The organism is Roseovarius sp. MBR-79, from assembly GCF_053628555.1.
Window position 1 is genome coordinate 166966 of sequence record NZ_JBRJGP010000003.1, and the last position, 54304, is coordinate 221269.

The following is a 54304-nucleotide window of genomic DNA, read 5'->3' on the forward strand; positions in this document are numbered from 1 at the left end:
TCGGGCGTGCCCATAGAGATCACCGTCTGCGTGGGCCGCGCCCGCCCGCTGATCCGCGACCTGCTCAAACTGGGCCGCGATTCGGTGCTGCCGCTCGACCGTCGGGTCGATGACCTGGTCGAACTTTACATCGGCGAGCGGCTGATCGCGCGCGGCCAGCTTGAGGAGGCGGAAGGCGACGGAACCGGCCAGCTTGCCGTGCGGCTGACCGAAGTGGCCGATCTTCGGGACGGGCTGAATTGAGCGCGATGCGCGCACTCATCGGGGCGCTGGTCCTTCTGACCGTGCTCTGGCTCGGCGCGGGCCCCGCGGCGGCGCAGGACCTGTCGATCTCGCTCGGCGAGGGCGGGTCGATCTCGGCGCGCACGATCCAGCTTGTCGCGCTTATCACGGTGCTGAGCCTGGCGCCGGGGCTGGCCATCATGATCACCGCCTTTCCGTTCATCGTCACGGTGCTGGCGATCCTGCGGCAGGGGATCGGGCTGCAACAATCGCCACCCAACATGCTGCTGGTCAGCCTCGCGCTGTTCCTGACCTGGTTCGTGATGCAGCCGACCTTTACCGCCGCCTGGGAGCAGGGCATCGCGCCGCTTGTCGCCGAGGAGGTGGACCTGACCGAGGGGCTGGCGCGGGCCATCGCGCCGTTTCGCGGCTTCATGGCCGCACGGCTCGATCCCGAGACCTTTGACGCCATGGCCGCGCTGCGCCCCGATGCCGCCGCCATCATCCCCGGCCCCGAGGCCCCGCTCTCGGTTCTGGTGCCAAGCTTCATGCTGTCGGAGATTGCGCGGGCCTTTCAGGTCGGTTTCCTGATTTTCCTGCCGTTCCTCATCATCGACCTGGTGATCGCGGCGGTGCTGATGTCCATGGGCATGATGATGGTGCCGCCGGCCATCGTGTCGCTGCCGTTCAAGCTTGCGTTCTTTGTCATCGCCGACGGCTGGTCGCTGATCGCCACAAGCCTCGTGCGCGGCTACATGTGATCACGTCTCGCGGAAGAGGCGCGTCATCTCGAAAAGCCGGTCGAGCCGTTCGAACCGGTCGCGCGCGTCGGGCCAGCGCTCTTCCTGCGTGGCCGCGATAAGCGATTCCACCAACGACAGCGTGGCGATATTGCTGTCCCAGGCCGAGGGGATCTCGCCCCAGCAATTGAAGGTGATCTCGGCCACGCCGGCGACCGGGCTGGCCCATTGGTCGGTCACGAGGATCACGCGCACGCCGCGCTCGGCGGCGATGCGGGCAAGGCGCAAGAGGTTCTCCTCGTAGCGGCGCATGTCGAAGATCAGGAGCGTGTCGCCCGTCCCCATGTCGATCACGTAATGCGGCCAGCTTGCCGGCGCGGCGGTGAGATGCCGGACGCCTTCGCGGATCGCCTGGAAATGGGTAAAGGCATATTCCGCGAGCGAGCGGGTGATGCGCCCGCCCACCACATAGACACCCGGCGCGGTGGCCAGCGCGCGGGCCGCCGCATCGAACTGTTCGGTGTCGATATTGGCGAAGGTCTGGCCAAGATTCTGGGTCACGGCGGCGGCAAACCGGTTGAGCAGATGCGAGGACGGCGCCTCGGCGGCCCAGACCGCGCGACGCTCGGCGGGACCCGAGACCTTGGCCTGAAGCTCTGCCAGAAGCGCCTGATGGAATTGCGGATAGCCCTTGAATCCCAGTTTCTGCACCAGCCGCGCCACCACCGGGGCCGAGACCCCGGCGCCTTCGGCGGCGGCGGTGATGCTGGCCAATCCGGCACCGGGGTAATTCTCCAGGAGCGCATTGGCAAAGCGACGCTCGGATTGCGTCAGCGCCGCGTAATGCAGGCGGATGAGCTGGCGCACGGTCGGCGCGGCGGGTTTGGCCTGAGGCGCGGGATCGGTCACGGGATGACCCTCCGGTGATGGATTTCGCGGCAGCGCGCGCGCTGACAGCGAGACCGCGAAAAAGATTTCTGGAAATATATTGACGAAAATCATCCCGCGTGGAAAGCTTTTTCCAAAGTGGGGAGCCTGCATGACCGGAACAGCCGAAAATCCCGTGGAAATCCTGAATCCGCACGGGCGCGGCGCGGCCATCCTTGTCTGCGAACACGCCTCGAATCACATCCCCGACGCCTATCGCGGCCTCGGCCTCGATGCGGCCGCACGCTTCAGCCACGCGGCCTGGGATCCCGGTGCCCTTGCGCTGGCACAACTCTTGTCGCAGGCCCTCGACGCACCGCTCGTCGCGGGGCGCATCTCGCGGCTGGTCTACGATTGCAACCGTCCGCCCGACGCGCCCTCGGCCATGCCCGAGCAGAGCGAGACCATCGCGGTGCCGGGCAACCGGGGCCTCGACGCAACCGCACGCGCCGCGCGCGCGAAAGCCGTCTACGAACCCTTCACCAAGGCCCTCACCGAGGTGATCGCCGCGCGCCAGACCCCAGCGGCGCTTGTCACCGTCCACAGCTTCTCGCCCACCTGGTTCGGCACCCCGCGCGCGGTGGAGCTTGGCATCCTGCATGACGCCGATGCGCGCCTCGCCGATCTGATGCTGTCCGGGGCCCCTGCCCTGCCCGCGCGGCGCATCGCGCGCAACGCGCCCTATGGCCCCGAGGATGGCGTGACCCATACGCTGCGCCTGCACGGGCTGGCGAATGATCTGCCAAATGTCATGCTTGAGGTGCGTCAGGACCTGCTGACCACCGAACAGGCACAGCGCCAGATGGCCGATGAAATACTGATCCTGCTACGCCCCGCGCTGGCAGCCCTCGGCCTTGGGGAGGCGCAGGATGCGTAACCTCATGCGCGGCTACATCCGCCGGATCGACCGGATGAACCGCTTCATCGGACGCATCGCCATGTATCTCATCTTTGCGCTGATGGGGGTGCTTCTGTGGTCCTCGGCCTCCAAGACCTTTTTCAGCCCTGCGCTCTGGACGCTGGAGACGGCGCAATTCGTGATGGTGGCCTATTACATTCTGGGCGGGCCCTATTCGATCCAGATGGGATCGAATGTGCGGATGGACCTGTTCTACGGTGACTGGTCGGACCGCACGCGCGCCATGGTCGACGTGGTCACGGTGTTCTTTCTGCTCTTCTATCTCGGGGTGCTGCTCTATGGCGGGATCAGTTCCACCGCCTATTCGCTGGGTTATTTCGGGACCGAGCCGCTGGCCTTCTTCTGGGACCTGTTGCGCAGCCTTGTCACCGGCGGCTATGACGCCGCCGCCGCCAAGACAGGCGTGCTGGAGCGCAGTTCGACCGTCTGGCGGCCGGTGATCTGGCCGGTCAAGACGATCCTCTGTTTCGGCGTGTTTCTCATGCTGTTGCAGGCGCTGGCGGAGCTGTGCCGGGACATCCTGCGCCTCTCCGGCGAGGAGGTGCCCCGTGCCATATGAGATGATCGCGCTCTTCATGTTCGCGACCATGATGGTGATGCTCTTTACCGGACAGCGCGTCTTTGGGGCCATCGGCTTTGTCGCGGTGATCGCGGCGCTGCTGCTCTGGGGGGACCGGGGCGGGTTCGACATTGCCTTCGCCTCGGCGATCAAGCTGATGAAATGGTATCCGCTGCTGACGCTGCCGATGTTCATCTTCATGGGCTATGTGATGAGCGAGAGCCGCATCGCCGACGATCTCTACAAGATGTTCCATGTCTGGATGGGACCGGTGCGCGGGGGTCTGGCCATCGGCACGATCGGCCTCATGGTGCTGGTATCGGCCATGAACGGCCTCAGCGTGGCGGGCATGGCCATCGGGGCCACGATTGCCCTGCCGGAGCTTTTGCGGCGCGGCTATGACAAGATCATGGTCACAGGCGTCATTCAGGCCGGATCGAGCCTTGGCATCCTTGTGCCGCCCTCGGTGGTGCTGGTGCTCTATGCGATGATCGCACGGCAACCGGTTGGGCAATTGTGGCTGGCGGGGATCATTCCTGGGCTGATGATGGCCACGCTCTTTGTCATCTATATCTATGTGCGCTGTCGGTTGCAGCCGCATCTTGGCCCTGTCCTCCCGGCCGAAGAACGCACCATGCCGATGCGCGAAAAGCTGCGGCTCCTGCGCGCGGGGCTTCTCCCGCTTTTCATCTTCGCGGCGATGATGGTGCCCTTCGTCAACGGCTGGACCAGCCTTGTGGAAAGCTCGGCCATCGGCGCGATGACGGCCTTCATGGCCGCCGTGCTCAAGGGGCGGATGACACGGGCCGTGTTCGAGACCTCCGTGCGCATGACGCTGGGGATTTCGTGCATGTTCATGTGGATCATCCTTGCCGCGCTGGCCTTTGGCGCGGTCTTCGACGGGCTGGGGGCGGTCAAAGCGATCGAGTCCCTCTTCACCGAAAAGATGGGGCTCAGCCCGTGGATGATTCTCATCCTGATGCAACTGAGCTTCATCATCATGGGCACGTTTCTGGACGACACCGCCATGCTGGTGATCGTAGCGCCGCTATACGTGCCGCTTGTGGGCGCGCTTGGTTTCGATCTGATATGGTATGGTGTGCTTTACACGATCACCACGCAGATTGCCTACATGACACCGCCCTTTGGCTACAACCTGTTTCTGATGCGGGCCATGGCCCCGCCCGAGATCACGCTGCGTGACATCTACCGCTCGATCCTGCCTTTCGTGCTGGTGATGGCGGTGGCGCTGGCGCTGGTGATGGCCTTTCCGCAGATCGCGCTGTGGCTGCCGCAGCTGGTCTATGGATGATGGAATAATCCGAGAACTCCGCCAACGGAGCGAACCCCTTTCGAGCAACCAACAGGAGGACGACACAATGACCACCAGAAGAAAGTTTCTCACCACCGCGGGCGTCGGCGCGGCGGCCACGCTGGCCAGCCCCGCCATCGTCAAGGCGCAGGCCCCGATCCGCTGGCGGATGCAGACCTATGCCGGCGGTGCCCTGGGCGAGCATGTGACCAAGCCGATGGTCGATTACGTCAACAGCGCCGCCAATGGCGAGATGGAGATCGAGCTTTTCTACGCCGATCAGATCGTGCCCACCGGAGAGCTTTTCCAGGCGCTTCAGCGCGGCACCATCGACGCCGTGCATTCGGATGACGATTCGATGGCCTCGCCCACGCCGCTGCGGCAGTTCGGCGGCTATTTCCCCTTTGCCACCAAGCATATTCTCGACGTGCCGGTGCTCTTCAACCAATACGGCCTCGCCGATATCTGGCGCGAGGAATATGCCAAGGTCGGCGTGCAGTGGATATCCGCCGCAGGACAGGATCCGTGCAACTTCAACACCAAGAAGGAAATCACCTCGGTCGCCGATCTCGACGGGCTCAAGCTCTATACCTTCCCGACCGCCGGCCGGTTCCTGGCGAAATTCGGCGTCGTGCCGGTGAACATCCCTTACGAGGATGCCGAGGTGGCGGTGCAAACGGGCGAGCTTGACGGCATGGCCTGGTCCGGGATCACCGAGGATTACACCGTGGGTTGGGCGAATGTGACCGACTATTTCCTGACCAACAACATCTCTGGCGCGTGGATCGGGTCCTGGTTCGTCAACCAGCGGCAATGGGCCGATCTGCCCGATCACCTCAAGCAACTGGTCATGGCCGCGACCGAGGCCGGGCATACCTATCGCAACCAGTGGTATTGGGGCGGCGAGGCGCGGCTGCGCGCGACCGGCGACAAGCTGGAGTTGCGCACGGTGCCTGCCAACGAGTGGGCCGAGGTGGAAAACGCCGCCAAGGACTTCTGGAACGAGGTGGCGCAGGAAGGCGAGATCGAGCAAAAGATCGTCGGCATCTTCCGCGCGTATAACGAGGTCATCAACCAGGCCGGCCCGCCCTATACCAACGGCTGAGCCCCCCGCGACAAGACCCGTCCGGCCCCGCACGACCGGGGCCGGACATTGCAAGACATAGACAAGTGACGCGCAGAACAACAAGGACGCCGCCATGGCCCTCACTCTCGAAGACCTGAAATCGAAGGTTGCCGCCGGCACGGTCGATACCGTGCTTGTCTGTCTGGTGGACATGCAGGGCCGCCTCATGGGCAAACGGTTTCACGCGAGCCATTTCCTCGCCAGTGCGTGGCAGGAAACCCATTGCTGCAACTACCTGCTGGCGACCGACCTTGAAATGACCACGCCCGAAGGCTTTGCCGCGACAAGCTGGGAACGCGGCTATGGCGACTATACCATGAAGCCCGACCTCTCGACGCTGCGCCTCATGCCCTGGCTCGAGGGCACGGCGATGGTGCTTTGCGACGTGCTCGACCACCACAGCCACGCGCCCGTCCCCCACAGCCCGCGCGCCATGCTCCAGAGCCAGATCGCGCGGCTTGACGCCATGGGCTATCAGGCGATGATGGCGACCGAACTGGAATTTTTCCTGTTCGAGCAGAGCTTTGAGGAGATCCGCAAGTCGGGTTATCGCGACCTGACGCCGATCTCGGGCTATAACGAGGATTACAACATCCTGCAAACCACGCGCGAAGAGCATGTGATGCGCCCGGTGCGCAATCATCTGGTGGCGGCAGGCATCCCGGTGGAAAACACCAAGGGCGAGGCCGAAGCCGGGCAGGAGGAACTCAACATCCGCTATGCCCCCGCGCTCGACATGGCCGATTACCACACCATCGCCAAGCACGCGATCAAGGAGATCGCCCATCAGCAGGGCCATGCGGCGAGCTTTCTGCCGAAATGGCACCAAAAGCGCGTCGGCTCGTCGAGCCATGTGCATCAATCGCTCTGGCAGGACGGCAAGCCCGCCTTTGTCGATGCGGCGGACAGCCTTGGCATGAGCGCGCTGATGAAACACTACATGGCGGGGCTGCTGAAATATGCGCCCGATTACACCTATTTCCTTGCCCCCTACATCAACAGCTACAAGCGCTTCCAGAAGGGCACATTCGCACCGACTCGCATCCTGTGGTCGGTCGACAACCGCACCGCCGGGTTCCGGCTCTGCGGCGCAGGCTCACGGGCGGTGCGGGTGGAATGCCGGGTGGGCGGCTCGGACCTCAACCCATACCTCGCCATGGCGGCGATGCTGGCGGCGGGGATGAAGGGGATCGAGGACCGGCTGGAACTGGCCCCGCCCGCGCGCGGCGATGCCTATGCGGGCAACACGGGCCGCATCCCCGAGACGCTGCGCGACGCGCGCGAGGCGCTCATGCGCTCGGATTTCCTGCGCGCGACCTTCGGCGACGAGGTGGTGGACCATTACGCCCGCGCGGCGGAGGTCGAGATCGAGGATTTCGACCGGGTTGTGACCGATTACGAGATCGCGCGCGGCTTCGAGCGGGCGTGAGGGCGGCAAGGCCGGACATGAGTATTTGAAGAACGATGAAGGGCGGGCCGGGTGCCCGCGATCAAGGATGCGATCATGACGACACTGACATGCATTTCGCCGATCGACGGATCGGTTTTCGCCACCCGCGAGGCGATGACGCTCGACGAGGCGCGCGCGGCGGTGGCCGAGAGCCGCGCGGCGCAGGCCGCGTGGGGCGCGCGCCCCTTGCAAGAGCGGATAGACCTCGTGATGGCGGGCGTAGCCGCCGTGGGTGCGATGAACGATGAGATCGTGCCCGAACTGGCGCACATGATGGGGCGGCCCGTGCGCTATGGCGGCGAATTCGGCGGCTTCAACGAACGCGCGAGCCACATGGCGGCGATTGCCGAGGACGCGCTTGCCGATATGGAGGTGGGCGAGAACGCCACGTTCCGCCGCTATATCCGGCGGGTGCCGCATGGCGTGGTGTTCGTCGTGGCGCCGTGGAATTACCCCTACATGACGGCGATCAATACCGTGGCCCCCGCACTCATTGCCGGAAATGCGGTGGTGCTGAAACACGCCACGCAGACGCTGCTGGTGGGCGAGCGCATGGCGCGGGCCTTTCACGCGGCGGGCGTGCCGGAGGCCGTGTTCCGCAACGTGTTCCTGGATCACGACACCACATCGGCGCTCATTGCCGGGGGCGCGTTCGATTTCGTCAACTTCACCGGCTCGGTGGGGGGCGGCCAGGCGATGGAACGCGCGGCGGCGGGCACCTTCACCGGGCTGGGGCTGGAGCTTGGCGGCAAGGATCCGGGTTACGTGATGGAGGATGCCGATCTCGACGCGGCGGTGGCGACGCTGATCGACGGGGCGATGTTCAATTCCGGGCAATGCTGCTGCGGGATCGAGCGGATCTATGTGCATCAGAGCCTTTTTGACGCCTTCTTGGAGAAATCCGTGGCGCTGGTCAGGGGCTATCGCCTCGGCAACCCGCTCGACCCGGAAACGACGCTCGGACCGATGGCCAATGCCCGCTTTGCCGCCGAGGTGCGCGCGCAAGTGGACGAGGCGCTGGCGATGGGGGCCACGGCCCATATCGAAACCTTCCCGCAGGACGATGGCGGCTGCTACCTGACGCCGCAGATCCTCACCAATGTCAGCCACGACATGCGCGTGATGCGCGACGAGAGTTTCGGCCCGGTGGTGGGGATCATGCCGGTGAGCGGCGATGCCGAGGCAATCCGGCTCATGAATGACAGCCCCTTCGGCCTCACCGCTTCGCTCTGGACTTCTGACATCGAGCGCGCGGCGCGGGTCGGCGATGCGCTCGAGACCGGCACCGTGTTCATGAACCGCGCCGATTACCTCGATCCCGGCCTGTGCTGGACCGGCTGCAAGCAGACGGGCCGGGGCGGCGCGCTCTCGGTTATCGGCTATCACAACCTCACCCGCCCGAAATCCTATCACCTGAAGAAGGTCACGTCATGACACTTACCGCCAACTGGTCCTATCCGACCGCGATCAAGTTCGGGGCAGGCCGCATCGCGGAACTGCCCGCCGCCTGCGCGCAGGCGGGTATCACACGGCCCTTGCTGGTTACCGACCGCGGGCTTGCGCCGCTGCCCATCACCGCGCGCGCACTCGATATCCTGCGGGAAGCGGGGCTGGAGCCGGGGCTTTTTGCCGAGGTCGATCCCAACCCCAACGAGATCAACCTCGACGCGGGCGTTGCCGCCTACAAGGCAGGCGGGCATGACGGGGTGATTGCCTTTGGCGGCGGCTCGGGGCTCGACCTGGGCAAATGCGTGGCCTTCATGGCGGGGCAAACCCGGCCCGTGTGGGATTTCGAGGATGTGGGCGATTGGTGGACGCGCGCCAATGCGGACGCCATTGCCCCCATCGTGGCCGTGCCCACCACAGCCGGGACCGGATCCGAGGTGGGGCGTGCGAGCATCATCACCGATGCGGCCACCCACGCCAAGAAGATCATCTTTCACCCCAAATTCCTGCCCACCGTGGTGATCTGCGACCCCGAACTGACCGTGGGGATGCCGCGCGCGATCACCGCGGGCACCGGGCTGGACGCATTCGCGCATTGCGTCGAGGCGTTTTCCTCGCCGCATTACCACCCGATGAGCCAAGGGATTGCCATTGAGGGGATGCGGCTGGTGATCGAGAACCTGCCGCGCGCCTACGCGGACGGCACCGATATCGCGGCGCGCGCGCAGATGATGAGCGCGGCGGCCATGGGGGCGACGGCGTTTCAGAAGGGGCTTGGCGCGATCCATGCCATGAGCCACCCGGTGGGCGCCTATTTCAACACCCATCACGGGACCACGAATGCGGTCTGCATGCCTGCCGTGCTCGATTTCAACGCGGACGCGATCCGCGACCGGTTCGACCGGGCGGCGGGCTATCTGGGCATCACGGGCGGGTTCGACGGGTTTCGCGCCTTTGTGCAGGAGTTCAACGACAGCCTGGGCATCCCGCGCGGTCTGGCAGCACTTGGCGTGACCGAGGCGGCGATTCCCGACCTGGTGAAAGGGGCCATCGTCGATCCGTCCTGCGGCGGCAATCCGGTGGCGCTGACCGAGGAAAACCTCACCGCGCTCTTTCACGCGGCGATGTGAGGGGGCGCGCCTGCCGCTCGACCGGTCCTCTGGTCGGGCGGCGCGGCGCATGGCAAGCGGAGCCGCGTGTAACGGTTCCATGAATTTTCCATGAAATCACGGGCGGGGCGGGATCAGATCAAATGCGCGTCGCTTTCTCTCGGGCAGCCTGCGGGCAGGACAAACGCCGAGGGAGACCGCCCATGTTCGACACCGACAACACGCCCGAAACACAGCCACGCGCCCGCTCCAACCGCCCGCCGGTGATGGAGGTGCGCAAGCTCAATCTCTGGTATGGCGAGAAACAGGCCCTGATCGACGTGACTTTCGATCTTCACGAGGGTGAGATCCTTGCGTTCATCGGGCCATCCGGATGCGGCAAGACGACCGCGCTCAAGTGTCTCAACCGGATGCACGAGGGCACGCGCGACCTGCGCCTGACCGGGCAGATCACCATGCACGATCAGGATATCCACGCCCCCGATGTCGACCCGCCGATGCATCGACGCCGCTTTGGCTGGGTCGCGCAGAAGCCCAACCCCTTCCCCATGACGATCTGGCGCAATGTGGCCTATGGCGCGCAGATCCACGGCATCACCGACAGCCGCGCCGATCTTGATGCCCATGTCGAGGATTGCCTGCGCCGCGCCCATCTCTGGGACGAGGTCAAGGACAAGCTGCATACCATGGACGGCACCGCATTGAGCGGCGGGCAACAGCAGCGGCTGTGCATCGCCCGCGCGCTCTCGACACGGCCCGAGGTGCTGTTGATGGACGAGCCCACCGGCTCGATCGACCCGATTGCCACGGCGGCGATCGAGGATCTGATGCTGGCGCTCAAACCCGATCATGCCATTGTCGTCGTGACCCATTCGATGATGGAGGCGCGGCGGCTGGCGGACCGGGTGGCCTATTTCCATCTTGGCCGCTTGCTCGAGATCGGGCCGACCGAACAGGTCTTTACCGCCGCGCGGACGGTGGAGGCGCGCCGTTTCATCGCCGGGAAATTCGGCTGAGGCGCGCGGTCAGCGCGGGTTGGTGGGGATAAGCGGCAGTTGCTCGGCCACCGCGCGCAGAAGGCCCCGCCCCTCGCGCTCGGCCCGTGTCATCACCGAGTTCAGCAGCGAAATGGCGGCGGGCGAGGTAAGCGGCACGGAATGGTTGAGCGCCGCGCCGCCTTCGGAGAGTGCCGTCACGTCGATCACCCGAACATCCGGGCGCTCGATCTCTGCGGCCTCGGCGATGACCCCAAGGCGCGGCTTGCGTCCGGTGATGAAGCCCGAGACGCTGAGCGCGCGGTCGCGCTGCGTGATGAAGATGAGGAAGGGCTGCGGCAGGGTGCCAATCACCTCCGCCTGCCGCGCGAAGAGGTCCGGATCGATATCCGGGGCGACAAGCACCACGCCGCTCAGCCGGCCGAGAAGCGCGCGATCCCCCCTGAGCGCGATCTGGCGGAGTGTTTCCATGGTCAGGTGAGAGCCCATGGAATGGGCAAGCAGGAATACCTTGTCACCGGGCCGCGCGGTCAGGTCGCGCAGGGTCCGTTCGAGGTCATCCCGGGCATAGAGCACGCTGTCGCGGTCATAGAGATAGCCGCGCGGATCGCCCGCCGAGGGCCAGGCGAAGACCACGCCGGGCATTTTCACATCGAAATCGGTGACGATCTGCGCGGTGCGAAAGACCACCTCGGACAGCGTGCTGTTGTAGCCATGCACGAAAAGCAGCGTCTCGCGTCCCGGCACGGTGCGGCGCATGTCGGAGACAAGCGCGCGCGCGTCGGGGTAAATGCCCGCATCGGTCACGACGAAATCCGTGGCGGCATCGGGGGCCACCTTGGGCCAGGCAATCCGGCCGGGACGGTGTGTGGGCGGCACCGAGACGTCGATGCGGAAATGTTCCACCTCTCGGGGCCGGTCATACCCGAAGATCGAGCCGCCGGTGTCGAGCCTGCGCCCGGTCACGCCGAAAACAGGCACGATGGTGGCCGCCGGATCGGGGGCGGCGCGCATGGCCACGGGGCGCGGTGAACAGGCCGCGACGACCATGACCAGAAACAGTGCCAGACCCCGCGTGCCGATACCCATGCCCTATCCCGACCGTTCCGACGATGTCTTATGTCAGGGGCGCGGGCGGGCCAAGGTTCAGTTGGTGCCCAGCATCCCTTTTTCCTGCGCCAGCGTGCGCATCCGCTTTTGCAGCTTCTCGAAGGCACGCACCTCGATCTGGCGGATACGCTCGCGGCTGACGTCATATTGCGCGCTGAGATCCTCAAGCGTGATGGTCTCTTCGTTGAGACGGCGCTGCGTGAGGATGTCGCGCTCTCGCTCGTTGAGCACGTCCATCGCCAGCGTGAGCAATTCGCGCCGCGCCTCAAGCTCGTCGCGCGCCTCGTAATCGCCGGCCTGATCGGCGTCTTCATCCTCGAGCCAGTCCTGCCATTGCATCGTGCCTTCGCCCTCGGTGCCGACCGTGGCGTTGAGCGAGGCATCGCCGCCGGACATGCGGCGGTTCATGCTGATCACGTCCGCCTCGGTCACGCCGAGATCATGGGCGATCTTCTTGACCGCTTCGGGGCGCAGGTCGCCCTCTTCCAGCGCGCCAAGCTTGGCCTTGGCCTTGCGCAGGTTGAAAAACAGCTTTTTCTGCGCCGAAGTGGTGCCGAGTTTCACAAGGCTCCATGACCGCAGGATATATTCCTGGATCGACGCCCGGATCCACCACATCGCATAGGTGGCCAGCCGAAAGCCCTTTTCTGGGTCAAACCGTTTCACCGCCTGCATGAGGCCGACATTCGCCTCCGAGATCACCTCGGCCACCGGCAGGCCATAACCGCGATAGCCCATGGCCAGCTTGGCCGCGAGGCGCAGGTGGCTGGTGACCATCTTGTGCGCGGCCTCGGTGTCCTGCTCCTCGACCCAGCGTTTGGCGAGCATGTATTCCTCTTCCGGCTCCAGAAGCGGAAACTTGCGAATCTCCTGCATGTAGCGGTTCAGCCCGCCCTCCGGCGTCGGAGCAGGCAGATTTGCGAAATTGCCCATGCGGTTATCCCTCCTGATCGTATTTATTCCCGTAGACCTGTGCAGTCCTCCCGCGAATTCAAGAGAACTTATGTCAGGTATCTTAACGCAACGTGACGGCACTTCCGGCGAAATCCGCCAAATGTTTCTAAAACTCACGTCATCCTGTCGGGCTGTCATCGCTCCCGCGCAGCGCGGCGAGAAGGGCGCGCATATCCTCGGGCAAGGGTGCGTCAAAGCACAGCCACTCATCGCTCAGGGGATGGGTGAACCCCAGACGACCCGCATGGAGCGCCTGCCGGGGAAACGCCCGCGCCGCCTCTGCGGCACCCGGCGGCAGGGCGCGGGCGGGCAGGCGGCGACGCCCGCCATAGACCGGATCGCCGATGAGACCATGACCCGCGTGGGCCATGTGCACCCGGATCTGATGGGTGCGCCCGGTTTCAAGCCGACATTCCAGAAGCGCTGCCGCTCCGCCAAAGCTCTCGATCACCCGCGCGCGCGTCACCGCGCGGCGCCCGCCATGGGCCACAACCGCCTGACGCTGCCGGTCGGTGCGGTGGCGGGCAAGCTCTGTGATGATGCGCAGCACGCCGCCCGGCTCGAACGCCACGCCCGCCAGCCCGCGCAGGCGCGGATCGCCCGCATCGGGCACGCCATGCACCACCGCGCTGTAGGCGCGCTCGGCGGTGTGGGCGGCGAATTGCGCGGCCAGCCCCTGATGAGCGGCATCGGACTTGGCCACCACCAGAAGGCCGCTGGTATCCTTGTCGATGCGGTGGACAATGCCGGGCCGCCGTGTGCCGCCCACGCCAGAGAGCCGGTCGCCGAAATGATGCAGGAGCGCGTTGACAAGCGTGCCCTCGGGGCTGCCGGGCGCGGGATGCACGACCATCCCCGCAGGCTTGTCGATGACGATGAGGGCGTCATCCTCAAAGACCACGTCAAGCGCGATGGCCTCCGGCTCCATATGGGTCTCGCGCATCTCGGGCAGGGTGATGTCCACGCGGTCGCCCTCGGCCACGCGCGCCTTGGCATCGGTGACCGCCATTCCGTTGACATGCACCGCCCCCTCCTCGATCAGCCGCGCGAGGCGCGTCCGCGAGAGCGCGTGCGCCTCTGGCACATCGCGCGCCAGCGCCTTATCAAGGCGGGGGGGCGGATTGGCCCCGATGGTAAAGCCGAGCAGGTCCTGCCCCATGTCCGAGCCCAATTCCGAAGGTCCTTCGCCGATAAATCCGGCCTCGCTGCGGTTTCTAATGCGGCTGGTCACGGTGCTGACCGCCACGATGATCCTCGGGCTTCTAGTGATCGTGACGCTCTTTGTCACCCGGTTCCGGAGCGCACCCGATCTGGCGCTGCCTGAAAGCATCACCCTGCCCGAGGGCGCGCGGGCCACCGCGTTCACCCAGGGCAAGGGGTGGTATGCGGTCGTGACCGAGGACGAGCGCATCCTGATCTACGATCGCATCAGCGGAGGACTACGGCAGGTGGTGGACATCCAGGAATAGCGTCATTTTGTCGCAATTCGGCAACAGCTTTCGGGAATATCGGGCCGCATCGGTCTTAATTCTTTTATCAAAACTGACGTAGCGTAAAGATAACGCATTGGACCTTCTGCGTCGCTCGTGGGGAATTCAGCATGACTTACCTCAAACTCACGCTGCCCGCCCTGCTCATGTCCTCTGTTCTCGCCTCGCAGGCCAAAAGCGAACCGGTGTTTTCGGGAAATTTCGGCCTCGCCTATAACGAAGGTTCAGGAGCGAGTTCCGCCGAGGACTTCGAAGTCCCCGACCGCATCCGGTTCAACCATCGTCTTGTGGCCGACAACGGGATCACATTCGGCACCCACATAGACCTGGACGATCGCCGGACAGCCGAGGAAATCGACGAAGCATTTGTCTCTCTCAGCGGAGATTTCGGACGCATCCATCTGGGCGATGCAGACGAAAGCGTTGCGAACGTCCGGCGGCCCGACGGGTTTGTTGCGGGCGGCTGCGCCCAACGGAGCGACGACGGTTCCTATCAAATCGGCAGCAAGTTTCGCCTCGACGGTCTAAGCCTGAAAGTCGGCTACCTGGGCTTTCTCGATGACTCCAAGCGCTCGGCGCTGGCCACCGAGGACGGCCTCGGCAACGTAGTCAATCCCGCAAGCAGCTTCGATTACAGCCTCAAGGGACTGTATGCCGACGCGCGGATCGGGTATTGCTATGATACCGGGCGACTGTTTCCCACCAAGCTGGGGGCGACGTTCAGCTTTACCGATCTCGGGGCCGACGATTCCTTTCAGAATCAGGCGCTGCCTTACGGGCTTGGAATCACCGGTGTGGGCTACGCGCCGGGCGTATTCATCAACGCGCCCACAGACATCCGCTACGGCAATTTCAGTGTTGATCGGACGAGTTTCGGCGGCGGGCTGGAGATCGTGCATCCATTCGGCGTGACGATGCCGCGCAACGCACGCTCTGGCTCTCTCGGGGTGCCGTTTGCCCAGAACGAGGTATTGCGCATCAACAGCGCGATCCTAGGTGTGAATTTCGACTTCGCCGATCAGGACGAACGGGCAGAGTTCCTGACCGATACCCCTGCCTTTGGCGCGGGCTCTGCGGCCAATGTGCGCTACGACACCTCTTTTGATGTCAAGACGTTCGGTGTCTATGCGGGCCTGCAACAGGAACGCCATGCCATCAACGGCAACGGCGTGACGACCTCGGGCTATCTTCGGACTACGGTCGGATATTCCTTTGTCGACGTCGAGGCATTCGACCGGGTTCAGGCGATCGGGTTGGGTGGCGCACTCAACATCAACAACGGCAACCGCTTCAGCGAGAGCGAAGGCATGGAGACCTTTTCCATTTCCGCCGGGCTGAGCCGGACCAAGGGCAACCTGTCGGGCGGATTTACGGTGGCTGCGCAATATGGCGGCCTGCCGCTCATCGACTATTTCAGGCCCGACTCCACCGTCGGAGGTGTGCCGCTCGACCCGGAAATCGACGTCGACGGTGATTGGTCATTCCGGATCGGCGCGAGTGTGCGGCTGTCGTTCTGACAGCGACAGCCAATACGCCCCGGTCGCATCAATGACCGGCGCAAGGTGTGGCGGCGGCGCAGAACCGGGCTTGCAAGCCCTCCCGGCCAAGGCATGATACGCGCCGAGGGTTGTCGATGAAGCGCCGCAACTGGGTCATTCTGCTTCTTGGAATCTGGGCCGCGCTCTATGTGGCGTCGTTTCTTGTGCCTTATGTCACGCCTCACGCAGATTTCGGCTTCACGCGCGGGATGAACCGCATCACGTTGTTTTTCCAGTATCAGATCGGCGCGGGGGTGGTGGCGGCGGTGCTGTGGTGGATGGGCAGCCATGCCCCGAAAAGGCGGAATCGCTGGCTCATGCGCATTCCTGCACTCCTGGCGTTCGGGCTTTTTCTGTTCATCGTCGGTCTGATTGCTTTTGCAGGGCTCGACCGGTCGCCGCGCGACAGCGCGCCGCCCGCCGCTCAGATCGGACCGGGAACAGATCTGGAGAAGGCTCGCCGGGATCAGGCGCTCAGGCGCAATCGAGGGGTGGCTAAGGTCGGTGCAGAGCGCGAAAACCCGCCAATTCGGGGCCGAGACCCCAGCCGCATCCCCTCGCGAATATTCGATGACCTAAGGATTTTCCGAAGAGCCGATGCAGGACCCGGACTTTGCCATTGTCTTGAACCATGTTCTGGTCAGCATCGGATAAGTGCTTGTTGCCTCACCCGGCCCCCGTGCGCCCCCGCCGATCCACCCGCAGCGCGGCATAAAGCACATGCGTCCGCCAGCGCCCGTTGATCTGGAGATAGCTCTGCGCGACGCCCTCGTACTTGAACCCGCAGCTTTCCAGCAACGCCCGCGAGGCGTGGTTTTCGGGCAGGCAGGCGGCCTCCAGACGGCTCAGGTCGAGCCGCTCATAGGCGTGGTGCAGCACCCCCGCGATGGCCTCGCGCATATAGCCCTGCCGGGCGTGGCGCGCCCCGATCCAATAGCCAAGCGTGCCCGATTGCGCCGGTCCGCGCCGAATATTATCGAGCGTGATCGCCCCGAGAAGAGCGTGATCCTCGCGCCGGATCAGGAACAATGGCAGAGCATTGCCGCCCGCAATCGCGCGCTGCGCCCACCAGACCCGGTTGGAAAACCCCTTGCGCGACAGGTGGTCGTCGGCCCAGGCGGGCTCCCACGGGGTCAGGAAATCGACGCTTTCGGCGCGCAGCCCGCTCCAGTCGCGGAAATCTGCCATCACCGGCGGGCGCAGGGTCAGACGCTCGGTCTCGATCCTGAGCTTCCGGCGCGGCAAGAGCAGCATCAGGCAGCGCGCCGCGCGTCAAGCTGCGCAAGATCCGGCGCGCCGGCCACCGGACCGTAAAGCGCCAGCGCGGCCGGTGCCTGCGCCACCGTGGTCTCGGCCACGCGCCGCACATCGCCCAGCGTCACTGCGTCGATCCGCTCCACCACCTCGCCCAGTTCCGGCACCCGCCCCCAGATCTGAAGCATTCTCGCCAGCCGCTCGGCCCGGCTCGACGGGCTTTCCAGCCCCATCAGCAGCCCTGCCTTCATCTGCACGCGCGCGCGCTCCACCTCTGCCGCGCTCATATCCTCGGCGGCGCGCTTCATCTCGTCGATGGTGACATGGGCCAGTTCGGCCATCTGATCGGCCGAGGTGCCCGCATAGATTGTCATCATGCCCGTGTCCGCATAGGCCCCGCCCTGCGCAAAAATCGTGTAGCACAGCCCGCGCCGCTCGCGGACCTCCTGAAACAGCCGCGAGGACATCGATCCCCCCAGCGCCGAGGCATAGATCTGTGCTGCGTGAATATCCTCATGGGCGTAATCAGGCGATTCGAAGGCCAGCGCGAAATGCGCCTGCTCCAGCGCTTTTTCCCGCCGCATCTCGCCGCCTGTGAATCGCGCGCGCGGCGGCTCGAACGACGGCGCGGGCACCATGTCGCCGAACATCTCCTCCGCCAACCGGACCAGGGCTGCGTGATCGACCGCCCCCGCCGCCGAGAGCACCATCTGCCCGGGCCGGTAATGGCGATCCACGAACCCTTCCAGATCGGGACGGGCAAAGGCGCGCACCCGTTCCTCCGGCCCCAGAATGGTCCGCCCCAGGGGGTGATCGGGATAGGCCCGCTCCTGCAACCAGTCGAAGATGATGTCGTCGGGCGTGTCGAGCGCCTGCCCGATCTCCTGCAGGATCACGCCCCGCTCCACCTCGATTTCGCGCGCGTCAAAGGCCGGGTTGCGCAGGATATCGGCCAGCACATCGACGGCGAGCGGCACGTCATCCTTGAGGATACGCGCGAAATAGGCCGTGACCTCGCGGCTGGTATAGGCGTTGATATAGCCGCCCACATCCTCGATCGCCTCGGCGATCTCGAGCGCGCTGCGCCGCGCCGTGCCCTTGAACGCCATATGTTCGAGGAAATGCGCGATACCGTTCTGGCGGGCTTCCTCGTGGCGCGCGCCCGCCAGCACCCAGATGCCCACAGCCGCCGATTGCAGCCCCGGCATGGCCTCCGAGACGATGCGGAATCCGTTGGAAAGGGTTGTCAGATTGACAGTCAATTGGCGATCCGTTCCTTGATCAATGTTTCGATGGCACTCAGGTCATTATCCACCCGCGTCACGCGCTCCTCCCGCTCATACAGGTCCGCCATGCGCTCGGGCAAGGGGGGGTGGATGCCGCTTGCCGCCTCCACCGCCGCCGGAAACTTGGCGGGATGCGCCGTGGCCAAGGTGATCATCGGCACGCCGGGGCGGCGATGCGCCTCGGCCACATGCACGCCCACAGCACTATGCGGGCAGAGCAATTCGCCAGTGCGCTCCCATGTCTCCCGGATCGCCCTGCGCGTCGCGTCCTCGTCACAGCGCCCGCTGTCGAACACCTCGCGCAAGGCCTGAAGCGCGCCCTGACTGACCGAGAACCCGCCGCCCTTCAGCTCCTCCATGACCTGCGCCACCGCGCCGCCATCCTGACCATAGGCGTAATAGAGCGCGCGCTCGAAGTTGGACGACACCTGAATATCCATCGACGGGCTGATCGACGGGGCCACGCCATCCGGGCGATAGTCGCCCGTTCTCAGGCAACGATGCAGAATGTCGTTCTGATTGGTCGCCACCACCAGCCGGTCGATGGGCAGGCCCATGCGCCGCGCGATATAGCCTGCGAAAACGTCCCCGAAATTGCCCGTGGGCACGGTGAAACTCACCCTCCTATCGGGTGCCCCAAGGCTGACGGCAGAGGTGAAATAATACACCACCTGCGCCAGCACCCGCGCCCAGTTGATGCTGTTGACACCCGCCAGCCGCACCCCGTCACGAAACTCGAAATCGTTGAACATGTCCTTCACACGCGCCTGCGCATCGTCGAAATGGCCGTCAATCGCCAGCGCATGGACATTGCTCTCAACCGGCGTCGTCATCTGCCGCCGCTGCACCTCCGACACACGGCCATGCGGGTAGAGGATGAACACGTCCACTGCCTCCAGCCCCCGAAACGCCTCGATCGCCGCCGACCCGGTATCGCCCGAGGTCGCGCCGACGATGCTCACGCGTTTGCCCGACCGCTTGAGGGAAAACTCGAACATCTGCCCGATCAGCTGCATGGCGAAATCCTTGAACGCCAGCGTCGGCCCGTGAAACAGTTCCAGCAGGAAATGCCCGCTATCTAGCTGCTTCAAAGGCGCCCGCGCCGCATGGCCAAACCCCTCATAGGCCCGCGAAATGATCCCGCCAAACTCGTCGTCGGTGAAGGCATCGCCGATGAACGGCCGCATCACCCGGAACGCGGCCTCCTCATAGCTGACGCCCTCCAGCGCGCGGATCTCGTCGGGCACCATGACCGGGATGCTTTCGGGCAGATAGAGCCCGCCATCACGCGCCAGCCCCGTGAGCATCGCCTCTTCAAAGCTCAAACTGGGCGCGCGGCCCCTCGTCGAGATGTATTTCATGGATTGACCCCTTTCGCGGCCCCGATCTGCCGCCGGATGAGAACCGCCACGATCACCGCCCAGATGAGGGCAAAGGAAAACCACGTGACGGCATATTCAAGATGATCGTTGGGAATGCTTGCCCCGTCTATCGGCAGCGGCATCACGCCGCGCTCGGGCGGCGACAGGTCGCGCGCCACGATCAGAAGCGGCTCGGTGCCCAGCACACCCGCCATCTGCGCGATATCGCGGGCGAACCAGATATTGCCCGCCACATCGTTCTCGGGCGTGGCGCTCGTGCGGTCATCGGGCCAGTGCAGGTTGCCTGTGACATACACCTCACCTTCGGGCGGCGCGGGCACCGCGCGCGCCACCGGAATGAAGCCGCGATCGAGAAGCACCCACCGCCCGCCTGTCTCCAGCACCGAAATCAGCCGATAGCCCGCCCCCGCCTGCTTCTGACTGACCAGCACCCGCAGCGCCTGCGGCCCGATCCGACCCTCTGCGCGCACCGGCAGATAGCGATCCGCCTCGTCCGTGCGTGCGGGCAGGGCCACCGGCTCTGCCGAAATCCGCGCGGCAATCTCGGCCAGCACACCCTCTTTCCACGCCAGCCGCTGCACCTGCCAGACACCCAGCCCGACAAGCAGGACCAGCCCCGCCAGCCCGAAGATCACCAGTAGAGTAACGCTCTGTCGCATGCCCTGCCTTCAAAAGGAAAATGCGGGGAAGGAAAACCCCCGCACCTTCATCGTTCCAAAAATACTCTCGCGTGACAGGCGTCGCCCGTCAGCCGCCCCAGACGTAGACGGCGGCAAAGAGGAACAGCCAGACCACATCGACGAAGTGCCAATACCACGCCGCCGCCTCGAAGCCGACATGCTGCTCCGGGGTGAAATGGCCCCTGAGCGTGCGCATCAGGCAGACAAAGAGGAAGATCGTGCCGATCACCACATGCGCGCCGTGAAAGCCCGTCGCCATGAAGAAGTTGGCACCATAGATGTTGCCCGAGAAGCCAAAGCCCGCATGGCTGTATTCATAGGCCTGGAACACGGTAAAGATCGCCCCCAGTGCAATGGCAAGGATCAGGCCCCATTTCATGTCGTTGCGGTTGTTCTCATGCACCAGCGCGTGATGCGCCCAGGTGGCCGCACAGCCCGAGCACAGGAGGATCAGCGTGTTGATCAGCGGCAGGTGCCACGGGTCAAACGTCTCGATCCCCGCCGGCGGCCAGACGCCATCGAGCGCCGGGGAGAGGGGCCCCATCGGATACATGGCGTGCTTGAAGAAGCTCCAGAACCAGGCGGCGAAAAACATCACTTCGGACATGATGAACATGATGAAGCCATAGCGCAGCCCGATCCGCACGACGGGCGTGTGATCGCCGGTCTGCCCCTCGTGAACCACATCGGCCCACCAGCCGAACATCACGTAAAGCACGGCCACCAGGCCGGCGAGGAACATCCACGGTCCGCTGTCATGGAACCAGAGCACCGCCCCGAACAGCATGACGAACCCTCCGAGCGCGCCCAGAAGCGGCCAGAGGGAGGGGGGCAGGATATGGTAATCGTGGTTCTTGGTATGTGCCATCTTGTCAGGTTCCCTCGTCGAAGGCTCAGTTCAGCGTTTTGTCGGTTTTTGCGTCCGGCGCAAGGGCCGCGTGGCTCTCGGGCAGGGCGATTTCGTGGAACGTATAGGACAGTGTGATCGTGTGGACATATTGCCCCTCGCGGTCGGTCACGATCTCGGGGTCCACATAGAAGGTGACGGGCATCTGCACCCGTTCGCCGGGCTGCAGCACCTGCTCGGTAAAGCAGAAACAGTCGATCTTGGTGAAAAAGCCACCCGCCTCGTAGGGCGTCACGTTGTAGCTCGCGGAGCCGGCAACAGGCCTGTCGGTCGGGTTATAGGCCTCGTAAAAGGCCAGACCGGTCTCGCCAATGCGGATCTCCATCTGGCGTTCAACGGGCCGGAACTCCCATGGCATTCCGCGCTCCTTGCTGGCGTCGAAGCGCACCTTGATGGTCTGGTCGAGCACTTTATCGCTGCCTGTCGCGGCCACCCCCGTCACACCGCCAAAGCCCGTCACACGGCAGAACCAGTCGTAAAACGGCACCGAGGCCCAGGCGAGCCCACCCATGAGAACAACCACGCCGACCAGTTGGCCAAGGGTTTTCACGTTGCGGTCCATGGCGCTCAATTACCCCCCTGCTGCGTCGCCTGCGTCGGCACGACGAAATTCTCGTTCGAGACCTTGGCGATGGTCAACCCGAAGACGAGCGCCACAAATCCGGCCAGCACGATCCCCAGCCCCAGATTGCGCCCGAACCGGCGCTTGTGCAGTTCGTGCTCCTCACGAAAGCTCATGCCCAGCCCGCCATACCAAAGCCCCGCAGCGCCGCCTCGACGAGGATCGCGGTGAAATGCGCGAAGAGATACCAAAGTGACAGCCGGAAGGCGCGTTTTTCCACCATGAAGTTGTCGGCCTCGGCCATCACCTCGTCCCGCCGCCAGATCGCCACCGCGTCGCGCAGAAAAAGCGCGTTGAAGACCAGCGCCACGGCCAGATAGACCGGCCCGCCGATCTGCGTGAAGGCCGCCCCCACCGCCATCACGGCAAGGATCACCGTATAGGCCAGGATATGCACCCGCGTCGCGCGTCGGCCATGGGTGACGGTCAGCATCGGCACGCCCGCAGTGTCGTAGTCATTCCGCATGAAAAGCGCGAGCGCCCAGAAATGCGGCGGCGTCCAGAGAAAGATCAGCGCGAACATCAGCATCGATTCGATGCTGACCGTGCCCGTCGCCGCGGCCCAGCCGATCATCGGCGGAAACGCCCCGGCTGCGCCGCCGATGACGATGTTCTGCGGCGTCCAGCGTTTCAGGCCGATGGTGTAGATCACCACGTAAAAAAAGATGGTGAAGGCCAGAAGCCCCGCCGCCAGCGCATTGGTGGCCAGCCACATCATGACCACCGAAAACCCAGCCAGCGTGATGCCGAAGGCGAATGCCTCTTCCCGCGTCACCCTTCCCGCCGGAATCGGGCGGCGCGCGGTGCGCTTCATCTTGGCGTCGATGTCGGATTCCCACCACATGTTGAGCGCGCCCGAGGCGCCGCCGCCCACGGCGATGAAGAGGATCGCGGCCAGCCCCACCACCGGATGCACCGCCACCGGTGCCGCCAGAAGCCCCACGAGCGCCGTGAAGACCACAAGCGTCATGACACGCGGTTTCAGCAGGGCAAAGAAATCCCCGAACCCCGCCTCGCCGGGTTGCGTGGTGCTGGCACTGTGAAGGCTGGCGTCGCTCATGGTCGGGGTCTTTTATCCATCATCGCGGGAAAGGGAGGGGCCGGGCCATGCCCGGCCCGGACACTCAGTCGGCGAGGGCCACCTGCCGCGCGCGCGGCACACCGGCATATTCCTCGATGGCCCCGTCAAGCCATGCCTCGTACTCGGCCTCGCTCACCACCTTGACGGTGATCGGCATATAGGCGTGGGCCTGCCCGCACAATTCCGAGCATTGGCCGAAATAGATGCCTTCCTTTTCGGCCTTGAACCACAACTGCGCCAGTCGGCCCGGCACCGCGTCCTGCTTCACGCCGAAGGCAGGGATGGTCCAGCTATGGATCACATCCGCCCCGGTCACGGTCATCACGACGACCTTGCCCACCGGCACGACCACGGAGGTATCGGTCGCCAGCAGAAACTCGTCCTTGCTGAAGCCCGCCTCGACAAGTTGCGCCTCGACCTCGGGCGTCAGCCGGTTGTCGCCCCCCGTCGCCGGTGCGCCGATCATGTAGCTGTCAAAGGCGAAATCGTGGTCGGTATATTCGTAGCCCCAATACCACTGGTAGCCCGTCACCTTGATATTGATCTCGCCTTCGGGGATCTCCTGCTGCTTGAACAGGATCGGCAGGGAATTGGCGCCGATGAAAACGAGGATCAGGATCGGCACGATGGTCCAGGCGATCTCGACCGGCGTGTTATGGGTGAATTTCGCCGGGTTCGGGTTGGCGCGGCGGGCGTATTTCACTGCCGCATAGGCCAGAAGCGCGGTCACGAAGATCACGATGGCGATGATGATGACGTTGATCACCCCGTCCAGCCATTGCAGATCGCTCGCAAGTTCGGTCGCGGCGGGCTGAAATCCGATGCCGCCCCGGATCGGCGCGCCGACAATCTCCTGCGCGGCGGCGGGGAGGGCTACGATGGCGGCCAGAGCGGCCAGAAGGCTGGGGTTAAGTCGCATTGTGCACCCTGATCGGTTGAACGGTTCGTCTCTCTAGCGCCGGGATCGCAGGAATACCATGGAATCCCATTGTCTCGGTCCCGGTTAAAACCATACTATCACACTCATCACAAGAACGCGCGTTGCGGCAAAGGGACGCTTTTTTGATCTGGATCAAATATGCCCCCCGCGACACGCCGCCCGAAAGGACACCCGCTCCATGACCGACACGCCCTTCCGCCCCTTCGAGACGCGGCTGGACCGCGACGCGGCCCTTGCCCGTTTGCGCGCCGCCACCGACGGTGCCGATGATGGGGAATTGTTTCTGGAGCGCCGCCGCGCCGAGGGGCTGATGTTCGACGACGGACGGCTCAAGACCGCCTCCTATGACGCCTCCGAAGGCTTTGGCCTGCGCGCCGTGCGCGGCGAGGTGACGGGCTACGCCCATTCCTCCGAGATGACCGAGGCCGCGCTTGCGCGCGCCGTCGAGACCGCGCGCCTTGCCGTGGGTGCGGGCGGGGCCACGCTTGCCGCCGGTCCCGTGGCCACCAATCGCCGCCTTTATACCGATGCGGACCCGATTGCCGGGGCCGCCTTCGCGGTCAAGATCGAGACCCTGCGCGAGATCGACGCTTTCGCCCGCGCGCTCGATCCCCGCGTGGTGCAAGTCACCGCTTCGCTTGCGGCCTCGTTGCAGGAGGTGGTGATCCTGCGCCCGGACGGCCAGACCCTCTCCGACACGCGCCCCATGACCCGCGTCAATGTCGCGGTGATCGTCGAGCAGGACGGCCGCCGCGAGCAGGGCAGCGCCGGGGGCGGCGGGCGCATCGGGCTTGATGGCCTCATCGACGCCGCCGACTGGCAGGCCAAGACCCGCGAGGCGCTGCGCGTGGCCCTCGTCAACCTCGAGGCCGAGGATGCTCCCGCAGGCGTGATGGACGTGGTGCTTGGCCCCGGCTGGCCCGGTATCCTCTTGCACGAGGCGATCGGCCACGGGCTTGAGGGCGATTTCAACCGCAAGGGAAGCTCCGCCTTCGCCGGGCTGATGGGGCGCCGCATCGCCGCCCCCGGCGTCACCGTGCTCGACGACGGCACCCTCCCCGACCGGCGCGGCTCGCTCACCATCGACGACGAGGGCACGCCCTCTGCCTGCAACACCCTCATTGAGGACGGCATCCTTGTGGGCTACATGCAGGACCGCCAGAACGCCCGCCTGATGGGCGTCAACCCCACCGGCAACGGGCGGCGCGAAAGCTACGCCCATGCCCCCATGCCGCGTATGACCAACACCTACATGCTGGGCGGCAACGCCACGCCGGACGACCTGATTTCCGAGATGAAGGACGGGCTTTATGCCGTGGGATTCGGTGGCGGGCAGGTCGATATCACCAACGGCAAGTTCGTGTTTTCCTGCACCGAGGCCTACCGCGTCAAGGACGGCAAGATAGGCCGCGCGGTCAAGGGTGCCACGCTCATCGGCGACGGCGCGACGGCCCTGCAAAAAATCCGGGGCCTCGGCAACGACATGGCGCTCGATCCGGGGATGGGCAATTGCGGCAAACAGGGCCAATGGGTGCCGGTGGGCGTGGGCCAGCCCACGGTGCTGATCGGCGGGCTGACGGTGGGCGGGTCTGCCGCCTGACGATGACGTTCAGCTTTCAACAGATCGGGTTCGTGGCCTTGTTGTAGGGCCGCCAGTCGGTGATCTCGGGATAATACATCGCCCGCCAGCGCCGCACGCGCGGGTTCATCACCCGCCGCCACAAGGGCGGCACCATCGCCGCCATGGTCATCACCGGATACCCATAGGGCAATTGCGGGGCCGCGGCCTCGTCATGGTTCTGCAACAGGGGAAAGCGGCGGTCGGGTTTGTAATGGTGGTCCGAATGGCGTTGCAGGTTGATCAACAGCCAGTTCGACGCGCGATGCGCCGCGTTCCAGCTATGGCGCGGCTTGACATGCTCATACCTGCCCGCGCCCAGATGTTTGCGCGTGAGGCCGTAATGCTCGATGTAATTGACCAGTTCCAACTGCCAGATGGCAACGATGGCCTGCCAGAGAAATAGCGCGAGCCCCACCCAGCCGCCAATCAGCCCGGCCAGAACAATCATGTAGGCCTGAAGCGCCCAGTAGCGCCAGAACGGATTCCCGAGGTCATGCCAGGGCCGCCCCTTGCGCGCCAGCATCTCGGCTTCGGCGCGAAAGGCCGAGCGCCAGCACTCGTGCAGCACACGCGGGAAAAACCGATGGAACCCCTCGTTATAGCGCGCCGTCACCGGGTCGCGCGGCGTGCCGACATGGCGGTGATGGACCTGCAAGTGCTCTGACCGGAAATGCGAATAAAGCACCATCGCCAGAAGCACATCGCCCAGAAACCGCTCTCCCCGGTCCTTCTGATGCATCAATTCGTGGCTGTAATTGATCCCCACCGTGCCGGTGATCACGCCCACACCGAAAAACAGCACGATGGTTTCCAGCGGGTTCAGATGCGCGTCGCCCGGCCCGGTCACATACCAGATCATCCAGTAGAGCAGCAGAAACTGAACCGGCGCCCAGAGCATCGTGATCGCACGATACCAGAAAAGTTGATCCTCGCGCGTGTCCAGGTCCGCATTCTCGGTATAGGTGCCGAGAAAGGCGTCGAGGATGGAAAAGAAATACCATGTGATGACCGGCAGAAGAATCACTGTCCACCCGCCCTCTACCGCGCCGAGGATCGCCACGGGCACCAGCAGGAAGGACATCCAGAACGGCAGCGCGCTTTGCAAGCGGGCAACCTGAGTGGCGGGGATCATGGCGTTCTCCTTGCGGGGTTTCCGTCAGTCTTGCGGCAAACTGTCGAACGCGCCTTGCGCAAGGTCAAATACCTTTCGCATGACGGTAGGTAACGACGCGGGGCGAAAGGCCGCCTGCGGCATGAAGGTGCCGCGCTCGGGCACTGCCTCGGGGCCGACAATGGCCACATGCACCCGCAGGCGCAAATGGAAATGGGTGAAGGTGTGGCGCGCCTCTGCACCGATCTCGCGCCACGCCGCCTCGACGGGCGGCGCAGGTTCGGGGTCCTCGCCCCAATCGCTGCCGGGCCAGCCCAGCATCCCGCCCAGAAGCCCCGTATCGGGCCGCCGCTCCAAGAGCCACGCGCCATCGCCGCGGCGTGCCACATAGGCATGGCCAATGCGCACCGGCTTGGGCACTTTCGGCAGGCGGGCGGGCAGCGTTTCCGCCACCCCCGCCGCCCGCGCCGCGCAGGGGTCGCGCCACGGGCATATGCCGCAGGCGGGCGCGCGCGGCGTGCAGATCGTGGCCCCCAGATCCATCACCGCCTGCGCGTAATCACCGGGCCGCACGGCGGGCGTCAACCGCGCCGCCGCTTCGGTCAGTTCGGGCTTGGCACGCGGCAAGGGCGTGCGGATGTCATATATCCGCGCCATCACCCGCTCGACATTGCCATCGACCACCACCTCGGGCCGATCAAAGGCAATGGCCGCAATCGCCGCCGCCGTATAGGGGCCGATCCCGGGCAGAGCCATCAACCCCTCGCGCGTCTCGGGGAAGCGCCCGCCATGTGCGCCCGCCACGACGCGCGCGCATTTCAGCAGGTTACGCGCCCGCGCATAATATCCAAGCCCGGCCCATTCCCCCATCACGGTGCCATCCTCGGCTGCCGCGAGCGCCCCCACATCGGGCCAGAGCGTCGTGAACCGCTCATAATACGCCTTGACCGCCGCCACCGTGGTCTGTTGCAGCATCACCTCCGACAGCCACACACGATAGGGATCGGGCCGCACCCCGCACGCCCGCGCGCCGGGGCCGATGCGCCACGGCAGGTCGCGCGCATGGGTGTCATACCACTCGAGCAACACCCCCGGATCGGCGGCCTGACGCATAGTTTATCCCCTCGATGCAATCGGGTCTTTCATCCCCCGTTCCATGACATAGATTAGTGCCAGACGGGAGAGAACCAACCATGGCCACGCGCCAGTCCGGACCGAAAGGCTTCAATCGCACCTCGGCGCTATTGCAGCCGAGCATTCGCCGCGCGTCCGAATCGCGCGGTTTCGCGCAAACGCGCCTGTTGACCCATTGGCCCGAGATCGCGGGCGAGAGCGTCGCCGCCATCGCGCGCCCTGTCGATATCTCCTACGGGCGGCACGGCATGGGCGCGACACTCACGCTTCTGACCACGGGCGCGCAGGCTCCCATGCTCGAGATGCAGAAAGAATCGCTGCGCGAAAGGATCAACGCCGTCTACGGCTACAACGCCATCGTGCGAATCCGCCTGACACAGACCGCGCCCTCGGGCTTTGCCGAGGGACAGGCGGATTTCACCCACCGGCGCAAGGCACAGACCGTGCCCCCTGCCCCCGAAACCCTCGTCCGCGCGGGCGAATTGGTCGCGCCCGTGACCGATGACAGCCTGCGCGCCGCGCTGGAAAAGCTGGCGCAGAATGTATTGACCAGATCGAAGAAGGACAGACCATGACCCTGATGAAACATCTCTTCGCCGCCGGTGCGCTGGCGCTCGCCACCCTCGCCGCACCGCTGAGCGCGCAAGAGAGCACGATCACCGAAATGACCATGGGGCCCGAGGACGCCAAGGTCACGATCATCGAATATGCCTCGTTCACCTGTCCGCATTGCGCCAATTTCCACAACGGGCCGCTCAAGGAACTGAAGGCCGAGTATATCGACACCGGCAAGATCCACTTCGTCTACCGCGATGTCTATTTCGACCGATTCGGTCTCTGGGCGTCGATGGTGGCGCGCTGCGGCGGGCCCGACAAGTTCTTCGGCATCGCCGACATGCTTTACGCGCAGCAGCGCGACTGGGCGCAGGGAGAGCCTGCCGCCATCGCCGACAACCTGCGCCGCATCGGCAAGCTGGCCGGGATAGAGCCTGACGCGCTCGAAGCGTGCCTCAATGACCGCGACAAGGCACAGGCGCTGGTTGCGTGGTATCAGGAAAACGCCACCGCGCATGACGTGAATTCCACCCCCACCCTGGTCATCAACGAGAAGAAATACGGCAACATGGCCTATGCCGATCTCAAGGCGATCATCGACGAGAAGCTGGCGGAATAAGGTCCGCTTCATGGGCCGGGCCGGGCCGGGCACCAGTCCCGGCCCGGATCATGGCATACCCAGCCGGTCCAGCGCGGCCTCAAGCGCGCCCCAGTCCTCGACCCGAAGCCGCATCGGCAGCACCAGCACCTCGCGTCGCAGATCGTCGGGCAGGCGCACGGCATCGGCTTCGGTGGTGACAAGCTGCGCGCCAAGCAGCGCCGCCTCGTTCCGCAGACGTGTGACGAGCGCGCGCGTGACCGGCGCGCCCGCCGACAGCGTTGCCGCGCGCGCGACCTCGGCCCCAAGCCCACGCAAGGTGGCAACGAAATGCTCGGGCGCGCGCCCGCCCGTAAACGCCAGGGCACGCAGGCCCCGCCAGTCCATCCCGGTCGGCAAAGCCTCCATACGAGCGCGCATGTTTTGCGCCGGGATCACCTGACCCCACGCAGCGGCAAACTGCTCTTGCAGGGCAGGCGGGCCAATGGTCAGACAGATATCGACCCGCGCCAGCGCCTGTTCCAAAGGTTCCGGCAATGGACCCGCCGGACGGCACATGCCGTTGCCAAATCCTCGGGCCGCGTCGACAATCGTTATGGAAATGTCTTTTTGAGCATTCGGGTTATAGGATTCTCCGACCATGACGATACATTTGGGAGGCGATCCATACGATGACGTATGCAATAGCGCCACCCGCGCCGCCTCGACCGGATCAGCGGCCACCCATGTCGGCGCGAAGGCCGCTGCAAGCAGCGCAGCCCCACCAACATCCGCATACGTATGTTTCTGCACGTCAACCTCGACCGGTGCGAGCGTCTCCCGGCCCATCAGCACCAAGGGCGAAAGGCCCATCTCCCGAAGCTGCCCGATCACCGCCAGCGCCCCCGTCTGAGCCATCTCGCCGAAAAGGCTGTCCACCGAAATGACCGGCACCGGCGCGCGCCATCCCCGCCGCGCCATCCGCCGTGCCGTTCTGCGCGCCGTCCACCAGCACAGCGGCGCCAGCGCCAGCGCGCGCAGGCACGCCACCGACAGGGTGCGCGGCCTCACCGCGACGCCTCCTCCCGGTCGAGCCGGTCAAGTATCATGTCCACCACCCGGTCCATCACCTCCGCCCCGCGCGAGGCCACATCCCAGGCCGCGTGCGCCATCGCCGCCGCCCGATCGGGCGGCAACAATGCCTGCACGGCGGCGGCCAGGGTCGCCGTGTCACGCACGATCCGCGCCGCGCCCGCCTCGGCATAGCGCGAATAGCGCGTCAGATACCGCGCCACGTTCGGGCCATAAAGGATCGCCGAGCCATGCGCCGCCGGCTCGTTCGGGTCGCGCCCGTGCTGTCCCGAGGCCAGCGACGACCCCATGAACGTCACGGGTGCCAGCCGATACCACAGGCCCATCTCGCCGCGCGTATCGGCAAGGATCACCTGCGTCGCCTCATCGGGCAGCGCGCCGGTGGACCACGCGATCCAGCGCCAGCCCGCCGTGTCGAGAGCCCCGGCCATGGCGTCGCTGTCCTCAAGTTCGTCCGGCACCACGACCAGCAGCGCACGGTGCGCCATCCGGCTCACCTCGCGATGCGCCGCAAGCACTGTCTCCAGTTCGTCGCGCTGCGCCATCGCCGCGAGCCAGACCGGGCGCCCGCGCAGGATTTGCGCCAGCTCGTCCCGGTCGGACAGGTTGTAGGGCAGCGACAACGCGCCAGCCCGCAGGACGCCGGTCATCCTGACCCGCTGCGGCGGTGCGCCCAAGCGGCGCGCCTGCCGCGCCGCCGCCTCGTCACGCGCGTGGATCTCTTCGAATTCGGTCAGCACCGCCCGTGCCAGATCGGGAAACCAGCGCCAGTGCGACCGTTCCAGAAGGGCTGCCTCGGCATCCACGAGATAGAGCGGCACCCCCTCCCGCGCCGCACAGATGAGCAAGGCCGGCTTGAGGTCTCCGCCGGTCCAGAGCGCCAGATCGGGCCGCCAATGCCCCAGAAACGCCTCCGCCGCGGCGAGGGTGTCCGGCGGCAAGGCCTGCCAGATCACCCGGCCATGCGTGCGCAGACTGCGGGGCGGGCCGTCAGGCGAGGTCAGGACCATGTGCAGTCCGGGGCGATGCTGCGCCAGCCGCTCGGCCAGATGCGCCAGCACATCGGCCCGCCCCGCATCCGCGGCATGGGCCCAGATGACCGCCCCGTCGGGACGTGGCCGGTCAGGTGCTGCACCAAGGGTCCCGCCCCGGCGCGCGACAGCGAGATAGGCCGCAAGGCTGAGCGAGCGGCTCATGACATATCAGCCCAGTTCTTCGGTGGGCGAGGCCTCTTGCGCCTCATCGCGCAGCTTGTGGAGATGGGCGATGAAATAGCGCATATGGGCGTTGTCCACGGTGCGCTGCGCCTCGGCCTTCCAGGCGTTGTAGGCGGTGTCGTAATCGGGAAAGATCCCCACCACATGAAGGTCGTTCACATCCCGAAAGACATTGCGCGAGGGATCGACCAGTTCACCGCCGAAAACCAGGTGAAGACGTTGGGCCATGGCGTGAATCCTTGCTCTGCCGGAGTTGCGCGCACCCTAGCCCTTTGGCCCCGCGCGTCAAGGCAGGCAGGAGGGGTGCTTGACTTTGTCCGCCGCGACGGGCAACCGCAGTGCCATGACACGGCCCTTCCTGATCCTGCAACTGCGCCCCGAGACCGAGGCCGCCGACGATGAATTCGCCGCGATCCTGCGCATGTCGGGCCTCTTGCCCGCGCGCGCCCGCCGCATCCGTCTCGACCGGGAGAACCTGCCAGAAGACCTGAACCTTGACGATCATGCAGGCGTCATCGTCGGCGGCGGCCCCGGCTGCGTCAGTGATGCGCCAGACCGGAAATCCCCCGTCGAGGCCCGGATCGAGGCGCAGATCCTCGGCCTCATGCCCGCGATCACCGGGGCCGACAGGCCCTTTCTGGGTTGCTGTTACGGCATCGGCATCCTTGGCGCGCATCTTGGCGCGGAGGTCAGCAAGCGCGCCCATGGCGAGCCGGTGGGCACCGCCGATTGCCGCCTGACCGAGGCGGGTGCCGCCGATCCGCTGCTGGCCGGGCTGCCACCGCGATTCGACGCCTTCGTCGGCCACAAGGAGGCACTGCAATCGCTGCCCGATGGCTGCGCGCATCTTGTGGCGGCACCCACCTGCCCTTTCCAGATGGTGCGCTTTGGCCGCAATGTCTATGCCACGCAGTTCCACCCCGAGGCCGATGCGGCGGGGTTCGAGACCCGCATCCGCATCTACCGCCACAAGGGCTATTTCGCCCCCGAAGAGGCCGACAGCCTGATTGCGATGTGCCGCGCCGCGCGGGTCGAGGCGCCAGCGCGCATCCTGCGCAACTTCGTCACGCGCTACGGCTGAACACCGCCATCTGGCTGGCGCCGCCAAGCGCCGGATGCGCGCCACAGACCTCGCGGCAGGTGACCGTGTAGCCATTGCGCGCGGCCACGCCCTGCGCCCATCGGGAAAACCGCGCGCGGCCCCACTCGAAATGATGCTCGGGATGCCGCATCCGCGACGCCGGAACGCCAAGCACCGGGTTATAGTCGGCATTGGGTGTGGTCACGATCACATGGGCGGGGCGCATGAGCACAAAGACCGCGCGCTCCAGCCGGTTGATGTCGGCGGGCGGCAAGTGCTCGATCACCTCCACGAGACAGGCGCAGTCATAGCCTGTCAGCGCCGGGTGCCCCTCGGTGAGCGAGGCGCAGGCCAGTTGCACCCTGGCGCGCGCACCCTCGGGCAGGGCGCTCAGCCGCGCCTCTGCCCCGCGCAGCCGCTCCATGCCGATCTCGATACCGGTGACGCGCGCGATCCCCGGCAGGTCGGCCAGCCGCAGGATCAGGTCGCCCTCGCCACAGCCCAGATCGAGCACCGTGCGCGCGCCCGTCGCCGCCACCGCCGCCAGCACCGCCGCCAGCCGCTCCTCGTGAAGTGCGGTGGTCATCGCCCCGGCACCGTCAGGAATGCCACGTCCTTGGCGACAATCTCGCACCCCCAACCGCGCATGGCCGCGATGATCCCGAAGGTCTCGGCGCGGTAGAATACCACATGGGTCGGATCCTTGCGGTAATGCCAGGTCTCGAACCGCGCGTCCTCGGTCTGGAAACAGGTCATCACGGCCAACAGGCCACCGGGGCGCAAAAGCGCACCCAACCGGTCAAACTCGACTGCGGGCGCGTGGAAATGCTCGGCCACCTCGGTGCAGGTGATGAAATCATAGGTCTCGGCCAGCGGCGCGGGATCGGGCGCATAGAACGGATCAAAGATCGCCATGTCATGCCCCGCCTCGCGCAGCATGGCGGCCAGCGCCGGCCCCGGCCCGCAGCCGTAATCGAGGCCCCGTGCTTCGGGGGCGAGACGCGCGCGCAAGGGCGCGGCAAGCCGGTCCAGAAAACGGCGATAACCGGGATCGTCCACCTCGTTCTGGTGCCAGTCATATTGCGTGCGCTCGGTCGCCCTGTCGGGATGATGCGCGGGGTTCATCCCCCGCGCGCCGCACCTCTCGCAGCGCCAATACCCCTTGCCGTCGAATACCCCGAAGCCCCCGACAGGGGCGACGCGGCAGACAGGACAGGTGAGAGGCAGGGCCGACGACATGCCCCCGCTTAGCCGCCCCCGCGCCCCGCTTCAAGCGCGGCCATGGACAGCGCCGCCCCGATTGCCTAAGCCTTGGCCAGCAAGCGATGGAAGGGGAAACAGGCCATGGCCCGGCGCACGGCATTCGAAATCGGCGGGCAGAAGGTCGCCCCCGGCACCCGCGCCCGCGTAGATATCCCCGTGAGCCAGCTGTCCAATCACACGCCCGTCAACCTGTCGGTCGAGGTGATCCACGGGCGACGCAGCGGACCGGTCCTCTTTGTCTCGGCGGCGATCCATGGCGACGAGGTGATCGGCGTCGAGATCCTGCGCCGCCTGCTGTGCAGCGCGCCGCTCGGCTCCATGTCCGGCACGCTGCTTGCCGTGCCCATCGTCAACACCTTCGGCTTTCTCAGCCATTCGCGCTACCTGCCGGACCGGCGTGATCTCAACCGGGTCTTTCCCGGCGTGGCCGAAGGCTCCATGGCCTCGCAGCTTGCCCATATCTTCATGCAGGAGGTGGTGCGCCGCGCGCATGTCGGCATCGACCTGCATTCAGCCGCCATTCACCGCACCAACCTGCCGCAGATCCGCCTCACCCCCGGCAATGAGCGGCTGGCAGAGCTTGGCGCGGCCTTCGGCGCGCCGGTGATGATGGAATCGAAGCTGCGCGAGGGCTCGCTGCGCATGGCCGCCGAGGCGGCGGGCGTCGATGTGCTGCTTTACGAGGGCGGTGAGGGGCTGCGCTTTGACGAATTTGCGGCGCGCACCGGCGTGGCGGGCGTGCTGCGGGTGATGCGCCATCTCGGCATGATCGGGGCCAAGGGCGTGCCGCGCGCGCGGGCGCTGCCGGTGCGGGCGCGCCGCTCGGTCTGGTATCGCGCACCGCGCGGCGGGCTCTTCCGCGGCTATCTGGGCCTTGGCGATGCGGTGGCACCCGGCACGGTGATGGGCGCGGTCGCCAATGCCTTTGGCGACATCGAGAGCGAGATCGCCGCCGATACCACCGGCATCGTCATCGGCCGCGCCAACCTGCCCGTGGTCTACGAGGGCGACGCGCTGTTCCACGTCGCCGAAACGCCCCGCGCCGAGGCCGCCGCCGAAGGCATCACCGCCCAGATCGAGGCCGAGGCGCTGTTTGACGAGGACGAGATCATCTGAGCGCGCTCAGCGTTCCTCCCACCCGTCGATGAGCGCCATGGCCTCCTCCGCCGTCTCGACAAAACGAAAGAGATCAAGATCCTCTTCGCTGATCGTGCCCGCCTCGGCCAGCGCCTCCCAGTTGATGATCCGCCGCCAGAACGCCTCGCCGAAGAGCAGGAACGGCACGCGCTTCATGCGGTCGGTCTGAATGAGGGTGAGCGCCTCGAACATCTCGTCAAGCGTGCCCAGGCCGCCGGGAAAGACGCAAATCGCCCGCGCACGCATCAGGAAATGCATCTTGCGGATGGCGAAATAGTGAAAGTTGAAGCACAGCCCGGGCGTCACGTATTCATTCGGGGCCTGTTCGTGTGGCAACACGATATTGAACCCGATCGACGCGCCCCCCGCATCCATGGCGCCCCGGTTGCCCGCCTCCATCACGCCCGGCCCGCCGCCCGTGGCAATGACATAATCGCGGCCATAGCTGGCCATGGATTTTTCGGTCATCAGCCGCGCGAATGTGCGCGCCTCGTCATAATAGCGCGACAACTCCGCCAGTGTCTCCGTGCGCGCCCCGGCCTTCTTTGACGGTTCGGGGATGCGCGCGCCGCCAAAGAGCACCACGGTGCTCTGGATGCCGCGCTCGTTGAGGATCATCTCGGGCTTGAGCAGTTCCAGTTGGAGCCGCACCGGGCGCAATTCGTCCCGGCAGAGGAAATCCGGATCGGTAAAGGCCAGCCGGTAAGCGGGCGCGCGGGTCTGCGGCGTGTCGGGGATCTGCTCGGCGGTGGTGCGGTCCTCATGGGCATCGCGGAACAGGCTGTGACGGTCGTCATTCATCGCGGGCGATCCTCGCTTGGGTCTGGACCTTCACGGGTATAGGCTTTGCGTGGACAAGAAAAGCCAAAGAGGTGTGAGCGATGGATTGGCAGGCGTTGATTTCGGAGGCGCGGAGCCGCATCGCGCCGCATGTGCGGCAGACACCGGTGGCATGCGTGCACCTCGGCGCGCAGACCGTTCACCTCAAGTTCGAGCAGATGCAGCACACCGGCAGCTTCAAGGCGCGCGGGGCGTTCAACACGCTGATGCAGACCCGCGTTCCCGAGGCGGGGATCGTCGCGGCCTCGGGCGGCAATCACGGCGCGGCGGTGGCCCATGCCGCGCGCACGCTCGGGCACCAGGCGCGCATCTACGTGCCGCAGATCGCGGGCCCGGCCAAGATCGCCCTTATCCGCGCGCAGGATGCGGCCTTGCAGGTGGTCCCCGGCGCCTATGCGGAGGCCGCCGCCCGCGCCGCCGAATGGCGCGACGCCACCGGCGCGATGGAGGTGCACCCCTATGACGCCCCGGCCACCGTTGCGGGACAGGGCACTCTGATGGCGGAATGGGAGGATCAGGGGCTCGATGCCGATACGGTGCTGATTGCCGTGGGCGGGGGCGGCCTCATCGCCGGGGCGCTCGGCTGGCTTCAGGGGCGGCGCAAGGTGGTCGCGGTCGAGCCCGAGACCTGCGACGCCCTTCATGCCGCCATGGCCGCCGGGCAACCGGTGGACGTCGATGTGTCGGGAATCGCCGCCAACGCGCTCGGCGCGCGGCGGATCGGTGCGATCTGCCTCGATCTGGCGCGGCAATACGATGTGCAAACCGTGCGGGTGGCCGACACGGCCATTCGCGCGGCACAGGTCACGCTCTGGCAGGAGTTGCGCCAACTGGTCGAACCGGCGGGGGCCACCGCTCTCGCCGCGCTTCTGTCGGGGGCCTATGTGCCGGAGGCAGGCGAGCGGGTGGCGGTGCTTGTCTGCGGCGGCAATGTCGCCCCCGACCCGCTGGACAGCCTCTGAGCGCGGGGATATGACGCGCAGATGGCAAATTCCAAGGACACCCCCAATTACAAGGTGATCGCCGAGAACCGGCGCGCGCGGCATGACTATGCCATCGAGGACGATCTTGAATGCGGCATCATGCTGGTCGGCTCCGAGGTCAAGTCCCTGCGCCACAAGAGCGCCAACATCGCCGAGAGCTATGCCAGCGTGGAGGGCGGCGAATTGTGGCTGATCAACAGCTATATCGCCCCCTATGAGCAGGCCCGCACCTTTGGCCATGAAGAGCGTCGTCGCCGCAAGCTGCTGGTCTCGAAAAAGGAGATGTCGCGGCTCTGGAGCGAGACGCAGCGCAAGGGCATGACGCTGGTGCCCCTCGTGCTCTATTTCAACCATCGCGGCATTGCCAAGATCAAGATCGGCATCGCCAAGGGCAAGAAGACCCACGACAAGCGCGCCTCTGATGCCAAGCGCGACTGGGACCGCCAGAAACAACGCCTGTTGCGGCAGGGCGGTTAGGCGGCCCCCCGCGCCGCGTCATCCCCGCGAAGGCGGGGATCTCCTGTCGACAGGCGGCCTTCGCAACAGATTTCGATCTGGCGCAAGTCAGGCCGGAGAAGTCCATCGACGTTCGTCAAACCAGCCAGAGGACACCCAGCGCAACCGCCATCAGCGCCATCGCGCCGGCATAAAGCCGAAGCGCGCGGCGCAGATCCCCCGGCCCCGGATCGCGCGCCGCCCCATTGAGCCACGGCTCCGCGCTCACACGGTCGCCATAGATGCGCGGCCCCGAAAGGCGCACGCCCAGAGCGCCGGCCATCGCCGCTTCGGACCAGCCGGCATTGGGCGAGCGGTGCGCGCGCGCGTCGCGCCACATGATGCGCAGGGCGCGCGCCATATGGCGCGGCGCGGCCAGCGCGAAGAGCATCCCGGTGAGCCGCGCCGGGATCAGGTTCGCCAGATCGTCGAGCCGCGCCGCCACCTTGCCGAAGGCCTCAAAGCGGTCGTTGCGGTGCCCGATCATCGAATCGAGCGTGTTTACCGCCTTGTAGGCGGCAATTCCCGGCAGCCCCGCCACCACGCCCCAGAAGATCGGGGCCACGATGCCGTCACCGGTATTCTCCGCGAGGCTCTCGATCGCCGCGCGCGCCACGCCCGCCTCGTCAAGAGCGGCCGGGTCGCGCCCGACGATCATCGCCACCGCCACCCGCGCCGCCGCCACATCACCCGCCGAGAGCGGCACGGCAACGGCGGCCACATGCACATGCATCGAGCGCAGCGCGATCAGCGGCCAGGCCAGCACGCCGCCGAGGATCACGCCCCCGATCCCCTCGGGCAGGCCCCATTGCAGCAGCAGCGCAGGGCCGGTCACCACCGCCAGCACAAGGGCCACGCAGACCGCTCCCATACCTATTCGCCTCGACCGCGTGCCGCGATTGCAAAGCCGCTCCAGCCACGCGATCACCGCGCCCAGCCATGTCACGGGATGCCCGATCCGGGCATAAAGCCAACCGGGCCAGCCGATGGCGAGGTCAATCGCCAGTCCCACCAGCATCATGCCCGCAAAGCTCATGCGCCGCCCCCCGTGACAAAGCGCAAGACGCCGGTCAGCCCCGCCTCCGACAGCGCCACCCCGGTCCCCTCGGGCACCGTGCCGGGGGCAAAGACCAACGCGCGCGCGGCCCCGGTATACGCCCGCGTATGGCCGAGCGCACCCAGATCGCGCGCCAGTTCCGCCATCGGATCGTCCGGTCCCCGCCGCGCCTCCGCGCGCCGTGCGGCCTCGCTCGCCAGCGCGGCCAGACGCGCCAGATCGCCGCCGTCGCGCCACGCGGTCACAAGATCGGCAATGTCGGGAAAATCACAATCCGCAGGGTCGGTGCGCAGCGGCGCACCCCAATAGCCGCCAACAATCTCGGCGCGCGGCACGGGGGGCAGATCGGCCAGGGTCAGCGCCTCGCGCGAGGCCCAGAGCAGGCGGTCGGGGGCGGCAAACATCAACGGATCGCTCGCCCCTTCGACCGCAAGACAGGCCCGCGCCAGCCGCTCGGGCGTGCCGCGAAACCCGCTTGCGCGCGCCGCCGCCACAAGGCACGCGGTCGAGGCCCCCGCGCCTGCGCCCAACGGCATGTCGCACTCAAGCCCCGGAAAATCGCCTGAAATCCCCAGAGCACCGACAAACACCGCCAGCCGTGACGCGGGAAAGAGATCCGTCAACCGCACCCCGGAGCCCGGCGCACGCACCGCAAGGACAGGACAGCACAATGTCACAAGGGCGACCGGCCCCTCAGGCCCAAGCCGCCCCTGCATCCATTCCCCGAAATGACCCGGCACGCGCACCGCCTGCCGGGCCGAAGACGCGCGCCCGTCCCGCATCGGCCCCTCCATTCGTCGGGTCCAGTGTCACGGGACCGCGCAAAAGTCGAGGCCGAAACAGGCTCAGTGAACCACCGCGTCGCGGGGTGGCTCCGCCTGTGTCGTGCCCACGCGCTCGCCGATGATGAGGCCCTCGGGCCCCGCCGTCACCGGCACTGTCGCGCCGTCGAGGATATCCCCCGCCAGAAGCGATTCGGCCAGCGGGTCCTGCAACGCCTTCTGGATCACGCGCTTCAATGGCCGCGCGCCATAGACCGGGTCATAGCCCTCATCGGCCAGCCACTTGCGCGCCGCGTCATCGAGCGCCAGCATGATCTTGCGCGCCGCCAGCCGCTTCAGGAGCCGCGCCATCTGGATATCGACGATGCCATCCATCTGCGGCCGTGTCAGCCGGTCGAAGATCACGATCTCGTCCAGACGGTTGAGGAATTCGGGCCGGAAATGCGCGCGCACCGCCTCCATGACATTGCGCTTGGCCTCGGCCACGTCCGAGCCTTCGGGCAACTGGCTGAGCGCCTGGCTACCGAGGTTCGAGGTCAGCACGATCAGCGTCTGCTTGAAATCGACGGTGCGGCCCTGACCATCGGTCAGCACACCATCGTCAAGCACCTGCAAGAGCACGTTGAACACCTCGGGGTGCGCCTTTTCGACCTCGTCGAAGAGGATCACCTGATAGGGGCGGCGGCGGACGGCCTCGGTCAGCACGCCGCCTTCCTCGTAGCCTACATAGCCCGGAGGCGCACCGATGAGGCGGGCGACCGAATGTTTCTCCATGAATTCGGACATATCGATCCGCACCATCGCGCTGTCATCGTCAAAGAGGAACTCGGCCACCGCCTTGGTCAACTCCGTCTTGCCCACGCCGGTCGGCCCGAGAAAGAGGAACGAACCCAGCGGGCGACCCTCGTCGTTGAGCCCGGCGCGCGCGCGCCGCACGGCATTGGCCACGGCCCGGACGGCGGTATCCTGCCCGATCACACGGCGATGCAGGTTGGCCTCCATGCCCAGCAGTTTCTCGCGGTCGCCCTCGAGCATCTTGGCCGTCGGGATGCCGGTCCAGCGTTCGACCACCTGCGCGATCTGTTCGGGGCGCACGGCCTCTTCGACCATCATCTCGTCGCCCTGCGTCTCGGCCTCGGCCAGACGCTTTTCAAGCTGCGGAATGACCCCATAGCTGAGCTCGCCTGCCCGCGCCAGATTGCCCTCGCGCTTGGCGCTCTCAAGCTCGCTGCGGGCGCGGTCAAGCTGTTCCTTGATGTCGCGCGCACCCGCGAGCTTGTCGCGCTCGGCCTGCCATTGGGCGGTCATCTCGGCAGAGCGTTCCTGCAACTCGGCCAGTTCGCGCTCCAGCTTCTCCAGCCGGTCCTTGGAGGCGGCATCGTCCTCCTTCTTGAGGGCTTCGGCCTCGATCTGCTTTTGCAGGATCTCGCGGTCGAGCGCGTCAAGCTCCTCGGGCTTGCTGTCCACTTCCATGCGCAGGCGGCTGGCCGCCTCGTCCATGAGGTCGATCGCCTTGTCGGGCAAAAACCGGTCGGTGATGTAGCGGTGCGACAGCGTCGCCGCCGCCACAAGAGCAGAGTCGGAGATGCGCACGCCGTGGTGCAGCTCGTATTTTTCCTTGATCCCGCGCAGGATGGAGATGGTATCCTCTACGGTCGGTTCCTCCACCACGATCGGCTGGAACCGGCGGGCAAGGGCTGCGTCCTTTTCCACATGCTTGCGATATTCGTCGAGCGTGGTCGCGCCCACGCAATGCAACTCGCCGCGCGCCAGTGCGGGCTTGATCAGGTTGGCGGCATCCATGGCACCATCGGCCTTGCCCGCGCCGACCAGCGTGTGCATCTCGTCGATGAAAAGGATGATCTCACCGGCGGCCTGCGTCACCTCGTTGAGCACCGATTTCAGCCGTTCCTCGAACTCGCCGCGATATTTCGCGCCCGCGATAAGCGCGCCCATGTCGAGCGCCAGAAGCCGCTTGTTGCGCAAGCTTTCGGGCACGTCGCCATTGACGATGCGCAGCGCAAGGCCCTCGGCAATCGCCGTCTTGCCGACGCCCGGCTCGCCGATCAGCACCGGGTTGTTCTTGGTGCGGCGAGAGAGCACCTGCATGGCGCGGCGAATCTCGTCATCGCGGCCGATGATCGGGTCGATCTTGCCTTCGCGCGCCGCCTCGGTCAGGTCGCGCGCGTATTTATCGAGCGCCTCATAGGTGTCCTCGGCGCTGGCCGTATCGGCGGTGCGGCCCTTGCGCAGATCGTTGATCGCCTCGTTGATCTTCTGGGCGCTGACGCCACCCGCTTCCAGCGCGTCCTTGGCGGGCGAGCGCACGACCGCAAGGGCACAGAGGATCCGCTCCACCGGAACGAAGCTGTCCTTGGCCTTCTGCGCCAGCTTCTCGGCCTCGGTCAGAACCTTGACGGTCTGCTGATCCATATAGGTCTGGCCCGCATCGCCCGAGACCTGCGGGATCTTGCCCAATGCCAGGTCATTGGCCTGGGTCACACGTGCCGGATCGCCGCCCGCGCGCTTGATGAGATTGCTGGCCAATCCCTCGGGATCGTCCAAGAGCGCCTTGAGGATATGTTCGGGGGCCAGCTTCTGATGGCTTTCGCGCATCGCGATGGTCTGGGCGGCCTGCACGAAACCGCGCGACCGTTCCGTGAACTTGTTGAAGTCCATGGCTCTTTCTCCTTTTCAAAAGCGTTCCCGTGACTGGCACCCTGCAAGAGGCGTGCACCGGGTGGGAACCTCTGTGCTGACATGGGTAACGCCTGCGTGAGGTTCAAGCGGCCCGACCGTGAGAATGACGAAAATTGCACGTTTTTGTGACGCGCTCTTGGCGCAACCCCATGGAATCCCCACGTTTTCAATAGTTATCCACAGGTGCCGTCCGCGCCATCCATCAGGAGACCCGCCATGTCCGACCCGCATCTCACCCTCGGCCCGGTCCGCTACAACCCCGAGACCGGCAGTTACGAGACCCTCGCAGAAATTACCGATCACGGCGCGCGCCATGCCTATCCGGTCGATCTGCCTGCACCGATGACCGCGTCCTTCGATTACGTCATGCGCCGCCTGCGCGCCCGCGCGCTCGCCGCGCACCGATCGGGCGGCGCGCCCTTGCGCCTGACGCATGCCGCCCCGGAGATTTGCGGCGGAAACCCGCCCGCCCTTGCCGCCTGACGGCGGCGCGCCGCGCAGGGGAAAATCGGGCGCGATTTTCCCTTTTCGCGCGCGGCATCAGCGGATATCCGGTCCCGGTAAACGGTTGCAAGAGGTGTGGTGATGATCATCGACAGAGTTGAAGTGCGCGATGTGCAGCACACGACAGACAAGGTGTCCGCCGTTGTCATCTACCAGACGCCGACAGGTCAGGTGAGCATTCTGGCAACTGTCCCCGAAACCAAAAACCCCGCACCCGACCTTGTCGCCGAGGCGCTGCGCCAGTTGCAGCGGATGCCGGGTTTCCGCTGCGGCACGCAGAAACTGACGCTTGCCCCCGACGCACGTATCGAGGTCACGACGAGGGCTTGACGCCCGCCGTCGCCACCGCGACAAGGCACGGAAACCTGTGCCGGAGCGCGTGCCATGCCCGATGACCGCCTGATCGTCGCCCTCGACCTGCCCGACGCGCTCTCGACGCTGAAACTGACCGGGCAGTTGGGCGATGCCGTCAGCTTCTACAAGATCGGTCTCGGGATGCTTACCGGCGGCGGGCTCGCGCTGGCCGATGAACTCAAGCAGGAGCATGGCAAGCGCATCTTTCTGGACATGAAGCTCTTTGACATAGGTGCCACCGTCGAGGCCGCCGTGCGGGGCCTCGCGCAGTATGATCTGGATTTCCTGACCGTGCATGGCGATCCGCATGTCGTGCGCGCGGCCAAGGAAGGTGCCGGCGGCAAGCCGCTCAAGATCCTCGCCGTGACCATCCTCACCTCGCTGGACCGCACAGACCTTGACGCGGGGCTGATCAAACCCGGCGATCTGCCCGATCTGGTGGCCGAGCGCGCGGGCCGCGCGTTCGATGCCGGCGCCGACGGCGTCATCGCCAGCCCGCAAGAGGCCGCGATGATCCGCGCCCTGCCGGAGGCCGCGGGCCGCCTCATCGTCACCCCCGGCGTGCGCCCCGCAGGCAGCGCCCTGGGCGACCAGAAGCGCGTCGCCACCCCCGCGCAGGCGGTGGCCGACGGGGCCGATCACATCGTGGTGGGCCGCCCTGTCTGGGCAGCAGCGGACCCGCGCGCGGCAGCGCTGGCGATCCTCGACGAGTTGCGCGGCACCTGAACCCGGTGCGGCGCGAGAAAATTCGCGAATTTTCTCGCCTCAGCCCGCCCGTCGCCGGGTGAGATCGAGAAACACATCCTGCAAATCGGCCTGCTCGGTGCGCACGTCGCGGATGCTGATCCCTGCCGCCCGCACCGCCGCCAGCACCGCCTCGGCCCCGGTCTCTGCGGCACGATAGGCGATCACGATCGCCCCGTCCGCGCGCCGCACCACCTCGAGGCCCGGCCCCTCGGGCAGGACCGTGACCGGGCTCTCGGGCTGGATGATCATGGTCTTGCCGTCGAGCCGCCCCAGAAGCCGCGCCGTGCTGTCGCGCGCCACCACCTCGCCCTCGTTGATGATGGCGATCTCGTCGCACATCTCCTCTGCCTCTTCGAGGTAATGGGTGGTCAGGATGATCGTCATCCCCTCGCGGTTGAGACGGCGCACATTCTCCCACAGCATCTGGCGCAGTTCGATATCCACCCCCGCCGTCGGCTCGTCGAGCACCAGAACATGCGGGTGATGCACCAGCGCCTTGGCCAGCAACAGCCTGCGCCGCATGCCCCCTGAGAGCGTGCGCGCATAGGCCCCGGCCTTGTCCTCCAGCCCCACCAGCGCGAGGATCTCGTCGCTGCGCCGCTGCCGCTTCGGCACACCGTATAGACCCGCCTGCACCTCCAGCGCCTCGCGTGGGGTAAAGAACGGGTCGAGGTTCAATTCCTGCGGCATGACACCGATGGCGGCGCGGCTCTGGCGCGGGTTGCGGTCCTGATCGAAGCCCCAGATCGTCACCTGCCCGGCGGTCTTGATCACCAGACCGGCCAGAATGTTGATCAGCGTCGATTTGCCCGCACCATTGGGCCCCAGAAGGCCAAAGACCGATCCTTGCGGGATCTCCAGATCGACACCCTTCAGCGCGCGCTTTTCCGGCCCGTGCCGTCCGCCCGCATAGGTCTTGACCAGACCCCGGATTTCAATGGCGTTCCGCCCCATGCCGCTCTTGCCCCCTGCCGCTTGTTGACCCATAGTCCGCCCTAGCTCATGGCATCGCAAAAGGAAACGCCCCGATGGTAACGCAGGCCCCCGAAACCCGTATCGTCGACAGCTATCGCGTGGCCTGCGACGGCGGCGACGGTGCGCTCGGCCATCCCCGCGTCTGGCTCCAGATCCCGCAGGAGCGCGGCTATGTCGAATGCCCCTATTGCGACGCAAAACTCATCCACCGCGATTTCGAGGGCAAGGTCTGAACCGGTAGCCTCGCGACGTCCGACGCGGTCGGTTTTGGATATTTTTGGCAAGATGAAGCCTGATCGGGAGGGCAAACCATGTCATTCGGCAAAGGCTGTCACCTGCACCTGATCGACGGCTCGTCCTTCATCTTCCGGGCCTATCACGCACTGCCGCCGCTGACGCGGAAATCCGACGGGCTGCCGGTGGGGGCGGTGTCGGGTTTTTGCAACATGCTGCAACGCTATGTGGAGGGCAATCACGGCCCCGACGCGCCCACCCATGTGGCCGTGATCTTCGACAAGGGCAGCCACACGTTCCGCAACGATCTTTTCCCCGACTACAAGGCCAACCGAGAGGCCATGCCCGAGGATCTGCGACCGCAGATCCCGCTGACCCGCGAGGCCACCCGCGCCTTCAACATCGCCTGTGAGGAAATCGAAGGCTACGAGGCCGATGACATCATCGCCACGTTGGCCTGTCAGGCGCGCGAGGCGGGCGGGCGGGTGACGATCATCTCCTCGGACAAGGACCTGATGCAGCTTGTCGGCGGCGGGGTCGAGATGCTGGATGCGATGAAGAACCGCCGCATCGACGCAGACGGCGTGCGCGAGAAATTCGGCGTGGCCCCCGCGCGCGTGGTTGATGTGCAGGCGCTCGCCGGTGACAGCGTCGACAACGTGCCCGGCGCGCCCGGCATCGGCATCAAGACGGCGGCGCTTCTGATCAACGAGTTCGGCTCGCTGGAGGAACTTCTGGACCGCGCCGGGGAAATCAAGCAGGCCAAGCGCCGCGAGACCCTGATGACGATGCGCGACCAGATCGAGATGTCCAAGCGCCTCGTGCAGCTTGATTGCAACACGCCGCTTGGCTTTGGACTCGACGATCTCGAGGTGCGCGACCCGGATCCCGACACGTTGCTGGGCTTTCTCGCGCAAATGGAGTTTCGCACCCTCACCAAGCGCATCGCCGAGGCGCTGGGTCGCGACGCGCCTAGAGTGCCCGAGACGCCCCCGCAAGGGGGCGAAGAGGCGGCGGGCAAGGCCCCCGATTGGCCCGCGATCACGCCCGAGAGCTATGCCTGCATCCGCGATATGGACGCGCTCCAACCGTGGCTCGAAACGATCCGCGCGCAAGGATACGTGGCGTTCGATACCGAGACCACCTCGCTCAACGAGATGCAGGCCGATCTGGTGGGCATTTCGCTTGCCACAGCCCCCGGCACCGCCTGCTACATCCCGCTCGCGCATAAGGGCGGGGCGGCGGATGATCTCTTCGGCTCTGACGCCTTGGCCGAGGGGCAGATCGCGCTGGACGCGGCGCTGGACGCGCTCAAGCCCATCCTCGAGGATGAGGCGATCCTGAAAATCGGCCAGAACATGAAATACGACGCCAAGATCCTGGCCGGCCATGGCGTGACCATCGCGCCCATCGACGACACCATGCTGATGTCCTATGCGCTCCATTCCGGGCTGCACGGGCATGGCATGGACACGCTGTCGGAACGGTATCTTTCGCACACCCCCATCCCGATCAAGACGCTGCTCGGCGCGGGCAAATCCGCCATCACCTTTGATCGTGTGCCGATCGAAGATGCCACCCGCTATGCCGCCGAGGATGCCGACATCACCCTGCGCCTCTGGCTGACGTTCAAGCCGCAGCTTCACCGCGCCCGCGTCACCGCCGTCTACGAGACATTGGAGCGCCCCCTCGTGCCGGTTCTGGCCGCGATGGAGCGCCACGGCGTGCTCGTGGACCGCCACACGCTGCGCGCCATGTCGGGCAAGTTCGCGCAGAAGATGGCCGCACTGGAATCGGAGATCCACGAACTTGCAGGGCGCAGCTTCAACATCGGTAGCCCCAAGCAACTGGGCGAAATTCTTTTTGACGAGATGAGCCTGCCGGGCGGCGAAAAGGGCAAGACCGGCGCCTATGCCACCGGCGCCGAGGTGCTCGAAGACTTGGCGACCGAGCATGACCTGCCCGCCCGCGTGCTTGACTGGCGACAGCTTTCCAAGCTCAAATCCACCTATACGGATGCGCTTCAGGACCATATCGACCCGGACACGGGCCGGGTCCACACCTCCTATCTGCAAACCGGGGCCAGCACCGGGCGGTTTTCCTCCTCCGATCCCAACCTCCAGAACATTCCCGTGCGCTCCGAGGAGGGCCGCCGCATCCGCGAGGCATTCGTTGCCGGCCCCGGCAATCGCCTTGTCAGCCTCGACTATTCCCAGATCGAATTGCGCATCCTCGCCCATATCGCGGACATCGACAGCCTGAAACAGGCGTTCCGCGAGGGCCAGGACATCCACGCCATGACCGCGTCGGAAATGTTCAACGTGCCAACGGAGGAGATGACCCCCGAGATCCGCCGCCGCGCCAAGGCGATCAATTTCGGCGTGATCTACGGCATTTCGGGCTTCGGCCTCGCGCGGAACCTGCGCATCCCGAGGGGCGAGGCGCAGGGCTTCATCGACCGCTATTTCGAGCGGTTTCCCGGCATCCGCACCTACATGGACGACACGATTGCCTTTGCGAAGGACCACGGCTTCGTCCAGACCCTCTTCGGGCGGAAAATCCACACGCCCGAGATCGCGGCCCGTGGTCCCCGCGCCGGGTTCGCCCGCCGCGCCGCGATCAACGCGCCCATTCAGGGCACCGCCGCCGACATCATCCGCCGCGCCATGATCCGGATGCCCGGTGCCATCGCGGACCTGCCTGCCAGGATGCTGCTGCAAGTCCATGACGAACTGATCTTCGAAGTGGACGAGGGCACCGTGGACCGCCTTACCGAGGTGGCCCGCGACATCATGCAATCCGCGCCGCACCCGGCCATCCACCTTGACGTGCCGCTGGTGGTGGATGCAGGCAGCGGCACCAACTGGGCCGAGGCGCATTGAGGGAAGATCGGGCGGTCAGGTCCGGGGCGGGCGGGCGCGATAGACCGGCAATTTCCAGCCAAAGGTGAGCGACCCCGCGCGCAAGGCCCATGTCATCGCCGCACAGGTTCCAAGGATGATGAGCGGCTCGGCGGTCAGGTGCGCGGCGAGCACCGCGCCGGTCGCACCGGCGAAGGCGGCGGTGACGTAAAGCTCGCCGCGTTTCAGCACCAGCGGCACCTCGCCCACCACCACATCGCGCATCAGCCCCCCCATGCAGCCGGTGACCATCCCCATCAGCACCACGATCACCGCGCCCTGACCGGTGGCCATGGCCGCACTGACACCGGCGGGCACGGCGACGGCAAGCGCGAAACTGTCAAGCCACAGGAGCCAGCGATAGCGGCTCTCGACCAGATGGGCGGTCACGAAGACCAGCAGCGCGGCGGCGCAGGCGATCAGGATATAGGCCGGATTGGCCAGCCAGAACACCGGGTTGCGGTCCAGCAGCACATCGCGCAGCGTGCCGCCCCCCACGGCGGTGAGGCAGGCGAGAAAGGCAAAGCCCACAATGTCGAGTTGGCGGCGTGAGGCGACAAGCGCGCCGGTCAGCGCGAAGATCGCCACAGAGGCGTGATCGAGGAACGCGAGAAGGCTCATGCCCCGGCCCTGCGCGGCTTGTAGGGGGCCATGCCCGCGCGGGCCAACGCATCCGCGCGCTCGTTCTCCGGATGGCCGGCATGGCCCTTGATCCATTGCCATGTCACGTCATGGCGGGCCGCCGCCTCCTCCAGACGCTGCCAGAGTTCGACATTCTTGACCGGCTTTCGGCCGGCGGTCTTCCAGCCGTTGCGCTTCCAGCCATGCATCCAGCCGGTGATGCCGTTCTTCACATAGGCGCTGTCGGTGACGATGGTGATGGCCGAGGGGCGCGCGAGCGTCTCGAGTGCCATGATCGCGGCCATAAGCTCCATCCGGTTGTTGGTGGTGTCAGCCTCGCCGCCCTTGAGGTCGCGCTCCTTGACCACGGTCGCGCCGTCCTTCGCCTGCATCAGAACGCCCCAGCCGCCGGGGCCGGGATTGCCGGAGCACGCCCCGTCGGTATAGGCCACGAGATCAGGCATCTATGCCGACATAGCCGTCAAGGCCCGCAACCCGCCCGAGCCAGCCGCGCAGCGCCGGGAAGGGGGCGAGGTCAAAACCACCGTGCGTTTCGGCCGTATGCGTATAGGCGTAAAGGCACAGATCCGCGAGGCTGACACTGTCGCCCACCAGCCAGTCGCGCCCGCTCAGGTGATCCTCCATGACCTTCAGCAGGGCATGCCCGCTCTCCAGCAACTCCGCCAGCCGCTCGGGTGTGGCCTGAGCCTTGCGGTGCGGATAGGTGAGCAGCGCGGCGCGCACGGCGATCACGCCCTCATGCTGGTTCTGCTCCCAGAACATCCAGGACAGCATCTGCGCCTGTTCCAGCGCGCCCAAAGGCACAAAGCGCGTGCCCTGTCCCAGCCAGAACAGGATCGCGTTCGATTCGGGCAGAAGCGTGCCACAGCCAAGCTCCAGCACCGGGGCCTTGCCAAAGGGCAGGCGGCCTTCCTCTTTGGCACGCTTGAGCGACTCCCATCCATATTCGACATCGATTGTGTTGGCGGCCTTTCCCAAAAGCGCCAGCAGCAGCCGCACCTTGTAGCTGTTGCCCGAGGACGGCATGGAATAGAGCGTGATGTCCGTCATCCGTAGATCACTCCGATGGCAAGGCAGCCGATCACAATGGCCGAGAGCATGAGCCGTAGCGGCATCCACCAGCCGGGCGCAAGCCCTTGCCGGACAAAATGCGCATCAAGCAGCAGCAACCCGAGAAAGCCGAAGATGAGGCTTACCCCCGCCGATTGCGGGCCGCCGCCGGTCATGAAGAACGCCCAGAGTGCGGGCATCACCGAGAGCGCATAGCCCGTGGCGGCGCGGCGCCCGCTGGCCTGTGCGGCAAAGCCCCAGAGCACGCCGGACATGAACGACAAGATCACCGCGCCGTAGAACAGCATGACATAGGGCCCCGCGAAACGCGGTCCGACAACCTGCGCCGTCCGGAGGCCGAGATCGGGAAGAAGCACGGTCAGCGCCCCCCACAGGAACGGCAGCAGACCGGCAAGGCCAAGGATCAGGGGGGGCGGGGAATGCTCTGGAACATGCGCGCAAATTGGCGCGCTGACGTGGGGTTGGCAAGGGCAGCGTGACGATGGACCCTGCGCAGGGTGAAAGCGCCGCTCAGATCGCCCGAAAGCGTGGCAGCCAGCCGAGGCTGGCCTCGGTCTCCCCCCCGGCAGGCCGGTATTCGGCCCCGACCGGACGGTCCCAGCCCAGCCGTTTCATCCGCGCCAGCAGCCAGCCAAGATCGACCTCGCCCTCATCCGGCGCACCGCGCTCGGGGACGCCCGCGATCTGCACATGGCCGATGATCGGCAAGAGCGTCTCGAACCGGCGCGCAAGGTCGCCCTCCATGATCTGCAGGTGATAACAGTCGAACATCAGCCGTAGATTGGGGCGACCCACCGCCGCGATCACCTCGGCGGCATGGGCGCTGTGCGAGAGGTGATAACCCGGCACGTCGCGCCGGTTGATCGGCTCGATCAGGATCTCGATGCCCGGCGGCGCGGCCAGATCGCAGGCATGGGCGAGGTTGGCGCGGAACGTGGCCTCGGCTGCCCGTCCCTCGGCGCGCCCGGCCATGACATGCACCGCCCCCGCGCCGATGGCCTGCGCATACGCCACCGCCTGCGCGATGGCGCTGCGCGCCTGCCGCTCGCGCCCGGGCAGCGCCGCAAGGCCGAACTCGCCCGCGTCGCGGTCGCCCGGCCAGGTGTTGAGCCCCAGCATCGGCAGGCCGGTGGCGTCGAGCGCGGCGCGCACGGCCTCGGGCGCGGTGTCATAGGGAAAGTGGCACTCCACCGCGTCGAACCCCGCCGCATGGGCGGCATGGATCGCGTCGGGCAGGGGCCGGTCGGTGAAGAGAAACCCGAGATTGGCGGAAAAGCGCATCAGTCCCAATCCACCCCGAACGTGCGCACCGAGTGCGCCATGCCAAACCTCATGGACCCAAGCCCCGCGAAATGGACGATCCGCGTCACCCTGTTCCTCCGAATACCAGTTCGACCGGCCAGAGCGTGATCGCCGGGACATAGGTGATGATCATCAGCGCGCCAAAGACGGTCAGCACGAACCAAGCCAGTTGCGGGATGATCCGCTCGACCGGCAGGTCGGCCACGGCGCAGGCGGCAAAGAGATTGACGCCAAGCGGCGGGGTGATCATGCCGAGCGCGAGATTGACCACGAGCACCAGCCCGAAATGCACCGGATCGACACCGTAGCTGATGGCAATGGGCGTGAGGATCGGGGCCAGCACGAGGATCGCCGCCGAGGTCTCGATGAACATGCCGATCACCAGCAGCATCAGGTTCACCACCAGCAGAAAGGCGATGCGACTCTCGAACATGTCCTTGAACCAGGCGGCGATCTCGTTGGGCAGGCCCGAGCGGGTGATGAGGAAGGAAAACAGCGCCGCCGCCGAGATGATCAGCATGATCGCCGAGGTGGCGAGCACGGTTTTCCTGAGGATCTGCGGCAGGTCGGCCACGCGCAATTCGCGGTAGAAGGCCATGCCGACGATCACCGCCGCCGCGACCGCCGCAGCACTGGCCTCGGTCGGGGTGAAAATGCCGGAATAGATGCCGCCCAGGATCACGACGGGCACAATGAGCGCGGGCAGAGCGGATCTGAACGCGGGGCCGAGGCGCGGCCGGTCGCGCCCGTCCTCGAGCCCGATGCCGCGCACCCGGCAGAGGATCAGCACCAGCGCCATCAGCGCGCCCGCGACCAGAAGCCCCGGCCCGATCCCTGCGATGAAAAGCCGACCGATCGACGCGTCTGTGGACACGCCATAAAGGATGAGCGGGATCGAGGGCGGGATGAGCACGCCCAGTTCGGCGGAGCTGGCCTGCACCGAGGCGGCGAGCGGTTTGGGATAGCCATGCCTGACCATCGCCGGAATGAGAATCGCGCCGATGGCGAAGGTGGTGGCGACGGACGATCCCGAGACCGAGGCGAACATCATGCAGGTCAGCACGCAAGACGCCGCAAGCCCGCCCTGAATGCCACCGACGATGGATTTCGCCAGTTCCACCAGCCGGTGCGAGATGCCGCCCGCCGACATCAGGTTGCCCGCAAGGATGAAGAGCGGGATCGCCATCAGCGGAAAGCTGTCGATGCCGGTGAACATGCGTTGCGCCACCAGGAGCAGCGGCAGACGGCCATGTGCCTCGATCCCGATCACCGAGGCAAGACCGATGGCCACGGCAATCGGCACCCCCGCCAGAAAGAAGATGGCGAGCGACAGGGCAAGGGCGAGGTTCATGCGTCCCTCTCCGCCGGTTGCAACCGCCCGAGTTGCAGGGCGCGGATGGCGCAGCCGAGAACGGCGATCAGGATGAAAAGCGACCCCGCCGGCAGCGCCGCGTAGACCCAGGCGATGGAAATCTCGAGCGCCGCGAGTTTCTGGCCCATGACGCGCCCGGTCATCGCCCAGCCCTGCCAGAACAGGATCGCAAAGAAGGTGAGCGACAGGCCGCAGGCGACGAGGTAGAGCACAAAGCCGAGGCGCGGCGGCAGGAGGCGTTGCACGATCTCGACCGCGATCATGGAGCCTTCGCGAAAGGCGGGGGCTGTGCCGAGAAAGACCGACCAGATCATCGCCGAGCGGGTGATCACCTCGGACCAGGTGGAGGGGTGGCCGAAGACGAAGCGCGTCGTCACCTGGTAGAGCGCGAGGGCGGTCGCAATCAGCAGAAAGCCGATGGCGAGCCGCAGGGCGATGCCGGTGGTGATCGCCTCGAACCTCAGAAAGAGTGTCATCGCCGCCCTCATTCAAAAGGACGGACCGGCGCGCAGACGACGCACCGGCCCGGTGCCTGTCAGGACCTTATTTGACGGCCTTGATCCGCTCCACCATCTCGGCACCATACTGGTCGGTATAGACCGAGTAAGAGCTTTCGGCGGCAAGCCTGGCAAAGGGTTCCTTGTCGATATCGGTGATCACCTCCATGCCGTTTTCACGCAGAAGCGCGACGCCCGCCTCTTCCAGCCGGTTGACCTCGGCCCGGGTGGCGGCGGCGGAGGCCGTGGCGGCCTGACGAAACCAGCCCTGCTGTTCCTCGGTCAGCCCGTCAAACAGGATCGGCGAGGCCAGCACAACGGCAGGCGAATAGACATGGCCGGTGAGTGAGACGTATTTCTGCACCTCCCAGAATTTCGACGCGGTGATCACGGTCACCGGGTTTTCCTGACCATCGACCACGCCCTGTTGCAGCGCGCCGAAAAGCTCCGGAAAGGCCATTGGGGTGGGGGCGGCGCCCATCCCCTCGAAGGCGGCCATGTGCACGCGGTTTTCCATCGTGCGCAGCTTCAGCCCTTGCAGATCGTCGGGCGTGCGCACCGGGCGCTGCGAGTTGGTCACGTGGCGAAAGCCGTTTTCCGACCATGCGAGGCCGACGAGGTTGTTCTTGCCGATCTCGTCAAGCAGTTCCTGCCCGATCTCGCCGTCGAGCGTGGTGCGCGCGTGATCGTAGTCGCGAAAGAGGAACGGCAGGTCGAGCGCATAGACCTGCGGCACGAAATTGCCCAGGGGGCCGGTGGAGGTGATGACCACGTCGAGCGAGCCGATCTGAAGCCCCTCGATCATGTCACGCTCGCCGCCCAACTGGCCCGCCGGGGCCTGCTCGCCGGTGAAGCTGCCGCCCGAAAGCGCGGTCAGCGTGTCGATGAATGCCTGCGCGCCGACACCGTAATGCGATTGCGGTGACAGCGCGTGGCCCACAACGATGCTGTCCTGCGCGTGGCCTGCGGTGGCCAGCGAGAGCGCGGCAAGCACGCCAATTGCGTGATGTTTCATGAAACTCCTCCTGTTGTCGGCCCGGCGGGTTGATGCCCCGGCCCATGTCCTCTCCCCTGACGCAAGCGGCGGCGAACGCCTGTTCGGTCGCGTCTCGAAAAATGCATACAGCTTATGACAGCGATAGCATAATGTCTCGTTCTTGCAGAAGTGACGACAACCGCCAGGACATCGAGACACGCCGTCACATCCTGTCACAGGTGGCCCGCGCCGCCGGCGCGCTCAGCTATGTGCCGAACCGGCTTGCGGGGGGCAGCCCGCCGCGCGTTACCGATGTGGATTTCCGCCTGATCCCGGGTGCCACCGCCTGATATGCATCAGCACGGCCCGGGCGGCAGGAAATGACCCCCGGATGTCGAATGGCGGCACGGACGGATGATGCGCGACCTGTCCAGCCGAGACCGCTTTACACGCGCCCTGCCCCGGCCTAGCGTCTGCGCGACGCCAGACAGGAGCCATGGCCCATGCAACTCATTTCCTCGCCCGCCTCTCCCTTCGTGCGAAAGGTGCGCGTGCTCTTGCACGAGACCGGCCTTGCCACGCAGGTAGAGGAATTGCCGGTCGCCACAACCGCCCTTGCCACCGCACCAGAGGCGATGGCGGCGAACCCTCTGGGCAAGATCCCCGCACTTTTGCGTGCCGACGGCCCCGCGATTTATGACAGCCGCGTGATCTGCCGCTATCTCGACGCGAAGGCGGGTGCCGCGCTTTACCCCGAGGCACGGCTCTGGGAGGTGCTGACGCTTGAGGCGACCGCCGACGGGATCATGGAATCGGGCGTGCTCATGGTCTACGAGACGCGGCTGCGCCCCGAGGGCGCGCGCTCGGAGCCTTGGGTCGAGGCGCAATGGGCCAAGATCGCGCGCGCGCTCGACGCGCTCGAGGAGCGTTGGATGAGCCATCTCGCCGGACCGCTCGACATGGGCCAGATCGCGGTGGCCTGCGCGCTTGGCTATCTCGATTTCCGCCACGACGCGCGCGGCTGGCGGGACGGACA

At 65.9% G+C, this 54304-nt stretch carries 60 protein-coding genes (2 of these 60 running past the window's edge); 27 read left to right on the forward strand and 33 right to left on the reverse strand.

Annotated elements, in window-relative coordinates:
• Both ACSSV8_RS04305 and fliP read left to right on the forward strand, forming a co-directional pair.
• Positions 1-243, forward strand: partial view of a FliM/FliN family flagellar motor C-terminal domain-containing protein gene (locus tag ACSSV8_RS04305; protein WP_354539034.1) — the 3' portion only. Its footprint begins 54 nt before the window's first position; only the last 243 of its 297 coding nucleotides appear in the window; its start codon lies off the left edge, out of view; it ends in the stop codon at positions 241-243.
• 5 nt (positions 244-248) lie between these two features.
• Positions 249-983 carry a flagellar type III secretion system pore protein FliP gene (fliP, locus tag ACSSV8_RS04310; RefSeq protein WP_454281615.1) on the forward strand — a complete coding sequence of 245 codons (735 nt, stop codon included), beginning with the start codon at positions 249-251 and terminating at the stop codon, positions 981-983.
• Here fliP and ACSSV8_RS04315 read toward each other — a convergent pair whose 3' ends face one another.
• A complete protein-coding gene (locus tag ACSSV8_RS04315; protein ID WP_454281616.1) occupies positions 984-1871 on the reverse strand; it encodes a MurR/RpiR family transcriptional regulator in 888 nt (295 codons plus the stop codon).
• 130 nt (positions 1872-2001) lie between these two features.
• On the opposite strand from ACSSV8_RS04315, the gene ACSSV8_RS04320 reads away from it, so the two are divergent.
• The 8 genes from ACSSV8_RS04320 (at position 2002) to ACSSV8_RS04355 (ending at position 10826) form a co-directional block, all read left to right on the forward strand.
• Positions 2002-2766 carry an N-formylglutamate amidohydrolase gene (locus tag ACSSV8_RS04320; RefSeq protein WP_454281617.1) on the forward strand — a complete coding sequence of 255 codons (765 nt, stop codon included), beginning with the start codon at positions 2002-2004 and terminating at the stop codon, positions 2764-2766.
• Positions 2759-3367 carry a TRAP transporter small permease subunit gene (locus tag ACSSV8_RS04325; RefSeq protein ID WP_454281618.1) on the forward strand — a complete coding sequence of 203 codons (609 nt, stop codon included), beginning with the start codon at positions 2759-2761 and terminating at the stop codon, positions 3365-3367. The genes ACSSV8_RS04320 and ACSSV8_RS04325 overlap by 8 nt, the downstream gene beginning before the upstream one ends.
• Positions 3357-4679, forward strand: a complete 1323-nt coding sequence (locus tag ACSSV8_RS04330) for a TRAP transporter large permease (RefSeq protein WP_354539038.1) — start codon at positions 3357-3359, stop codon at positions 4677-4679. Before ACSSV8_RS04325 ends, ACSSV8_RS04330 begins: the two co-directional genes overlap by 11 nt.
• A gap of 67 nt (positions 4680-4746) precedes the next feature.
• Positions 4747-5784, forward strand: coding sequence for a TRAP transporter substrate-binding protein (locus tag ACSSV8_RS04335; RefSeq protein WP_354539039.1), 1038 nt, complete (start codon positions 4747-4749; stop codon positions 5782-5784).
• Between the two features lie 94 nt (positions 5785-5878).
• Positions 5879-7234, forward strand: coding sequence for a glutamine synthetase family protein (locus ACSSV8_RS04340; protein WP_454281619.1), 1356 nt, complete (start codon positions 5879-5881; stop codon positions 7232-7234).
• 75 nt (positions 7235-7309) lie between these two features.
• Positions 7310-8689 carry an aldehyde dehydrogenase family protein gene (locus ACSSV8_RS04345; protein WP_454281620.1) on the forward strand — a complete coding sequence of 460 codons (1380 nt, stop codon included), beginning with the start codon at positions 7310-7312 and terminating at the stop codon, positions 8687-8689.
• On the forward strand, positions 8686-9831 hold the full coding sequence (locus tag ACSSV8_RS04350) for an iron-containing alcohol dehydrogenase (protein WP_454281621.1): 1146 nt from the start codon (positions 8686-8688) through the stop codon (positions 9829-9831). Before ACSSV8_RS04345 ends, ACSSV8_RS04350 begins: the two co-directional genes overlap by 4 nt.
• A 245-nt stretch (positions 9832-10076) precedes the next feature.
• Positions 10077-10826: a phosphate ABC transporter ATP-binding protein gene (locus ACSSV8_RS04355; RefSeq protein ID WP_354539151.1), complete on the forward strand. Its 750-nt coding sequence runs from the start codon at positions 10077-10079 to the stop codon at positions 10824-10826.
• A gap of 9 nt (positions 10827-10835) precedes the next feature.
• Here ACSSV8_RS04355 and ACSSV8_RS04360 read toward each other — a convergent pair whose 3' ends face one another.
• The 3 genes from ACSSV8_RS04360 to ACSSV8_RS04370 all read right to left on the reverse strand — a co-directional run bounded on the left by ACSSV8_RS04360 (position 10836) and on the right by ACSSV8_RS04370 (position 14028).
• Complete coding sequence (locus tag ACSSV8_RS04360) at positions 10836-11894, reverse strand: alpha/beta hydrolase (RefSeq protein WP_454281622.1); 1059 nt, start codon at positions 11892-11894, stop codon at positions 10836-10838.
• Between the two features lie 57 nt (positions 11895-11951).
• Positions 11952-12848: an RNA polymerase sigma factor RpoH gene (gene rpoH, locus ACSSV8_RS04365; RefSeq protein WP_354539043.1), complete on the reverse strand. Its 897-nt coding sequence runs from the start codon at positions 12846-12848 to the stop codon at positions 11952-11954.
• Between the two features lie 139 nt (positions 12849-12987).
• Positions 12988-14028, reverse strand: coding sequence for an RluA family pseudouridine synthase (locus tag ACSSV8_RS04370; RefSeq protein WP_354539152.1), 1041 nt, complete (start codon positions 14026-14028; stop codon positions 12988-12990).
• Here ACSSV8_RS04370 and ACSSV8_RS04375 point away from each other — a divergent pair.
• From ACSSV8_RS04375 to ACSSV8_RS04385, 3 genes are all read left to right on the forward strand, one after another.
• Positions 14027-14338 carry a DUF6476 family protein gene (locus ACSSV8_RS04375; RefSeq protein ID WP_454281624.1) on the forward strand — a complete coding sequence of 104 codons (312 nt, stop codon included), beginning with the start codon at positions 14027-14029 and terminating at the stop codon, positions 14336-14338. The two genes, ACSSV8_RS04370 and ACSSV8_RS04375, sit on opposite strands and share 2 nt — an antisense overlap.
• Positions 14339-14505: 167 nt before the next feature.
• Positions 14506-15876, forward strand: a complete 1371-nt coding sequence (locus ACSSV8_RS04380; protein WP_454281625.1) for a porin — start codon at positions 14506-14508, stop codon at positions 15874-15876.
• Positions 15877-15992: 116 nt separating this feature from the next.
• Positions 15993-16640 (forward strand): hypothetical protein, encoded by a 648-nt coding sequence (locus tag ACSSV8_RS04385; RefSeq protein WP_454281626.1) that lies wholly within the window; start codon positions 15993-15995, stop codon positions 16638-16640.
• On the opposite strand, the gene ACSSV8_RS04390 is transcribed toward ACSSV8_RS04385, so the two are convergent.
• The 9 genes from ACSSV8_RS04390 to coxB all read right to left on the reverse strand — a co-directional run bounded on the left by ACSSV8_RS04390 (position 16564) and on the right by coxB (position 24028).
• Complete coding sequence (locus tag ACSSV8_RS04390; protein ID WP_354539046.1) at positions 16564-17151, reverse strand: GNAT family N-acetyltransferase; 588 nt, start codon at positions 17149-17151, stop codon at positions 16564-16566. The two genes, ACSSV8_RS04385 and ACSSV8_RS04390, sit on opposite strands and share 77 nt — an antisense overlap.
• On the reverse strand, positions 17151-18413 hold the full coding sequence (locus tag ACSSV8_RS04395; RefSeq protein WP_454281627.1) for a M16 family metallopeptidase: 1263 nt from the start codon (positions 18411-18413) through the stop codon (positions 17151-17153). The genes ACSSV8_RS04390 and ACSSV8_RS04395 overlap by 1 nt, the downstream gene beginning before the upstream one ends.
• Complete coding sequence (gene thrC, locus ACSSV8_RS04400) at positions 18410-19798, reverse strand: threonine synthase (protein ID WP_354539048.1); 1389 nt, start codon at positions 19796-19798, stop codon at positions 18410-18412. Before thrC ends, ACSSV8_RS04395 begins: the two co-directional genes overlap by 4 nt.
• A complete protein-coding gene (locus tag ACSSV8_RS04405; RefSeq protein ID WP_454281628.1) occupies positions 19795-20478 on the reverse strand; it encodes an SURF1 family protein in 684 nt (227 codons plus the stop codon). Before ACSSV8_RS04405 ends, thrC begins: the two co-directional genes overlap by 4 nt.
• An 88-nt stretch (positions 20479-20566) precedes the next feature.
• Positions 20567-21367, reverse strand: coding sequence for a cytochrome c oxidase subunit 3 (locus ACSSV8_RS04410; RefSeq protein ID WP_354539050.1), 801 nt, complete (start codon positions 21365-21367; stop codon positions 20567-20569).
• 25 nt (positions 21368-21392) lie between these two features.
• Positions 21393-21968 carry a cytochrome c oxidase assembly protein gene (locus ACSSV8_RS04415; RefSeq protein WP_454281689.1) on the reverse strand — a complete coding sequence of 192 codons (576 nt, stop codon included), beginning with the start codon at positions 21966-21968 and terminating at the stop codon, positions 21393-21395.
• 5 nt (positions 21969-21973) lie between these two features.
• Positions 21974-22144, reverse strand: coding sequence for a hypothetical protein (locus ACSSV8_RS04420; RefSeq protein ID WP_454281629.1), 171 nt, complete (start codon positions 22142-22144; stop codon positions 21974-21976).
• On the reverse strand, positions 22141-23088 hold the full coding sequence (gene cyoE, locus ACSSV8_RS04425; protein ID WP_354539052.1) for a heme o synthase: 948 nt from the start codon (positions 23086-23088) through the stop codon (positions 22141-22143). The genes ACSSV8_RS04420 and cyoE overlap by 4 nt, the downstream gene beginning before the upstream one ends.
• A 64-nt stretch (positions 23089-23152) precedes the next feature.
• Positions 23153-24028 carry a cytochrome c oxidase subunit II gene (gene coxB, locus ACSSV8_RS04430; protein ID WP_354539053.1) on the reverse strand — a complete coding sequence of 292 codons (876 nt, stop codon included), beginning with the start codon at positions 24026-24028 and terminating at the stop codon, positions 23153-23155.
• Positions 24029-24227: 199 nt separating this feature from the next.
• Between coxB and tldD the strand changes: the two genes are divergently transcribed.
• Positions 24228-25649 carry a metalloprotease TldD gene (tldD, locus tag ACSSV8_RS04435; protein ID WP_454281630.1) on the forward strand — a complete coding sequence of 474 codons (1422 nt, stop codon included), beginning with the start codon at positions 24228-24230 and terminating at the stop codon, positions 25647-25649.
• Positions 25650-25665: 16 nt separating this feature from the next.
• Here tldD and ACSSV8_RS04440 read toward each other — a convergent pair whose 3' ends face one another.
• Together ACSSV8_RS04440 and ACSSV8_RS04445 are read right to left on the reverse strand one after the other, a co-directional pair.
• The gene (locus tag ACSSV8_RS04440) at positions 25666-26802 is read right to left on the reverse strand and encodes an alkane 1-monooxygenase (protein ID WP_454281631.1); all 1137 of its coding nucleotides are present in this window, start codon (positions 26800-26802) and stop codon (positions 25666-25668) included.
• Positions 26803-26826: 24 nt separating this feature from the next.
• Positions 26827-27894 (reverse strand): A/G-specific adenine glycosylase, encoded by a 1068-nt coding sequence (locus ACSSV8_RS04445; RefSeq protein WP_454281632.1) that lies wholly within the window; start codon positions 27892-27894, stop codon positions 26827-26829.
• Between the two features lie 80 nt (positions 27895-27974).
• Between ACSSV8_RS04445 and ACSSV8_RS04450 the strand changes: the two genes are divergently transcribed.
• Entirely contained in the window at positions 27975-28490 is a 516-nt protein-coding gene (locus tag ACSSV8_RS04450) for a DUF721 domain-containing protein (protein ID WP_454281633.1), read from the forward strand.
• 5 nt (positions 28491-28495) lie between these two features.
• A complete protein-coding gene (locus tag ACSSV8_RS04455; protein ID WP_354539058.1) occupies positions 28496-29089 on the forward strand; it encodes a DsbA family protein in 594 nt (197 codons plus the stop codon).
• Between the two features lie 48 nt (positions 29090-29137).
• Here ACSSV8_RS04455 and ACSSV8_RS04460 read toward each other — a convergent pair whose 3' ends face one another.
• The 3 genes from ACSSV8_RS04460 to ACSSV8_RS04470 are packed head-to-tail and all read right to left on the reverse strand — an operon-like array spanning position 29138 to position 31584.
• Positions 29138-30118: a tetraacyldisaccharide 4'-kinase gene (locus ACSSV8_RS04460; RefSeq protein WP_454281634.1), complete on the reverse strand. Its 981-nt coding sequence runs from the start codon at positions 30116-30118 to the stop codon at positions 29138-29140.
• Complete coding sequence (locus tag ACSSV8_RS04465) at positions 30115-31335, reverse strand: 3-deoxy-D-manno-octulosonic acid transferase (RefSeq protein WP_454281635.1); 1221 nt, start codon at positions 31333-31335, stop codon at positions 30115-30117. The genes ACSSV8_RS04460 and ACSSV8_RS04465 overlap by 4 nt, the downstream gene beginning before the upstream one ends.
• Before the next feature lie 6 nt (positions 31336-31341).
• Positions 31342-31584 (reverse strand): DUF4170 domain-containing protein, encoded by a 243-nt coding sequence (locus ACSSV8_RS04470; RefSeq protein WP_354539061.1) that lies wholly within the window; start codon positions 31582-31584, stop codon positions 31342-31344.
• A 115-nt stretch (positions 31585-31699) separates the two neighbouring features.
• On the opposite strand from ACSSV8_RS04470, the gene ACSSV8_RS04475 reads away from it, so the two are divergent.
• Positions 31700-32437: a glutamine amidotransferase gene (locus ACSSV8_RS04475; RefSeq protein ID WP_454281690.1), complete on the forward strand. Its 738-nt coding sequence runs from the start codon at positions 31700-31702 to the stop codon at positions 32435-32437.
• Here ACSSV8_RS04475 and ACSSV8_RS04480 read toward each other — a convergent pair.
• Positions 32421-33023: a methyltransferase domain-containing protein gene (locus tag ACSSV8_RS04480; protein ID WP_454281636.1), complete on the reverse strand. Its 603-nt coding sequence runs from the start codon at positions 33021-33023 to the stop codon at positions 32421-32423. The two genes, ACSSV8_RS04475 and ACSSV8_RS04480, sit on opposite strands and share 17 nt — an antisense overlap.
• Positions 33020-33562, reverse strand: coding sequence for a class I SAM-dependent methyltransferase (locus ACSSV8_RS04485; RefSeq protein ID WP_454281637.1), 543 nt, complete (start codon positions 33560-33562; stop codon positions 33020-33022). The genes ACSSV8_RS04480 and ACSSV8_RS04485 overlap by 4 nt, the downstream gene beginning before the upstream one ends.
• Positions 33563-33781: 219 nt before the next feature.
• Between ACSSV8_RS04485 and ACSSV8_RS04490 the strand changes: the two genes are divergently transcribed.
• The gene (locus ACSSV8_RS04490; RefSeq protein WP_354539065.1) at positions 33782-34816 is read left to right on the forward strand and encodes a succinylglutamate desuccinylase/aspartoacylase family protein; all 1035 of its coding nucleotides are present in this window, start codon (positions 33782-33784) and stop codon (positions 34814-34816) included.
• 6 nt (positions 34817-34822) lie between these two features.
• On the opposite strand, the gene ACSSV8_RS04495 is transcribed toward ACSSV8_RS04490, so the two are convergent.
• On the reverse strand, positions 34823-35638 hold the full coding sequence (locus ACSSV8_RS04495; RefSeq protein ID WP_454281638.1) for an LOG family protein: 816 nt from the start codon (positions 35636-35638) through the stop codon (positions 34823-34825).
• An 80-nt stretch (positions 35639-35718) separates the two neighbouring features.
• Here ACSSV8_RS04495 and ACSSV8_RS04500 point away from each other — a divergent pair, with 80 nt between their 5' ends.
• Together ACSSV8_RS04500 and smpB are read left to right on the forward strand one after the other, a co-directional pair.
• A complete protein-coding gene (locus tag ACSSV8_RS04500) occupies positions 35719-36639 on the forward strand; it encodes a threonine/serine dehydratase (protein ID WP_454281639.1) in 921 nt (306 codons plus the stop codon).
• Positions 36640-36660: 21 nt separating this feature from the next.
• Entirely contained in the window at positions 36661-37137 is a 477-nt protein-coding gene (smpB, locus tag ACSSV8_RS04505) for an SsrA-binding protein SmpB (protein WP_354539068.1), read from the forward strand.
• 115 nt (positions 37138-37252) lie between these two features.
• On the opposite strand, the gene cbiB is transcribed toward smpB, so the two are convergent.
• The 3 genes from cbiB to clpB all read right to left on the reverse strand — a co-directional run bounded on the left by cbiB (position 37253) and on the right by clpB (position 41673).
• Positions 37253-38191 (reverse strand): adenosylcobinamide-phosphate synthase CbiB, encoded by a 939-nt coding sequence (gene cbiB / locus ACSSV8_RS04510; protein WP_454281640.1) that lies wholly within the window; start codon positions 38189-38191, stop codon positions 37253-37255.
• Positions 38188-38994: a propanediol utilization protein gene (locus tag ACSSV8_RS04515; RefSeq protein WP_354539070.1), complete on the reverse strand. Its 807-nt coding sequence runs from the start codon at positions 38992-38994 to the stop codon at positions 38188-38190. Before ACSSV8_RS04515 ends, cbiB begins: the two co-directional genes overlap by 4 nt.
• Before the next feature lie 63 nt (positions 38995-39057).
• Complete coding sequence (clpB, locus tag ACSSV8_RS04520) at positions 39058-41673, reverse strand: ATP-dependent chaperone ClpB (protein ID WP_354539071.1); 2616 nt, start codon at positions 41671-41673, stop codon at positions 39058-39060.
• 237 nt (positions 41674-41910) lie between these two features.
• Here clpB and ACSSV8_RS04525 point away from each other — a divergent pair, with 237 nt between their 5' ends.
• The 3 genes from ACSSV8_RS04525 to pyrF all read left to right on the forward strand — a co-directional run bounded on the left by ACSSV8_RS04525 (position 41911) and on the right by pyrF (position 43278).
• Positions 41911-42177 (forward strand): hypothetical protein, encoded by a 267-nt coding sequence (locus ACSSV8_RS04525; protein WP_354539072.1) that lies wholly within the window; start codon positions 41911-41913, stop codon positions 42175-42177.
• Positions 42178-42276: 99 nt separating this feature from the next.
• Positions 42277-42528 carry a hypothetical protein gene (locus ACSSV8_RS04530; RefSeq protein ID WP_454281641.1) on the forward strand — a complete coding sequence of 84 codons (252 nt, stop codon included), beginning with the start codon at positions 42277-42279 and terminating at the stop codon, positions 42526-42528.
• 54 nt (positions 42529-42582) lie between these two features.
• The gene (pyrF, locus tag ACSSV8_RS04535; protein WP_454281642.1) at positions 42583-43278 is read left to right on the forward strand and encodes an orotidine-5'-phosphate decarboxylase; all 696 of its coding nucleotides are present in this window, start codon (positions 42583-42585) and stop codon (positions 43276-43278) included.
• Between the two features lie 39 nt (positions 43279-43317).
• On the opposite strand, the gene ACSSV8_RS04540 is transcribed toward pyrF, so the two are convergent.
• On the reverse strand, positions 43318-44253 hold the full coding sequence (locus ACSSV8_RS04540; RefSeq protein ID WP_354539075.1) for an ABC transporter ATP-binding protein: 936 nt from the start codon (positions 44251-44253) through the stop codon (positions 43318-43320).
• Between the two features lie 74 nt (positions 44254-44327).
• Between ACSSV8_RS04540 and ACSSV8_RS04545 the strand changes: the two genes are divergently transcribed.
• Both ACSSV8_RS04545 and polA read left to right on the forward strand, forming a co-directional pair.
• On the forward strand, positions 44328-44507 hold the full coding sequence (locus tag ACSSV8_RS04545; RefSeq protein WP_354539076.1) for a zinc-finger domain-containing protein: 180 nt from the start codon (positions 44328-44330) through the stop codon (positions 44505-44507).
• 78 nt (positions 44508-44585) lie between these two features.
• The gene (gene polA / locus ACSSV8_RS04550; RefSeq protein WP_454281643.1) at positions 44586-47390 is read left to right on the forward strand and encodes a DNA polymerase I; all 2805 of its coding nucleotides are present in this window, start codon (positions 44586-44588) and stop codon (positions 47388-47390) included.
• 15 nt (positions 47391-47405) lie between these two features.
• On the opposite strand, the gene ACSSV8_RS04555 is transcribed toward polA, so the two are convergent.
• The 8 genes from ACSSV8_RS04555 to ACSSV8_RS04590 all read right to left on the reverse strand — a co-directional run bounded on the left by ACSSV8_RS04555 (position 47406) and on the right by ACSSV8_RS04590 (position 53307).
• Positions 47406-48029 carry a trimeric intracellular cation channel family protein gene (locus tag ACSSV8_RS04555; protein ID WP_454281644.1) on the reverse strand — a complete coding sequence of 208 codons (624 nt, stop codon included), beginning with the start codon at positions 48027-48029 and terminating at the stop codon, positions 47406-47408.
• Entirely contained in the window at positions 48026-48493 is a 468-nt protein-coding gene (gene rnhA, locus ACSSV8_RS04560; protein WP_354539079.1) for a ribonuclease HI, read from the reverse strand. The genes ACSSV8_RS04555 and rnhA overlap by 4 nt, the downstream gene beginning before the upstream one ends.
• Positions 48486-49100, reverse strand: a complete 615-nt coding sequence (locus ACSSV8_RS04565; protein WP_354539080.1) for a glutathione S-transferase family protein — start codon at positions 49098-49100, stop codon at positions 48486-48488. The genes rnhA and ACSSV8_RS04565 overlap by 8 nt, the downstream gene beginning before the upstream one ends.
• Entirely contained in the window at positions 49097-49477 is a 381-nt protein-coding gene (locus ACSSV8_RS04570; protein WP_454281645.1) for a DUF3429 domain-containing protein, read from the reverse strand. Before ACSSV8_RS04570 ends, ACSSV8_RS04565 begins: the two co-directional genes overlap by 4 nt.
• Positions 49478-49631: 154 nt before the next feature.
• Positions 49632-50402 (reverse strand): hydroxypyruvate isomerase family protein, encoded by a 771-nt coding sequence (locus ACSSV8_RS04575; protein ID WP_454281646.1) that lies wholly within the window; start codon positions 50400-50402, stop codon positions 49632-49634.
• Between the two features lie 85 nt (positions 50403-50487).
• A complete protein-coding gene (locus tag ACSSV8_RS04580; RefSeq protein ID WP_454281647.1) occupies positions 50488-51774 on the reverse strand; it encodes a TRAP transporter large permease in 1287 nt (428 codons plus the stop codon).
• Positions 51771-52271: a TRAP transporter small permease gene (locus ACSSV8_RS04585; protein ID WP_454281648.1), complete on the reverse strand. Its 501-nt coding sequence runs from the start codon at positions 52269-52271 to the stop codon at positions 51771-51773. The genes ACSSV8_RS04580 and ACSSV8_RS04585 overlap by 4 nt, the downstream gene beginning before the upstream one ends.
• Positions 52272-52338: 67 nt before the next feature.
• Complete coding sequence (locus ACSSV8_RS04590) at positions 52339-53307, reverse strand: TRAP transporter substrate-binding protein (RefSeq protein ID WP_454281649.1); 969 nt, start codon at positions 53305-53307, stop codon at positions 52339-52341.
• A gap of 131 nt (positions 53308-53438) precedes the next feature.
• Between ACSSV8_RS04590 and ACSSV8_RS04595 the strand changes: the two genes are divergently transcribed.
• Positions 53439-53618: a hypothetical protein gene (locus tag ACSSV8_RS04595; RefSeq protein WP_354539086.1), complete on the forward strand. Its 180-nt coding sequence runs from the start codon at positions 53439-53441 to the stop codon at positions 53616-53618.
• Between the two features lie 153 nt (positions 53619-53771).
• Positions 53772-54304, forward strand: partial view of a glutathione S-transferase gene (locus tag ACSSV8_RS04600; protein WP_354539087.1) — the 5' portion only. It continues 73 nt past the right edge of the window; 533 of the gene's 606 nt are visible here — the first part of the coding sequence; the start codon lies at positions 53772-53774; its stop codon lies beyond the right edge, outside the window.

Bases quoted from the DNA above. Each gene is read 5' to 3' on its own strand.
- fliP (WP_454281615.1), top strand. From the start codon at position 249: ATGCGCGCACTCATCGGGGCGCTGGTCCTTCTGACCGTGCTCTGGCTC.
- ACSSV8_RS04320 (WP_454281617.1), top strand. From the start codon at position 2,002: ATGACCGGAACAGCCGAAAATCCCGTGGAAATCCTGAATCCGCACGGG.
- ACSSV8_RS04325 (WP_454281618.1), top strand. From the start codon at position 2,759: ATGCGTAACCTCATGCGCGGCTACATCCGCCGGATCGACCGGATGAAC.
- ACSSV8_RS04335 (WP_354539039.1), top strand. From the start codon at position 4,747: ATGACCACCAGAAGAAAGTTTCTCACCACCGCGGGCGTCGGCGCGGCG.
- ACSSV8_RS04340 (WP_454281619.1), top strand. From the start codon at position 5,879: ATGGCCCTCACTCTCGAAGACCTGAAATCGAAGGTTGCCGCCGGCACG.
- ACSSV8_RS04345 (WP_454281620.1), top strand. From the start codon at position 7,310: ATGACGACACTGACATGCATTTCGCCGATCGACGGATCGGTTTTCGCC.
- ACSSV8_RS04350 (WP_454281621.1), top strand. From the start codon at position 8,686: ATGACACTTACCGCCAACTGGTCCTATCCGACCGCGATCAAGTTCGGG.
- ACSSV8_RS04355 (WP_354539151.1), top strand. From the start codon at position 10,077: ATGGAGGTGCGCAAGCTCAATCTCTGGTATGGCGAGAAACAGGCCCTG.
- ACSSV8_RS04360 (WP_454281622.1), bottom strand. From the start codon at position 11,894: ATGGGTATCGGCACGCGGGGTCTGGCACTGTTTCTGGTCATGGTCGTC.
- rpoH (WP_354539043.1), bottom strand. From the start codon at position 12,848: ATGGGCAATTTCGCAAATCTGCCTGCTCCGACGCCGGAGGGCGGGCTG.
- ACSSV8_RS04375 (WP_454281624.1), top strand. From the start codon at position 14,027: ATGTCCGAGCCCAATTCCGAAGGTCCTTCGCCGATAAATCCGGCCTCG.
- ACSSV8_RS04370 (WP_354539152.1), bottom strand. From the start codon at position 14,028: ATGGGGCAGGACCTGCTCGGCTTTACCATCGGGGCCAATCCGCCCCCC.
- ACSSV8_RS04380 (WP_454281625.1), top strand. From the start codon at position 14,506: ATGTCCTCTGTTCTCGCCTCGCAGGCCAAAAGCGAACCGGTGTTTTCG.
- ACSSV8_RS04385 (WP_454281626.1), top strand. From the start codon at position 15,993: ATGAAGCGCCGCAACTGGGTCATTCTGCTTCTTGGAATCTGGGCCGCG.
- ACSSV8_RS04390 (WP_354539046.1), bottom strand. From the start codon at position 17,151: ATGCTGCTCTTGCCGCGCCGGAAGCTCAGGATCGAGACCGAGCGTCTG.
- thrC (WP_354539048.1), bottom strand. From the start codon at position 19,798: ATGAAATACATCTCGACGAGGGGCCGCGCGCCCAGTTTGAGCTTTGAA.
- ACSSV8_RS04405 (WP_454281628.1), bottom strand. From the start codon at position 20,478: ATGCGACAGAGCGTTACTCTACTGGTGATCTTCGGGCTGGCGGGGCTG.
- ACSSV8_RS04410 (WP_354539050.1), bottom strand. From the start codon at position 21,367: ATGGCACATACCAAGAACCACGATTACCATATCCTGCCCCCCTCCCTC.
- ACSSV8_RS04415 (WP_454281689.1), bottom strand. From the start codon at position 21,968: ATGGACCGCAACGTGAAAACCCTTGGCCAACTGGTCGGCGTGGTTGTT.
- ACSSV8_RS04420 (WP_454281629.1), bottom strand. From the start codon at position 22,144: ATGAGCTTTCGTGAGGAGCACGAACTGCACAAGCGCCGGTTCGGGCGC.
- cyoE (WP_354539052.1), bottom strand. From the start codon at position 23,088: ATGAGCGACGCCAGCCTTCACAGTGCCAGCACCACGCAACCCGGCGAG.
- coxB (WP_354539053.1), bottom strand. From the start codon at position 24,028: ATGCGACTTAACCCCAGCCTTCTGGCCGCTCTGGCCGCCATCGTAGCC.
- tldD (WP_454281630.1), top strand. From the start codon at position 24,228: ATGACCGACACGCCCTTCCGCCCCTTCGAGACGCGGCTGGACCGCGAC.
- ACSSV8_RS04440 (WP_454281631.1), bottom strand. From the start codon at position 26,802: ATGATCCCCGCCACTCAGGTTGCCCGCTTGCAAAGCGCGCTGCCGTTC.
- ACSSV8_RS04445 (WP_454281632.1), bottom strand. From the start codon at position 27,894: ATGCGTCAGGCCGCCGATCCGGGGGTGTTGCTCGAGTGGTATGACACC.
- ACSSV8_RS04450 (WP_454281633.1), top strand. From the start codon at position 27,975: ATGGCCACGCGCCAGTCCGGACCGAAAGGCTTCAATCGCACCTCGGCG.
- ACSSV8_RS04455 (WP_354539058.1), top strand. From the start codon at position 28,496: ATGAAACATCTCTTCGCCGCCGGTGCGCTGGCGCTCGCCACCCTCGCC.
- ACSSV8_RS04465 (WP_454281635.1), bottom strand. From the start codon at position 31,335: ATGAGCCGCTCGCTCAGCCTTGCGGCCTATCTCGCTGTCGCGCGCCGG.
- ACSSV8_RS04470 (WP_354539061.1), bottom strand. From the start codon at position 31,584: ATGGCCCAACGTCTTCACCTGGTTTTCGGCGGTGAACTGGTCGATCCC.
- ACSSV8_RS04475 (WP_454281690.1), top strand. From the start codon at position 31,700: ATGACACGGCCCTTCCTGATCCTGCAACTGCGCCCCGAGACCGAGGCC.
- ACSSV8_RS04480 (WP_454281636.1), bottom strand. From the start codon at position 33,023: ATGACCACCGCACTTCACGAGGAGCGGCTGGCGGCGGTGCTGGCGGCG.
- ACSSV8_RS04485 (WP_454281637.1), bottom strand. From the start codon at position 33,562: ATGAACCCCGCGCATCATCCCGACAGGGCGACCGAGCGCACGCAATAT.
- ACSSV8_RS04490 (WP_354539065.1), top strand. From the start codon at position 33,782: ATGGCCCGGCGCACGGCATTCGAAATCGGCGGGCAGAAGGTCGCCCCC.
- ACSSV8_RS04495 (WP_454281638.1), bottom strand. From the start codon at position 35,638: ATGAATGACGACCGTCACAGCCTGTTCCGCGATGCCCATGAGGACCGC.
- ACSSV8_RS04500 (WP_454281639.1), top strand. From the start codon at position 35,719: ATGGATTGGCAGGCGTTGATTTCGGAGGCGCGGAGCCGCATCGCGCCG.
- smpB (WP_354539068.1), top strand. From the start codon at position 36,661: ATGGCAAATTCCAAGGACACCCCCAATTACAAGGTGATCGCCGAGAAC.
- cbiB (WP_454281640.1), bottom strand. From the start codon at position 38,191: ATGAGCTTTGCGGGCATGATGCTGGTGGGACTGGCGATTGACCTCGCC.
- ACSSV8_RS04515 (WP_354539070.1), bottom strand. From the start codon at position 38,994: ATGCGGGACGGGCGCGCGTCTTCGGCCCGGCAGGCGGTGCGCGTGCCG.
- clpB (WP_354539071.1), bottom strand. From the start codon at position 41,673: ATGGACTTCAACAAGTTCACGGAACGGTCGCGCGGTTTCGTGCAGGCC.
- ACSSV8_RS04525 (WP_354539072.1), top strand. From the start codon at position 41,911: ATGTCCGACCCGCATCTCACCCTCGGCCCGGTCCGCTACAACCCCGAG.
- pyrF (WP_454281642.1), top strand. From the start codon at position 42,583: ATGCCCGATGACCGCCTGATCGTCGCCCTCGACCTGCCCGACGCGCTC.
- ACSSV8_RS04540 (WP_354539075.1), bottom strand. From the start codon at position 44,253: ATGGGGCGGAACGCCATTGAAATCCGGGGTCTGGTCAAGACCTATGCG.
- ACSSV8_RS04545 (WP_354539076.1), top strand. From the start codon at position 44,328: ATGGTAACGCAGGCCCCCGAAACCCGTATCGTCGACAGCTATCGCGTG.
- polA (WP_454281643.1), top strand. From the start codon at position 44,586: ATGTCATTCGGCAAAGGCTGTCACCTGCACCTGATCGACGGCTCGTCC.
- ACSSV8_RS04555 (WP_454281644.1), bottom strand. From the start codon at position 48,029: ATGAGCCTTCTCGCGTTCCTCGATCACGCCTCTGTGGCGATCTTCGCG.
- rnhA (WP_354539079.1), bottom strand. From the start codon at position 48,493: ATGCCTGATCTCGTGGCCTATACCGACGGGGCGTGCTCCGGCAATCCC.
- ACSSV8_RS04565 (WP_354539080.1), bottom strand. From the start codon at position 49,100: ATGACGGACATCACGCTCTATTCCATGCCGTCCTCGGGCAACAGCTAC.
- ACSSV8_RS04575 (WP_454281646.1), bottom strand. From the start codon at position 50,402: ATGCGCTTTTCCGCCAATCTCGGGTTTCTCTTCACCGACCGGCCCCTG.
- ACSSV8_RS04580 (WP_454281647.1), bottom strand. From the start codon at position 51,774: ATGAACCTCGCCCTTGCCCTGTCGCTCGCCATCTTCTTTCTGGCGGGG.
- ACSSV8_RS04585 (WP_454281648.1), bottom strand. From the start codon at position 52,271: ATGACACTCTTTCTGAGGTTCGAGGCGATCACCACCGGCATCGCCCTG.
- ACSSV8_RS04590 (WP_454281649.1), bottom strand. From the start codon at position 53,307: ATGAAACATCACGCAATTGGCGTGCTTGCCGCGCTCTCGCTGGCCACC.
- ACSSV8_RS04595 (WP_354539086.1), top strand. From the start codon at position 53,439: ATGTCTCGTTCTTGCAGAAGTGACGACAACCGCCAGGACATCGAGACA.